The 56,400-nt window shown below is 71.5% G+C and carries 50 protein-coding genes and 5 pseudogenes (1 of these 55 only partly in view); 14 read left to right on the forward strand and 41 right to left on the reverse strand.

The window, feature by feature from the left end:
- Positions 1-560: 560 nt before the first annotated feature.
- Positions 561-995, forward strand: a complete 435-nt coding sequence (locus ACFPZI_RS14995; protein ID WP_381363281.1) for a VOC family protein — start codon at positions 561-563, stop codon at positions 993-995.
- A gap of 301 nt (positions 996-1,296) precedes the next feature.
- Here ACFPZI_RS14995 and ACFPZI_RS15000 read toward each other — a convergent pair whose 3' ends face one another.
- The 9 genes and pseudogenes from ACFPZI_RS15000 to pgfA form a co-directional block, all read right to left on the reverse strand.
- Positions 1,297-2,142 (reverse strand): FkbM family methyltransferase, encoded by an 846-nt coding sequence (locus tag ACFPZI_RS15000; RefSeq protein ID WP_381363283.1) that lies wholly within the window; start codon positions 2,140-2,142, stop codon positions 1,297-1,299.
- A 116-nt stretch (positions 2,143-2,258) separates the two neighbouring features.
- A pseudogene (locus tag ACFPZI_RS15005) lies at positions 2,259-2,540 on the reverse strand (Trm112 family protein); the annotation flags it as partial.
- A complete protein-coding gene (locus ACFPZI_RS15010) occupies positions 2,537-3,451 on the reverse strand; it encodes a DMT family protein (RefSeq protein ID WP_381363434.1) in 915 nt (304 codons plus the stop codon). The gene ACFPZI_RS15010 and the pseudogene ACFPZI_RS15005, both read right to left, overlap by 4 nt.
- 27 nt (positions 3,452-3,478) lie before the next feature.
- A complete protein-coding gene (locus tag ACFPZI_RS15015; RefSeq protein WP_381363284.1) occupies positions 3,479-4,216 on the reverse strand; it encodes a class I SAM-dependent methyltransferase in 738 nt (245 codons plus the stop codon).
- Positions 4,213-5,553 carry a condensation protein gene (locus tag ACFPZI_RS15020; protein WP_381363286.1) on the reverse strand — a complete coding sequence of 447 codons (1,341 nt, stop codon included), beginning with the start codon at positions 5,551-5,553 and terminating at the stop codon, positions 4,213-4,215. The genes ACFPZI_RS15015 and ACFPZI_RS15020 overlap by 4 nt, the downstream gene beginning before the upstream one ends.
- Complete coding sequence (locus tag ACFPZI_RS15025; protein ID WP_381363288.1) at positions 5,550-9,992, reverse strand: alpha-(1->3)-arabinofuranosyltransferase domain-containing protein; 4,443 nt, start codon at positions 9,990-9,992, stop codon at positions 5,550-5,552. The genes ACFPZI_RS15020 and ACFPZI_RS15025 overlap by 4 nt, the downstream gene beginning before the upstream one ends.
- Positions 9,989-10,744 (reverse strand): class I SAM-dependent methyltransferase, encoded by a 756-nt coding sequence (locus tag ACFPZI_RS15030; RefSeq protein WP_381363290.1) that lies wholly within the window; start codon positions 10,742-10,744, stop codon positions 9,989-9,991. The genes ACFPZI_RS15025 and ACFPZI_RS15030 overlap by 4 nt, the downstream gene beginning before the upstream one ends.
- A 56-nt stretch (positions 10,745-10,800) precedes the next feature.
- Positions 10,801-12,030, reverse strand: coding sequence for a glycosyltransferase family 4 protein (locus tag ACFPZI_RS15035; protein ID WP_381363292.1), 1,230 nt, complete (start codon positions 12,028-12,030; stop codon positions 10,801-10,803).
- A 367-nt stretch (positions 12,031-12,397) separates the two neighbouring features.
- Positions 12,398-13,369 carry a cell envelope lipid trafficking protein PgfA gene (pgfA, locus tag ACFPZI_RS15040; protein WP_381363294.1) on the reverse strand — a complete coding sequence of 324 codons (972 nt, stop codon included), beginning with the start codon at positions 13,367-13,369 and terminating at the stop codon, positions 12,398-12,400.
- 253 nt (positions 13,370-13,622) lie between these two features.
- On the opposite strand from pgfA, the gene ACFPZI_RS15045 reads away from it, so the two are divergent.
- The 4 genes from ACFPZI_RS15045 (at position 13,623) to ACFPZI_RS15060 (ending at position 16,820) form a co-directional block, all read left to right on the forward strand.
- Entirely contained in the window at positions 13,623-13,775 is a 153-nt protein-coding gene (locus ACFPZI_RS15045; RefSeq protein WP_381363296.1) for a hypothetical protein, read from the forward strand.
- Positions 13,776-13,778: 3 nt separating this feature from the next.
- Complete coding sequence (locus ACFPZI_RS15050; protein WP_381363298.1) at positions 13,779-15,026, forward strand: PucR-like N-terminal domain-containing protein; 1,248 nt, start codon at positions 13,779-13,781, stop codon at positions 15,024-15,026.
- A 157-nt stretch (positions 15,027-15,183) separates the two neighbouring features.
- Positions 15,184-15,957 (forward strand): IclR family transcriptional regulator, encoded by a 774-nt coding sequence (locus ACFPZI_RS15055; RefSeq protein ID WP_381363300.1) that lies wholly within the window; start codon positions 15,184-15,186, stop codon positions 15,955-15,957.
- A complete protein-coding gene (locus ACFPZI_RS15060) occupies positions 15,954-16,820 on the forward strand; it encodes an SMP-30/gluconolactonase/LRE family protein (protein WP_381363302.1) in 867 nt (288 codons plus the stop codon). The genes ACFPZI_RS15055 and ACFPZI_RS15060 overlap by 4 nt, the downstream gene beginning before the upstream one ends.
- Before the next feature lie 43 nt (positions 16,821-16,863).
- Here the strand turns inward: ACFPZI_RS15060 and ACFPZI_RS15065 are convergent, their stop codons facing one another.
- From ACFPZI_RS15065 to ACFPZI_RS15080, 4 genes are all read right to left on the reverse strand, one after another.
- A complete protein-coding gene (locus ACFPZI_RS15065; protein ID WP_381363304.1) occupies positions 16,864-18,294 on the reverse strand; it encodes an FAD-binding protein in 1,431 nt (476 codons plus the stop codon).
- Positions 18,284-19,528: an MAB_1171c family putative transporter gene (locus ACFPZI_RS15070; protein WP_381363306.1), complete on the reverse strand. Its 1,245-nt coding sequence runs from the start codon at positions 19,526-19,528 to the stop codon at positions 18,284-18,286. Before ACFPZI_RS15070 ends, ACFPZI_RS15065 begins: the two co-directional genes overlap by 11 nt.
- A gap of 67 nt (positions 19,529-19,595) precedes the next feature.
- Entirely contained in the window at positions 19,596-20,825 is a 1,230-nt protein-coding gene (locus ACFPZI_RS15075) for an MAB_1171c family putative transporter (RefSeq protein ID WP_381363307.1), read from the reverse strand.
- Positions 20,822-21,370, reverse strand: coding sequence for a toxin (locus ACFPZI_RS15080; protein ID WP_381363309.1), 549 nt, complete (start codon positions 21,368-21,370; stop codon positions 20,822-20,824). Before ACFPZI_RS15080 ends, ACFPZI_RS15075 begins: the two co-directional genes overlap by 4 nt.
- Before the next feature lie 300 nt (positions 21,371-21,670).
- On the opposite strand from ACFPZI_RS15080, the pseudogene ACFPZI_RS15085 reads away from it, so the two are divergent.
- Both ACFPZI_RS15085 and arfA read left to right on the forward strand, forming a co-directional pair.
- A pseudogene (locus ACFPZI_RS15085) lies at positions 21,671-21,904 on the forward strand (extracellular solute-binding protein); the annotation flags it as partial.
- Positions 21,905-21,918: 14 nt separating this feature from the next.
- Positions 21,919-23,433, forward strand: a complete 1,515-nt coding sequence (arfA, locus tag ACFPZI_RS15090; RefSeq protein WP_381363310.1) for an arabinosylfuranosidase ArfA — start codon at positions 21,919-21,921, stop codon at positions 23,431-23,433.
- 33 nt (positions 23,434-23,466) lie between these two features.
- Here arfA and ACFPZI_RS15095 read toward each other — a convergent pair whose 3' ends face one another.
- The 12 genes from ACFPZI_RS15095 to ACFPZI_RS15150 form a co-directional block, all read right to left on the reverse strand.
- Positions 23,467-26,487, reverse strand: a complete 3,021-nt coding sequence (locus tag ACFPZI_RS15095) for a glycoside hydrolase family 35 protein (protein WP_381363312.1) — start codon at positions 26,485-26,487, stop codon at positions 23,467-23,469.
- A gap of 669 nt (positions 26,488-27,156) precedes the next feature.
- Entirely contained in the window at positions 27,157-27,609 is a 453-nt protein-coding gene (locus ACFPZI_RS15100; RefSeq protein WP_381363314.1) for an Asp23/Gls24 family envelope stress response protein, read from the reverse strand.
- A gap of 170 nt (positions 27,610-27,779) precedes the next feature.
- A complete protein-coding gene (locus ACFPZI_RS15105; protein WP_381363315.1) occupies positions 27,780-28,058 on the reverse strand; it encodes a gas vesicle protein K in 279 nt (92 codons plus the stop codon).
- Positions 28,055-28,282: a gas vesicle protein gene (locus ACFPZI_RS15110; RefSeq protein ID WP_381363316.1), complete on the reverse strand. Its 228-nt coding sequence runs from the start codon at positions 28,280-28,282 to the stop codon at positions 28,055-28,057. The genes ACFPZI_RS15105 and ACFPZI_RS15110 overlap by 4 nt, the downstream gene beginning before the upstream one ends.
- Positions 28,283-28,285: 3 nt before the next feature.
- Complete coding sequence (locus ACFPZI_RS15115; protein ID WP_381363318.1) at positions 28,286-29,119, reverse strand: GvpL/GvpF family gas vesicle protein; 834 nt, start codon at positions 29,117-29,119, stop codon at positions 28,286-28,288.
- A gap of 19 nt (positions 29,120-29,138) precedes the next feature.
- On the reverse strand, positions 29,139-29,480 hold the full coding sequence (locus tag ACFPZI_RS15120) for a gas vesicle protein (protein ID WP_381363319.1): 342 nt from the start codon (positions 29,478-29,480) through the stop codon (positions 29,139-29,141).
- Positions 29,473-30,522, reverse strand: coding sequence for an SRPBCC family protein (locus ACFPZI_RS15125; protein WP_381363320.1), 1,050 nt, complete (start codon positions 30,520-30,522; stop codon positions 29,473-29,475). The genes ACFPZI_RS15120 and ACFPZI_RS15125 overlap by 8 nt, the downstream gene beginning before the upstream one ends.
- A 6-nt stretch (positions 30,523-30,528) precedes the next feature.
- Positions 30,529-31,251 (reverse strand): histone protein, encoded by a 723-nt coding sequence (locus tag ACFPZI_RS15130; RefSeq protein WP_381363322.1) that lies wholly within the window; start codon positions 31,249-31,251, stop codon positions 30,529-30,531.
- A gap of 7 nt (positions 31,252-31,258) precedes the next feature.
- On the reverse strand, positions 31,259-31,519 hold the full coding sequence (locus tag ACFPZI_RS15135) for a gas vesicle protein GvpG (protein ID WP_381363324.1): 261 nt from the start codon (positions 31,517-31,519) through the stop codon (positions 31,259-31,261).
- 1 nt (position 31,520) lies between these two features.
- Entirely contained in the window at positions 31,521-32,270 is a 750-nt protein-coding gene (locus ACFPZI_RS15140; protein ID WP_381363436.1) for a GvpL/GvpF family gas vesicle protein, read from the reverse strand.
- A 2-nt stretch (positions 32,271-32,272) separates the two neighbouring features.
- The gene (locus ACFPZI_RS15145; protein ID WP_381363326.1) at positions 32,273-32,743 is read right to left on the reverse strand and encodes a gas vesicle structural protein GvpA; all 471 of its coding nucleotides are present in this window, start codon (positions 32,741-32,743) and stop codon (positions 32,273-32,275) included.
- Positions 32,744-32,777: 34 nt separating this feature from the next.
- On the reverse strand, positions 32,778-33,098 hold the full coding sequence (locus ACFPZI_RS15150; protein WP_381363328.1) for a gas vesicle protein GvpO: 321 nt from the start codon (positions 33,096-33,098) through the stop codon (positions 32,778-32,780).
- Between the two features lie 200 nt (positions 33,099-33,298).
- On the opposite strand from ACFPZI_RS15150, the gene ACFPZI_RS15155 reads away from it, so the two are divergent.
- From ACFPZI_RS15155 to ACFPZI_RS15165, 3 genes and pseudogenes are all read left to right on the forward strand, one after another.
- Entirely contained in the window at positions 33,299-33,469 is a 171-nt protein-coding gene (locus ACFPZI_RS15155; RefSeq protein ID WP_381363330.1) for a hydrophobic protein, read from the forward strand.
- A gap of 511 nt (positions 33,470-33,980) precedes the next feature.
- Positions 33,981-34,478: pseudogene (locus tag ACFPZI_RS15160) on the forward strand (nuclease/transposase family protein); the annotation flags it as partial.
- Between the two features lie 83 nt (positions 34,479-34,561).
- Positions 34,562-35,140, forward strand: a pseudogene (locus tag ACFPZI_RS15165) (RICIN domain-containing protein); the annotation flags it as partial.
- A gap of 74 nt (positions 35,141-35,214) precedes the next feature.
- Here ACFPZI_RS15165 and ACFPZI_RS15170 read toward each other — a convergent pair.
- From ACFPZI_RS15170 to ACFPZI_RS15200, 7 genes are all read right to left on the reverse strand, one after another.
- Positions 35,215-36,957 (reverse strand): pyridoxal phosphate-dependent aminotransferase, encoded by a 1,743-nt coding sequence (locus ACFPZI_RS15170; protein ID WP_381363332.1) that lies wholly within the window; start codon positions 36,955-36,957, stop codon positions 35,215-35,217.
- 270 nt (positions 36,958-37,227) lie between these two features.
- The gene (mmsB, locus tag ACFPZI_RS15175; protein ID WP_364738416.1) at positions 37,228-38,472 is read right to left on the reverse strand and encodes a multiple monosaccharide ABC transporter permease; all 1,245 of its coding nucleotides are present in this window, start codon (positions 38,470-38,472) and stop codon (positions 37,228-37,230) included.
- A complete protein-coding gene (gene mmsA / locus ACFPZI_RS15180) occupies positions 38,469-40,028 on the reverse strand; it encodes a multiple monosaccharide ABC transporter ATP-binding protein (RefSeq protein ID WP_381363334.1) in 1,560 nt (519 codons plus the stop codon). Before mmsA ends, mmsB begins: the two co-directional genes overlap by 4 nt.
- 46 nt (positions 40,029-40,074) lie before the next feature.
- Positions 40,075-41,187 carry a multiple monosaccharide ABC transporter substrate-binding protein gene (chvE, locus tag ACFPZI_RS15185; RefSeq protein WP_381363336.1) on the reverse strand — a complete coding sequence of 371 codons (1,113 nt, stop codon included), beginning with the start codon at positions 41,185-41,187 and terminating at the stop codon, positions 40,075-40,077.
- 188 nt (positions 41,188-41,375) lie between these two features.
- Positions 41,376-42,344: a hypothetical protein gene (locus tag ACFPZI_RS15190; protein ID WP_381363338.1), complete on the reverse strand. Its 969-nt coding sequence runs from the start codon at positions 42,342-42,344 to the stop codon at positions 41,376-41,378.
- Positions 42,345-42,541: 197 nt separating this feature from the next.
- Positions 42,542-43,627 carry a zinc-dependent alcohol dehydrogenase gene (locus tag ACFPZI_RS15195; protein WP_381363340.1) on the reverse strand — a complete coding sequence of 362 codons (1,086 nt, stop codon included), beginning with the start codon at positions 43,625-43,627 and terminating at the stop codon, positions 42,542-42,544.
- Positions 43,624-44,799, reverse strand: coding sequence for a mandelate racemase/muconate lactonizing enzyme family protein (locus ACFPZI_RS15200; RefSeq protein ID WP_381363342.1), 1,176 nt, complete (start codon positions 44,797-44,799; stop codon positions 43,624-43,626). Before ACFPZI_RS15200 ends, ACFPZI_RS15195 begins: the two co-directional genes overlap by 4 nt.
- A gap of 243 nt (positions 44,800-45,042) precedes the next feature.
- On the opposite strand from ACFPZI_RS15200, the gene ACFPZI_RS15205 reads away from it, so the two are divergent.
- A complete protein-coding gene (locus ACFPZI_RS15205; RefSeq protein ID WP_381363344.1) occupies positions 45,043-45,906 on the forward strand; it encodes an SCO2400 family protein in 864 nt (287 codons plus the stop codon).
- Positions 45,907-46,230: 324 nt separating this feature from the next.
- On the opposite strand, the gene ACFPZI_RS15210 is transcribed toward ACFPZI_RS15205, so the two are convergent.
- On the reverse strand, positions 46,231-46,671 hold the full coding sequence (locus tag ACFPZI_RS15210) for a MarR family winged helix-turn-helix transcriptional regulator (RefSeq protein ID WP_381363346.1): 441 nt from the start codon (positions 46,669-46,671) through the stop codon (positions 46,231-46,233).
- Between the two features lie 94 nt (positions 46,672-46,765).
- On the opposite strand from ACFPZI_RS15210, the gene ACFPZI_RS15215 reads away from it, so the two are divergent.
- A complete protein-coding gene (locus tag ACFPZI_RS15215; protein WP_381363348.1) occupies positions 46,766-47,788 on the forward strand; it encodes an NADP-dependent oxidoreductase in 1,023 nt (340 codons plus the stop codon).
- 89 nt (positions 47,789-47,877) lie between these two features.
- On the opposite strand, the pseudogene ACFPZI_RS15220 reads toward ACFPZI_RS15215, so the two are convergent.
- Positions 47,878-48,078 (reverse strand): annotated as a pseudogene (locus ACFPZI_RS15220) (hypothetical protein); the annotation flags it as partial.
- A 153-nt stretch (positions 48,079-48,231) separates the two neighbouring features.
- Between ACFPZI_RS15220 and ACFPZI_RS15225 the strand changes: the two are divergent.
- A complete protein-coding gene (locus tag ACFPZI_RS15225) occupies positions 48,232-49,083 on the forward strand; it encodes an EI24 domain-containing protein (RefSeq protein WP_381363350.1) in 852 nt (283 codons plus the stop codon).
- A 211-nt stretch (positions 49,084-49,294) separates the two neighbouring features.
- Here the strand turns inward: ACFPZI_RS15225 and ACFPZI_RS15230 are convergent, their stop codons facing one another.
- Both ACFPZI_RS15230 and ACFPZI_RS15235 read right to left on the reverse strand, forming a co-directional pair.
- Positions 49,295-50,326 (reverse strand): aldose epimerase family protein, encoded by a 1,032-nt coding sequence (locus tag ACFPZI_RS15230; protein ID WP_381363352.1) that lies wholly within the window; start codon positions 50,324-50,326, stop codon positions 49,295-49,297.
- A gap of 15 nt (positions 50,327-50,341) precedes the next feature.
- Complete coding sequence (locus ACFPZI_RS15235) at positions 50,342-51,268, reverse strand: SGNH/GDSL hydrolase family protein (RefSeq protein WP_381363354.1); 927 nt, start codon at positions 51,266-51,268, stop codon at positions 50,342-50,344.
- A 323-nt stretch (positions 51,269-51,591) separates the two neighbouring features.
- Here ACFPZI_RS15235 and ACFPZI_RS15240 point away from each other — a divergent pair, with 323 nt between their 5' ends.
- A complete protein-coding gene (locus tag ACFPZI_RS15240) occupies positions 51,592-52,086 on the forward strand; it encodes a DUF3145 domain-containing protein (protein WP_381212611.1) in 495 nt (164 codons plus the stop codon).
- A 130-nt stretch (positions 52,087-52,216) separates the two neighbouring features.
- Here ACFPZI_RS15240 and ACFPZI_RS15245 read toward each other — a convergent pair whose 3' ends face one another.
- The 5 genes from ACFPZI_RS15245 to ACFPZI_RS15265 all read right to left on the reverse strand — a co-directional run.
- Complete coding sequence (locus ACFPZI_RS15245; RefSeq protein ID WP_381363356.1) at positions 52,217-53,488, reverse strand: beta-ketoacyl-[acyl-carrier-protein] synthase family protein; 1,272 nt, start codon at positions 53,486-53,488, stop codon at positions 52,217-52,219.
- Positions 53,489-53,625: 137 nt separating this feature from the next.
- The gene (locus tag ACFPZI_RS15250; protein ID WP_004988657.1) at positions 53,626-53,874 is read right to left on the reverse strand and encodes an acyl carrier protein; all 249 of its coding nucleotides are present in this window, start codon (positions 53,872-53,874) and stop codon (positions 53,626-53,628) included.
- Between the two features lie 102 nt (positions 53,875-53,976).
- Positions 53,977-54,978: a ketoacyl-ACP synthase III gene (locus tag ACFPZI_RS15255; protein ID WP_381363358.1), complete on the reverse strand. Its 1,002-nt coding sequence runs from the start codon at positions 54,976-54,978 to the stop codon at positions 53,977-53,979.
- A 23-nt stretch (positions 54,979-55,001) separates the two neighbouring features.
- Positions 55,002-55,946, reverse strand: coding sequence for an ACP S-malonyltransferase (locus ACFPZI_RS15260; RefSeq protein ID WP_381363438.1), 945 nt, complete (start codon positions 55,944-55,946; stop codon positions 55,002-55,004).
- A gap of 89 nt (positions 55,947-56,035) precedes the next feature.
- On the reverse strand, positions 56,036-56,400 hold the end of the coding sequence (locus ACFPZI_RS15265; protein ID WP_381363360.1) for a PucR family transcriptional regulator. It continues 841 nt past the right edge of the window; the window shows 365 of its 1,206 coding nt (coding positions 842-1,206); the start codon falls outside the window, past its right edge; the stop codon is at positions 56,036-56,038.

Raw genomic sequence — 56,400 nt, forward strand, 5'->3', positions numbered from 1 at the left:
GCCGCCCAAAGCAGCGACCCCGACAGCAAGATCAAGACGACAGGTTAATGATCGGCAGACCCTAAAGGCTGTCCCGTAACCGATCTTTGGCATGAGGGTGGATGGTCGGGGTCGGTTCCTGGGACTGACCGCTGGGCTACGCCGCCAGGACTGCGTCGTTCTGGCGGGCTGTCCGGTGTGGTGACCTTATGTCCAAGGTGGTCAAGGAGCCGGCGGGGTTGCGGGCGTGGTGACGGAGGCCGTCGGCGATGCTTGTGCGGCCGGTGAGTTGGGGGCCGACGGCCCGGTTCCCGAGGGCGGCCATGGCTCGGGGTGGGGTGCGGCCCCGATCCTCACTCGGGAGGCGTCTTCTCCGTAGGTGCGGACCCGGATCGACCGGCTGCCGTCGGGAAATGCGGCGAGGGTTCTGGTCCGGAACGGGCAACCTCTTGGCGGCATCGACATCGGTTCACCGCCTGCGGCCGCACGACACAGCAGCGGCCGGCAGGGGTCGCCCTCTTGACAACAAGCGGATCCATAAAGGGAATTGAGCAACAGAGTCCCCCTGCTATGGTGCGCCGATGTCATCGATCAAGCAGTTCCAAGTCACCTTCGACTGCGCAGAACCTGAGCGCGTCGCTCGTTTTTGGTGCGAGGTATTGGGGTACGTCGTACCGCCGCCACCGGAGCAGTTCGCCACGTGGGGCGATTTCGGCCGCTCCCTGCCTCTTGAGGATCAGGGTTCATGGTTCGCATGCATTGATCCCTCAGGTGTGGGCCCGCGACTGTATTTCCAGCGCGTTCCCGAAGGCAAGGTCGTCAAGAACCGGCTGCATCTTGACGTGCGGGTCGGCACCGGACTCGTGGGTGAAGAGCGCCTCGCCACACTCGAGGCCGAATGCGCACGACTGGTCGCGCTCGGCGCGGTACGCGTGCGACTCCTGCTTGCTGATGGAGTCAACGAGTCGTGTCTCGTGATGCAGGACATCGAGGGCAACGAGTTCTGTCTCGACTGAGCATCCTCCGAGACGGCGAGGTGGGGAGCCGTCTTCCTCGGGCCTCTATGCGCCGTCGGTCGAGAGCTTCGCGAGTGGCGGCACGAGCCGTGGGCGCGGGCGGCGGTGAGCGCGCGCCTGCCGTGGGTCAGGGTGCCGGTTCCACCACGTCCGCCACCACGCAGCTGATGTTGTCCGGGCCGCCGGCCTCGTTGACCGCGGTGATCAGGGTGTGGACCGCCTCGTCGGGCCGGGCTGGTGGTCGGCCATGCGGCGCAGCAGGACGAGCTGGAGGTCGAGCGGGGTGAACGGGCCGGACGGGCTACCGGGGGGATTCGCGGGAGGCACGGGAACCATCGTCGCTCACCGGGGGCGCTCCGGGGCGGCGGCCGTCCGGGAGGAACAGCACCGAGTTCACATAGCGCGGACCCCTGAGCGCGCTGTGCGGCAGGACGCGGCGGAGCAGACCGTGGGAGACGACGTAGGAGGCCCTGGCCTGGTGGGCCTCCAGGGGGAAACGGGCCAGCGGGACCCAGGCGTCGTCGGGCAGCACCCAGCCGTCGTAGCCCAGCAGGGACAGAGAGGTGACCACGGGCGCGATCGGCTGGATGCGGGACTCCAGCTCCACGAAGAGTGCCGGGCGGTCGCGGGCGAGGATGCCGGTGGCGCCGCGCAGCACCGCCGACTCGTTGCCGTCCACGTCGATCTTGATGAAGCCGACGTCCTTCAGGCCCAGTTCGTCCAGCGTGACGCAGGTGACGTCCAGGGCGTGGCCGTGGATGTCCCGGCGGACCAGGGAGGACACCCCCCGGTCGCCGCCGTCGTCCGGCGGCAGCCACAGCCGGGCGGTCCCGGCGCGGTCCGAGGCCGCCGCACGGACCACGCGGACGTTCGGCGGGGCGCCGGAGGTGAGCAGCCGGGCCAGGTGGGGGACCGGTTCGACGGTCACCACCCGGCGGGCGTGCCGGGCCAGCCGGTACGTCCAAGGGCCGTACCAGCCGCCGACGTCGACCGCCGTGCCGCAGTCCGGCGGGCACAGGTCGGCGAGCCGGGCCAGCTCGGGCTCGAAGCGCGGGTAGACCGCGCGGGCGGCGGCGGCCACGACCCGGGTGGGCAGGACGGACGCCGCACGGGCGGCGAGCGTGACCCTGGGACGGTCCTTCGTCATGGGGTCGCCCCCGGGGTACCGGGACGGCGGGTGTCGTTCCCGGCCCTGTGGTTCTCAGACATGTGGTCCTCGACCATGGGGTCCTCGGACATGTCTCCCGCGGTCGTGTGGTCCTCGGCCACACGTGCCAGCAGTTTCTCGTGCTCCTCGTCCGAGACCTGCTCGCCGGAGGATGGGAGCAGCTGCGGGATGCCGTCGATGATCGGGTAGCGGCGGCGCAGGCGCGGGTTGTACAGCGCCTCCTCGTGACCGCCGGTTCCGGCTCCCTTTCCGGCGCCGCCCGCCGCCGCCCCGCCGTCCCTCCCGGTAGCGGCAGCGGCAGCGGCGGGGAGCAGATGCAGCGGACCCTTGTCGAGCGGGCAGGCCAGAATCCTCAGCAGCGGGTCGTCGGGCTTCACGGGGGCGTCAACTCCTTGAGTGTGGTGCTTGGTGGTGAGGTGGTGTCGTGTTTCGGCATGGCCAGCAGCACGGTGACCGCGAGCACCGTGCCCGCCACGCGCAGGGCCAGCCGCAGGGGTTCGTCGGGGAGTTCCTCGCCGAACGACAGCGTGCCGAGCACCGCCGTGTACAGACATGTCACGGTCGTGCACACCGGCACGATCAGCGAGGCCCGGCAGCGCTGGAGCGCAGCCTGCGACAGCACCAGGCCGAACGCGCCGGTGAACAGCAGCAGGTACGGGTAGGGGGAGCGCAGCAGGCCGAGCAGCGCGTCGCCGATGCCGCCGGCCGTCAGGTGGCTCGACACACCCTTGATGGCGAGCGAGCTGACGCCGTAGAGCAGGCCGACGGCGACCCCGTACTCGACGCCGGTGGTCGGCATCCGGTGCCGGCGCCGGGCGCGGCGCTCGGCGGACCGGTAGAGCCACACCCCGGCCGCCAGCGACGGCACGCACACCAGCAGGATCAGCTGGTACGGCGCGTCCCGGCCGACGGTGTCGGCGCCCGCGCCGCCCTCCTTCAGCGACAGCACCACCATCAGCAGCGCGAGCAGGATGGCGCCCAGCGCGTACCGTTCCCGGCCGGTGGTCTCCTCGCCGAGCAGCCGCGCCGACAGCGTCACGAGGAGCACCAGGCCGGAGACGAACAGGCCCTGGGCGGCGGCGATCGGCAGGGTCCGGTACACGGCGAGCTGTGCGCCGAAACCGCCGGCGAGGCACAGCGCGCCGGCGATCCACAGCGGGCTGCCGAGCACCAGCCGCAGCAGCCGCGCCGGCCGGTGAACCGTTACTTCGGGCAGGGTGGCGAGTGCCCGCTTCTCCAGGACGAACCCGCCGCTGTACAGGACGTTCGACACCAGGGCAGCGGCCACTCCCCACCACATCGTCCCCGGCCCCCCTTACGTCCGGCGCGCGTGCAGCAGCAGGATCGACGCGAGCGGTGGCCGGGCACAGGCCAGCCGGTCCAGCATCCGCAGCGGACGCGGCACCCCGTGGAACGGAGCGCCTTCGAGGCGTACGACGGTGAATCCGGACGCGGCGACGAACTCCCGCAGCGCGCGGGCGGTGTAGAGCCGCAGATGCCCCACCACCTCCGAACCCGGCCTGCCGTGGATGCCGCGGAGGCTGACCTCGGAGAACACCGGCTGCACCCCGGCCAGCAGCAGCGCCCGGTTGTACCAGGCGGCCAGATTGGGGGTGGACAGCATCAGATGGCCCCCGGGGCGCAGCACCCGGTGGATCTCCTCCAGGGCCGCGTCCGGGTCGACGAGATGCTCGATCACCTCGCTGAACAGCACCGCGTCGGCCGATCCGGACGCGAACGGCAGCCCTCCGTCGGTGAGTTCGCCGCGCACCGCGTACGGCATCCGGGTGCGGGCCCGTGCCAGGGCGTCCTGGGACCAGTCGACGCCGACGAGCCGGTGGCCGTGCAGGAGGGGTGCGGCGGTGGCCGCGGCGGAGCCGTCACCGCAGCCGATGTCGAGGATTGTCCGCGCGCCCCCGGCACCGGCCGGGCCGAGCGCCCCGGCGAGCATCCGGGCCTGGCGGAGGCTGCGGGAGGGGCCCGAGGCCACGGGGACGGCGGGGTTCTCGTAGAAGTCGCGCAGGTTGCGGGGCGGGGACGCGGTGGTCGTCACGGGGCCGCCTCCGTGGAGTGCAGATGGTGCGCGAACAGGTCGCGGAGGTGGGCGCCGTCGTCGTGCCCGAGCAGCGCGCGGGACCAGCGCACGGCCAGGTGCAGCCGGCCCGCGGTGGAGGCGGTGGTGAAGGTGAGGCCGCGGGGCATCCGGGCGGGAGCCGAGAACCACACCGCGTGCGCGCACCCGGCCTCCTCCCCGAAGTCCAGCGGGTACGGGATGCGGCCGATGTTGCTGAGCAGCGTCGTCGACATCCAGGGTGCCGCCGCCCTGCGCAGGGCGCGGGTGAGGGCACCGCGGGCGGCGACCGGCCCCCAGGGGGCGGTCAACAAGGCTGCCCCGTAGCCTAGTTGGGGGCGGGGGAGCGCTTTCAGGGCACGGGTGCGCAGGGCCGTGCGGTGCAGCAGGGCGGGCAGGTCGGACGTGTCCAACTCTCCTGGAGAGAAGGGGACTTCGACCAGACGGGTGCCGTTGCCGATGGGCATCGTGGCGTCCCGCGGGCGGTCGTCCACCGGCATGGTGATGCGCAACGGGCGGGCCGGAGCGCCGTGTTCGCGGTTCCAGTGGGCGAGGGTCAGGGCGGTGGCGACCATGAGCTGGTCGTTGACGGTGTACGGGGAGCCCTTGGGCCGGTGCGGCAACGGAAGCTCGGTGTGGAGCAGTCCGTTGCCGCGACGGGGACCCGGGTGCGGGTCCGGGGCGCCGCGGGCCACCCGGGCGGGGGGAGCCCACGGGGAGGGCGTGTCCGGCGAGTCCGCCCGCGGCGTCTCGGACGGCCGCACGGGCGGGGCGGCGGCCGAGTTGTCCCGGCCGCCGTAGATCTCGGCGGTGGTGGCCAGGATGCGCAGGCCGGCCGGGCCGTCGAGCGCCGTGTGGTTGAGGGTGAGGAGCAGAGCGGTGCCCGTCACAGTGTCCGCGCGGCCGTCAGCCCCGCCGCCGGCCCCGCCGTCCGCCCCGGACTCGGTGGCACCCGGGGCGGTCACCGCCTCGAGGCGGATCGGCGGGGACGCCGTGAGCGGGGGCGCCACGGCCATGGCCCGGCCCCGGGCGTCTTGCAGGGAGCCGGGGCTCGGCGGTGGAAAGCCCACCGCCTCCACATCGGGCTCGTCGGTCAGTTCCCACTCGTAGCGGCGCCGGTACCAGGGGCCGGGGGCCTCGCGCATGAGGATGCGCGGGTGCCGGCGCAGCGCCTCCAGGAACGCCTTGCGCAGGCGGCCGGGATCCAGTTCCCCGGGGAGGCGCACCTCGATGAGCACCGTCTCCGGTTCCTTCTCCTGGGCGCAGTGCCGGGACACCTCGTCCACCACGGGGAACGGGATACGCAGGGGAGCGGTCATCCGGCCGTGCCCCTTTCCGTCGGCCCGCCGCCCGTCGAGCCGTCCGAGCCGCCGGAGCCGCCCGTTTTCTGCGCGCGGGGAAGCCGCTGCGTGGGCGTCCCCAGGTCGGGCGGCGGCGAGTGCACCGGAACGCGAGGCGGTACCGGGGGCGGCACGGCCGTGTCGTACCGCGCCGTGTCGTACCCCGGACCGTCGGCGGCGCCGGGCCCGTGCTCGTCCGTCCCGTGCTCGTCCGTCCCGGTCCCGTCCGTCCCGGTCCCGTCCGTGCGCCCGGATCCCCAGCCGTCCTCCCGGACCGTGCGCCCGGAATCCGGACCACCGAGGCTCACCAGCGCCGCGAACAGGCCGATCAGTGCCAGCAGTTGGGCCAGGTGCCCGTAGGCACCCTCGCCCGCGCCCGCCGGCTCCCCGGCCCCGAAGGCCGCCACGATCCCCGCTCCCGCGAGGGCGGCGAACGCCACCGGCACCAGCAGGGCGGCCCTGCGCCACGCGAGCAGCGCCAGCGCCGGGATCAGCAGCGCCCACCAGCCCGCGATCACCACGCCGACCAGCGTCAGCGCCACCGCGCCCAGCCACGGTCCGGGCGCCGGCGGGGCGGGCTGCGGGGCGTCGGGGTTCTCGGCGTTCCGGCGCCACAGGGCCAGCCCGATCAGTACCGCGATCCCGACACCGCTGCCGATCAGCCCGGCGTCGTACGTGGTGGCGGGACCGTAGGACAGCTTCACGGTGCCGCTCTCGCCGGCCGGGATCCGCCAGCCCTGCTGCCAGCCGTCCAGCCGCAGTGGCGTCAGTTCCTCGCCGTTCAGGGTGGCCGTCCAGCCCTTGTTGTAGTTCTCGTACGTCGTGAGGTACGAGGCGGCGCCCGAACCGACCGACAGCTCGCGCTGGTCGCCGAGCCAGTCCTTGACCGTCAACTCGCGCCCGGCCGTCGAGGCGTCCGGCACGGTGCCGCGGGTCAGGGTCAGGGCGGTGACGGTGAGCGGGCCCGCGTCACCGGCCTCGACCCGGTGCTTTCCGGCAGACAGCTCCAGGGCCGTCCCCTCCTCGCCCTCCTGGCAGAGCGTCACCTCCACCGGGCGCCGCTCCACCAGGTCGCCCACCGTCCCCTTGACGCCGGTCTCGTGCAGCCGGCCGTCGACGGCCAGCACCGGTCCCTTGCCGCACGCCAGGGTGAACTCCCGGTCGGCGGACGGCTGCGGGGTGCGGTACTCGTCGAGCGCCGGAACGTAGACCTCCGTCAGTCCCACCGGCAGGTCCAGATCCTCGCCGACGACGGGGTTGTGCAGGGTGAGCGGTGCGGTGCGGGTGATCGTGATGTCGAGCCGGTCCGTGGTGATCGCCGGGAAGCGGACCATGCCGTTGTCGTCGACGCCCGCGATCGCCGCGCCGTCCGGGGAGCTGATGTGTACCTCGGTCGGCCGGGTGGACAGCCCTCCCGCGGCCGCCAGGACGACCTCGTCGACGGGCTGCTTGCCGTCCCAGCTCAGATGGACGACCGGCCGCTCGCCCGCGATCCAGGCGGTGGTCAGGTCGCCGTCGGTGAGGTTGCGCGCGGTCAGGCCGGCGCCGAGGCGGGCGGTGGAGTCGGCGGTGGCGGTGATCCGGGCCTGCTGCTCGGGCGCCACCTCGTACAGCAGGCGGTCCAGGCCCTCACCCGGCACGGCCACCGCGCTCGCCGCGACCTCGTAGGTGCCCGCCGTGCCCGTGGCGAACGTGCGGTGCAGTCCGTTCTCCGTACCCGTGGGCGACAGCCCGGTCGGGTCGGCGGCGCGGTGCAGCGAGACGACCTGGGCCGCCGCCGTGGAGTCCTCCGCGTCCGTGGGCAGCCGCAGCATCCGGGTCACCCGCACGTCCGGCAGGTCGATCTCGGAGAAGCCCGCGCCGCCCAGGCCGGAGTGCCCGGACACCGAGTCGACGATCGTCAGCTTCATCCAACGCGTCTCGCCCGCAGGCGTCTTGACGTCCTGCTTGGTTCCGTTCGCCTGGAGGAAACTGGTCTCGGAACCCCGCTCCGTCTCCACCCGCACCTTGGTCGCCGCCGCCCGCATACTGTCCTGCGGCAGCGGGATGATGCCGAGGGAGTCCGGCATGTCGTAGCTGTCGTCGAAGGCGATCCGCAGCCACTGCCCGTCCGGCGAGACGGCCGACCCCTCCGCCCAGGCCGTGTCCGGGTTGCCGTCGAAGGCGTTCACCGGGTCGTACTGCGGCAGATGGAACAGCCAGTTGCCGTACGAGGACGCCGACACCGAACGGGCGCCGCGCAGTTCGGCCACCGTCTGGTGGTCCAGGCCCTCCTTGGGAAGGATCTGGTGCGGCCGCTCACCCGCGTCCTGCACGGCGTCGGGCGCGTTGCGCTCGTCGGGGGTGTACGTGTACGACGTGTTGGAGTTGACCAGGCCGAACCGGGTGTCCGCGTACCGCATCCCGTCGCCGGTCACCTGCACCGACGGGGTGCCGAGCCCCGGGTGGCCGTCGCCGGTCAGCACGGCCGGCCGGCCGCGCAGCTCGCCGGCCAGCGGCAGCAGCGCCTCCGGGCCGCCGGAGACCACGGCGGTGTCGGCGATCGGGGCCAGCGAGGCCTGCCCCGGACGCCGGACGTCCGCCCCGGTCGGACGGTAGATCTCCACCGCCCGCTGCTGCGGGTACAGCCCCTCCACCTGGAGCGGGGTGCCGTTCGCGATCACACCGCCGGTCGACACCGGGCCGAGCCCGGTGACCCGCTCGTACCCGGACTGCGTCAGGGTGCGCTTGACCGTCGTGGTCGGCACCTGCCCGACCTGGTCGGGGTCGAGGTCGTTGCGGACGACGACGTAGAAGAGACCCGCACGGCTCAAGTAGTCTGCGAGACCCGGGATTTCGGCGCCGGTCAGCAGGGCCTGCTCGACCGCGTCCAGGGCGCGCCGGTTGCCCGGGGTGCCGAACGGCACGTAATCGCGCTGCGCCCAGCGGGAGTCGGCGACCACGTCGAGCGGCTGGTCGATGGTCGAGCCCCAGGTGTGGATGCCGTGCGCGGTCGCCGGCACGACGAGGGCACGGGAGTCGGGGGAGTTCTCCTCCAGCCAGTCGGCCGTGGCCCGCCAGTACGTGGGGATCTCCTGGAACGAACCCGGGTTGAGAATGGACCCGTTGAGGTACGGCCACATCAGCCCCGGCAGGATCAGCACCGCGGCGACCAGGGGCGCGAAACGCCCGCCCCGCACCCGCCGCCGGACCCCGTGCGCCCCGTCGGCCGTCCGTGTCCGCACGGCCGTGCCCACCAGGTGGGCCAGGCCCAGAATCAGGGCGAGCGCCAGGCCCGTCTGGAACTTGTAGATGTTGCGGAACGGCGACAGCCGGCCGTCCAGCCAGTCCTGCACCACCGAGTGGAACGGGCCACCGAACGCGCCGCCGTACCCGGCGAGCAGCACCAGCGCCGTCACCAGCACCGTCAGCACCAGCCAGCGCCGCTCCGGCAGGTCCCGCCGGGCCAGACCGGCGAGGCCCAGACCGGCCGCCAGCGCCGAGCAGACGATCACCGGCACCGAGGAGGCGACGGTCCAGCCCGCGGGCAGCCACGCCTCACCGAAGTGCAGATACCCCACCCAGTTCCCGGCCCCGCGCAGCGCCTCGGTGGCCGCCATGGTGTCCGTCGTGGTCTGCGCGGTCTCGACGTAGGGCAGGAAGTTCTCGCCGTACACGCCGAGCAGCAGCAGCGGGATCCACCACCAGGCGGTCGCCACCGCGACCGCGGGCGCCCACCAGGCGATCAGCCTCCACCGGCGCGGCCTTGGCGGCCGGGACAGCAGGTACAGGCCCACGGGCAGCAGCGACGCCAGCGTCGAGGCCGCGTTGACCCCGCCCATGAACGGGACGAGCAGGGCCGAACGCAACGCCGCGACCCGGGCCGTGTACCGCTCGTTCGTCAGCGGCAGCAGCACCCACGGCAGCAGCGCGCCCGGCAGGGCGGCGGCCGACGTCGAGCCGATCACCGTCGTGAACAGCGGCCACAGCGCGTACGCCGTCGCCGCGAGCAGCCGGGACGCCCCGTTGCCCACGCGCAGCCGCTCCGCCAGACGCAGCGCGCCCCAGAACGCGACGGACACGATCAGCGACAGCCACAGCCGCTCGGCCAGCCACACCGGGAGCCGCACCAGATCGCACAGCCAGTAGAACGGCAGCATCGGCCACAGGTAGCCGGCGTACTGGTTGTTGACCCCGCCGAACGACCCCTGGTCCTGCCAGAGTTGGCCCAGGTCGGCGAGGAACCGGCCCGGGTCGACGGTGACACCCAGCTTGGTGTCGAAGGTCTGCCGCCCCGGCTGCACCGCCAGGAAGAGGGCGAACACCACCACCCAGAAGCCCAGCAGCCAGCGCCGCGACCGCGGGCCCTGGGGTGGGCCCGCGGCAGTCGCGGTACGGGGGACGGCTGCCGGAGGGGGAGCCTGGACCGTGGTCGTCATTCGGGACACCGCCGGAGGATGAGGAGGAGGTTCCATGTGGCGAACTCACGCAGACCGGGCACCTTGACCACGGTCTCGGTGAGGAACGGCCAGTAACGGGAGCGCGCCGAGACGATGCGTACGTCGGCGCGGCCCCGTACCTGCCGCAGGGTGGTGCCGATGTGCACCGGGAAGAGGTTCTCGCCGAGCGTGTGCTTGGCGGGCCTGCCGGTACGGCGCCGGTAGCGGGCGCGGGCCCGCTCGGCGCCGAGATAGTGCCACGGGGCCCATTCGTGCCCGCCCCACGGCGACAGCCAGTTGGTGAACGACACGTAGATGAGCCCGCCCGGTCTGGTCACCCGGGCCAGCTCGCTGAGGAAGGTCTGCGGATCGGCCACGTGCTCCAGGACGTTGGACGAGAACGTCACGTCCGCGGCGCCGTCGCACAGCGGCAGCAGGTAGCCGTCCGCGATCACGGTTCCCTCGAGCGGCTTCTCGGCCAGCTCCCGCACGTCCGGCTCGAACAGGAAGGCGTCCGCGCCGCGGCGGCGGAACTCCTCGGTGAAGTGCCCGCTGCCGCCACCGACGTCGACCACGACGCGGCCCGCGACGGGCCCGCCGTACGCCTCGACCTGGTCGGCGGCGTCCCGGGCGAGCAGCGCGTAGCAGGCGTCGGGGTCCTCCTGCTCCCGCAGGAGGGCGCGGAAGAGGGCGAGGGAACGGCGCGGGGAGGGGTCCTTCGGCGCGCCGCCGCCCTTGTCTCTGCCGTTCATACCTCTGTCACCCGGTCCTGTCTCGGTCATGCCCCTGCCAGTCATGTGTCTGCCGCTCATGGCCGATGACTCCGCACCGCCTCCGCCGCCACCGCGCCGAACTGCCGCACCGTGCGGTCCCAGCGGAAACGGGCGGCGTGGTCCCTGGCCGTCTCGCCCATCAGTTCCCGGCGGGCACCGGACAGGGCGAGCGTGCACCAGGCCGCCGCGAACGAGGACTCGCCGCGGGCCAGCACGCCGGTCCTGCCGTCCACCACGGAATCCCTGAGACCGGGCACGTCGAAGGCGACGGTCGGGGTCCCGCGCGTGGCCGCCTCCGTGACGACCAGCCCCCACCCCTCCACCGCGGAGGGGTGCAGCAGCAGCCAGGCCGCGCACAGCAGACGGTGCTTCTCCGCCTCGGAGACATGGCCGGTGAACTCGACACCGGGACCGGCGAGGCGTTCGAGACGCTCCCGCTCGGGGCCGTCGCCGACGATCACCAGCCGGCCGCCGGTGACCGGCCGCACCCGTTCCCACAGCCGGAGCAGCAGATCGATGCGCTTGTACTCGACGAGCCGTCCCACCGCCACGAAGAGCGGCTCCGGGGAGCGCTCGGTGCGCGGACCGGGCTCCTCCACACCGTTGTGCACGACCCTGATCTGCTCGCGGGGCACGCCGATCCCGTGCAGCGCGTCCGCGGTCGACGGGGAGACGGCGACCAGCAGCCCGTGCTGCCGGGCGCCGGTCAGTGCCCAGTGCTCGAGCCTGCGCCCGATCCGCGCGGCCGGAGCCAGCGGACCGCCGAAACGCATCCGCCACAGGTCGGTGTGCACATGGTTGACCAGGCACAGTGTCGGCCCGCGATGCCACATCGGCGCCAGGTACGGCATGCCGTTGCAGACCTCGACCAGCAGATCGCAGCCGCCGACCTGGCGGGCGAAGGCGGAACGGGCACGCAGGAAGTGACTGTAGGCGCCGCCCGCCGACACCACGCGGTAGTCACGGACGGGGGTGCCCCTCTGCTCGAGCGCGGCCGAGAGCTTGGGGGGCGCCGGCCCCCCGCACAGCAGGGTGACATGGTGGCCCCTGCGGCTCAGACCGTTGGCGAGCCGGTCGACCAGCAGTTCGGAGCCACCGGCCGAGGGGTTGTCCAGGTCGCGGTGGGCGAGGAAGACGATTCGGCGAGGAGTGGGAGGCGCCGCCGCCGGAAGTGCCTGCGGCACGCTGGGGAGCGGCGTGCGGTGGAGGTCCCTCCCCTCAAGCGGGGTCGAGAGTGGGGGAGAGGACGGTACGTGCTGGGGCATCGGTGCTCCAACTCGTCTTGGGGTCATGCGTGGGGTACGCGGGACACGTGCGGGTCGGGCCGGGGTGTGCGAAGCACGGGCAGTGCTGCCGAGCGCGGGGAGTGTCGGAGGTGCGGGGAGTGTCACGAGGCGCAGGGGGTGCGGAACGTGATGGCGCGGAACGGGGCGGATTTCGGACGGGCGGGGTGGCGTCGGCCGGACTCGAATGCTTCGGGAGAGCACGCGTGCTCTCCCTGGGCGTGGACGGTGAATGGCTTGTGCACGGGGTGGGGGTGGACAGTTTTCGCCCAGACGTCCCCCAGTGCTACTCACCGGGATGACAATTTCGACCCTTGTCGACTCGGAAGTCACTTCAGTTCGTGAGTGTTTACTGAGCAGTACCGGGCAAACCGGGACGCTCTTCTTCCTTCCGGCCACGTGCCACCAGAATGCCGCCGGTCACCGCGAGTACGAATCCCGCCACGGCCGCGCCGACCGGAAGGGTCTCGCCCACCATGCGCAACTGTCCGCTGTCGCGCTTCGCCTGCCGCACGGCCTCCTTCTGCGTGGCGGTCGTGAACGAGAGCTTCTCCGCGTCCAGCAGCACCGCCGCGTCCTCGTCCCCGCCCGGTGCCCGCAGCGCGCGCCTGGGACCGGTCTGCGCGTAGATCACCCGGCCGGTGGCCTGGTCCACGACCAGCTCGAGGCCGTGGTTGGAGTACCACTCCTCGGCCAGCACCTGCGGCCGGTCCGGCTCGTCGACGAGGCTGCCCGGCACCAGCCGGGTACCGGTCTTCGTCGCCGGCACCGAAGCGGTGAACCGGTAACCCGTGTACCCCTGGACCTTCTCGGTGCCCCGGTAGCGCAGCACGACCGTGTCGCCGAGGGTGTTGTCCCACCACTGGTAGGAGCGCTTCTGCACGTCGAAGGGGAACTTGAGGTACGCCTCGCCCTCGATACGGGGCTTCTCCTCGCAGCAGTGCACCGGCTTCGTGGTCTTGCGGTCCAGCACCCAGCGGTGCGGGGAGAAGTCCAGCGCGTCGTGCGGATCGGCGGCCGGCAGCGACTTGTCGGTGTCCACTGTGGTGATCACGTCCCACACGGCGTTCCCGCTGTCCACGCCGGCCTCGACGTTCCCGCGCACCCGCTGAGTGACGGTGATCGCCTGGCCCGACACGGTCTCGACCCGGTCGAGGTCGAACACGCTGCCCCGGCCGGTGTAGACGGCGGTGGTGTCGATGTCGAGCGGGTTCACCGCGGCACGTGGCTGCACGTACCAGGCCAGCAGGGGCGCCAGCACCAGCAGGAACGTTCCGAAACCGAGCATGACCAGGGAAAGGGGGGAGGCTGTACGGCGCATCCGGGCACTCCAGAGGCTTGGGACGGATCGGCGCGGACAGGCCGGATCCGTAGCGGGAAAACGCGCGTGCGGGAGGGGCGGAGCCATCCGGCACCCCCTGCGGGCCGGGACCGAACTCCCTCTGGGCCGGGAACCGTAAACGCCCCTTGACGGAGTGTCAATGCGCACTCGACACTGGGGGCGACGGACCGGGGTGGCGGAACGCACTTTCGGGGGGTGGGGAAATCCTCCGATCAGAGAGGCTGACCCTGAGATGTCCAGACTGCTCGCCGCCGCGCTGACGGTCGTGCTCGCCTCGGCCCTCGCCGTGGGCGCGGCCCTCGGCGTGGCCGCGCTGCTCGATGCCACCCCCGACCAGCCGAACACGCCGTTGATCACCTATGAGCACGCCGGTCAGGGGAGCTGACGGGTGACGGCGTCCACCACCGTCACGGCCCGCTCCGCCTGGCACGACGTCCCGCGCTCCCAGGTGCACCGGTTCGCCGAGACGGCCATGGCCGAGGCGCCGGGACTCGCGGAAGAGATCATGAGCGAGATCCAGCGCGAGTACCCCGAACTCCCCGTCGTGCTCGACGACTCCGGCGAACCGATGGCTCTCATCGGCATCCGCCGCGCCATCGAGGTGTTCGTGCAGCATCTGGTGCACGCCGACTACTCGGCGGGCCGCCCCACGGCGCCGCCCGGCCTGTTCCACGACTTCGGGCGCGGTGAGGGCCTGCACGGACGGTCACTGGACTCGCTCCAGGCGATCTACCGGCTCGGTGTCCGCATGGCCTGGCGGCGGCTCGCCGAGATCGGCCAGCGCATCGACATCCCGCCGCCCGCGATGTACGAACTCGCCGAGGCGGGCTACGCATACCTGGACGGACTGGTCGACCAGTCCGTCCGCGGCTACGCCGAGGCCGCCGCCCGTCAAGCGGGGGAGCGGCTGCGGTCGCAGCGCCGGCTGATGGAACTCCTGCTCACCGAGCACCACCGGGGTGATCCGGCCGAAGCGCTCGCCGAGCGGGCCGCCCGCGTCGGCTGGCCGCTGCCCGGGAAGGTCGCGGTGGGCGTCCTGCGGCGCCCCGCGCGGGAGGCGGTCGCGCCCGCCGTGGGCCAGGAGGTGCTGCTCGACATGGAGTACGAGCAGCCCCGGATGATCGTCCCCGAGCCGGACGCCGCGGGCCGCCCCGAACTGCTGCACCGCGCGCTCACCGGCTGGTCCGGCGCGATCGGACCGCCGGTGCCGCCGGCCGACGCGGCGAAGTCGCTGCGCTGGGCCGAGGCCGCCCTGCGCCTGATGGAGCGCGGGCTGCTGCCCGCCGGCGAGGTGCTGCACTGCACCCAGCACACCGAGGCGCTGGTGCTGCTCCAGCCCGAGGAACTCATCGACGACCTCGCGCTCAAGTGCCTCGCCCCGCTGGCCCACTGCACCCCCACGAACGGGCGGCGGCTCGCGGAGACGCTGCTGGCGTGGCTGGAGACCCGGGGCGGCGCGCCCGAGGTGGCGGCGCGGCTCGGCGTGCACCCGCAGACCGTCCGCTACCGGCTGCGGCAGATCCGCGAACTGTGGGGCGACGAGATCGACGACCCGGACCGCCGCTTCGAACTGGAACTGGTCCTGAGGGCGCAGCGTCTCCGCGGCGAACTGGGAGGGCCCCGGCCCCGGCGCTGACCGGAGGGGTGACCCGGACCGCCGGGGCCGGCAGGCCGGTGTCGACTCTTCGGCAGGCCATTGCCCGGGTGGGTCCGGGTGGCTAGCCTGTGTGTTCGTCATTCCGATCGCCTGTTGATATCTCGAACGGGCTGAGACAGACAGGGAGGGGCCGGTCGTGGGACGCCTCGTACCAGCCGTGACCCGGGCTCTCGACATTCTCGAGCTCTTCCTCGACGGGGACGGGACGCTCTCCGCACCCGACATCGTGCGCAGGCTCCAGCTGCCGCGCACCACCGTGCACGAACTGGTGACCACGCTCGCCGCCCGGAAGTACATCATCCCGGTGACCGGCCGGCCCGGCCGCTACCGGCTCGGCGTACGCCCGTACCAGCTCGGCGCCCGCTACGCCGAGCACCTCGACCTCGCCGCCGAGGGCCAGCAGGTGGCCCGGTCCGTCGCCGAGACCTGCGACGAGACGGTGCACGTGGCGATCCTGGAGGACACCGACGTCATCTACATCGCCAAGGTGGACTCCACCCACGCGGTACGGATGGTGTCGGCGGCCGGCCGCCGGCTGCCCGCGCACTGCACCTCCGTGGGCAAGATGCTGCTGGCCTCCCTCCCCGAGAAGGAACTCGCCGCGCGCCTGCCCGACGACGTCGAGCTGGCCGCGATGACCCCCAACAGCATCACCGACCCGGCCGCCCTGCGCGAGGCCCTCGCCAAGATCCGGGCCCGGGGCGTCGCCGTGGAGAGCCGCGAGTCCAATCCGGACGTCAGCTGCGTGGCCGCCCCGGTCCGCGACCGCACCGGACAGGTGGTCGCCGCGCTGTCCATCTCCGTACCGATGATCCGCTGGAGCGACGACCGCCTCGTCGAGCTGGAACAGCTCGCCGCCAAGGGCGCCGACGACCTGTCCGAGCGCCTGGGCCACCGGAGGACGTCATGACGACGACGCGCAACGGCACGTACGAGGTCGCGGTCCGGGCGGAGTCCGCCCTCGGCGAGGGCCCCACCTGGGACCCCGCGACCGGGCGCCTCCTGTGGATCGACATCCTCAACTCCCGGCTGAACAGCTACGATCCGGCCACCGGCCGGCGTACCCTGCGCCGCACCGAACAGCACGTGGGCGCGGTCAAGCCCCGCGCGGGCGGCGGCCTGGTCCTCAACCTGCGGGACGGCATCGGCCTGCTCGACCCCGACGACACCTTCCGCTGGCTGCGCCACGAGCCCGTCCCCGGCCGCCGCGGCAACGACGCCGCCGTCGCCCCCGACGGCGCCCTGTGGGCCGGCACCATGCGCTACGACGAGGCCACCGGCGGCGGCACGCTCTCGCGCGTCACCGGCGACGGCACCGCCGAACTCGTCCTCGACGACGTGACGGTGAGCAACGGCACCGGCTGGAGCCCCGACGGGCGCCTGATGTACTACATCGACACCCCCACCCGCCGTGTCGACGTCTTCGACCACGACGCGGACACCGGCAGGGTCACCGGCCGCCGCCCGCTGGCCGAGGTCGAGGACGGCGCGGGCTTCCCCGACGGCCTCACCGTCGACGCCGAGGGCTGCGTGTGGGTGGCGCTGTGGGACGGCGGGGCGGTACGCCGCTACACCCCGTCCGGCGCCCTGGACCGGGTGATCGAACTCCCGGTCCCGCGCGTCACCGCCTGCGCCTTCGGCGGCCCCGGCCTGACCGACCTGTACCTCACCACGGCCCGGGTGGGCCTGGACCCCGCGCCGCCCCTGGCCGGCTCGCTCCTGGTCGTCCCGGGCGCGGGCGAGGGTGTCGCCCAGCCCGCCTTCGCGGGCTGACGCACGGACCGATTCCCTTCCCCGGGCCTGGCCGGCCTGTCGCTCAGACCCCCGTACGATCCAGCCGCTCGAGGACCTTCTGCTCGCCCGGGGTCATCGGCGGCCGGGTCGACGGGGGCAGGGGGGAGCCGGCGAGGGTGGCGAGCACCGTGGCCGGGTGGAACACGCGGGCCGGGGACGTGCGCAGACCGGTGATGCCCCAGAGCGCCGAGGCCGCCGGGTACGAACCGGTGGCCGCCCGCGTGACGCGCCGCGTGTACGCGGAGACGACGCGGTCGGCGGCGGTCGGCGCACCGCCGCGCACCCCCGGGTACAGCACGTCCTGACTGACCGCCATGGACCAGGCGGCCTCCGCCACCCGTGCCGCACCCCGCTGCACCCGCCGGGCGAGACCGGGCGCGCCGAGGTCACCGGCCACCCCGTTCAGCTCCCGGCCGAGGACCCGCGCGCCGAACGCGGCCACCGACATGCCGTGCCCGTACGCGGGGTTGAAGGTGGCCAGCGCGTCCCCGAGAGCGACGAAGCCGTCCGGCCACCGGGGCGCCTTCTCCAGATACCGCCGCACATTGCTCGTCGACCGGCTCAGATGGATGTCGGTGAGCGGCTGTGCGCCGGAGACCAGCCGGCCCACGATCGGGTCCGGCAGGTCGAGCATGTACCGCAGGAAGCCCTCCGGGTCCGCGGGCGGCTCACCGCCGCGTGAGCCGCCGCAGCTCACCAGCCACCGGCCGCCCTCGACCGGCATCACCATCGCGCTCCGCGCCGGCCGGGAGACGAACGGGTTCGCCTGCACGATCGTCAGCGGGAACCTTTCCGCACCTTCCGGTACCCGGTACAGACGCGTCGCGTTGACCAGACCGGAGTCCACGGTCCGCTCCAGGATGCCGGAAAGGCCGAGCCCGTCCAGCCAGGTCATGACCCGCGTACCGCGCCCGCTCGCGTCGACGACGAGGTCCGCGTCGAGTTCCTCGTCACGGATCGTGTGGCGGTTCACCCGGCCGCCGGGTGCCGCCACCCGTACTCCGTGCACCCGCCCGGCGGATCCCGTCAGCCCGGTCACCGCCGCCTTGCGGATCTCGACCGGCGCGTGTTCCAGTACCGCGGTCCGTATCACCCAGTCCAGCAGCGGCCGGGTGCACGTCAGCATGACCGGTCCCGCGCGCCGCCACCGCCTCAGCCAGCCCTCGGAGGTGAGGGCCAGCATGCCCGAGCTGAGGGAGACCTCGTGCGCACCGCCGGCGAGCAGCCGCCCCCGCGGATCCACGCCCGGCAGCAGCTCCTCCATGGCGTCCAGCCCGCCCGGCATCAGCAGATGCGCGTGGTGCCCCTGCGGCAGGCCCCGGCGGTGTTCGGGGCCGTCGGGCAGATCGTCGCGGTCCAGCACGATCACCTCGTCCGCCCCGGCGTCGGACAGGGCGGCCGCTGCCAGCATGCCGGCCAGCCCGGCACCGATGACGACAGCTCTACGCGACATGGGGCTCCTCGGGTTCTGTCATGGGTCCAGCGATGGAGTTCGGCCCCGCGCCGTCGGGCGCGGGAGGTGTGCGGGGTGCGGGGGCGGCGGCGCGGGGAGGGCGGTCCCGTTCCCGGTCCAGCGCCTGGGCCAGTTCCACCAGCCCGCTCGTGTCCAAGACCTCGGTGGCGTGCAGCCGGTAACTGCCGCCGGTCTGGGGCGGTTCCTCGCGGGCGGCGGCCCGGCGCGCCGCGTCGGCGAGCAGGGCGGCCTCCGCCGCCAGCCGGGCCTCGTGCGGGGAGCACCCGGCGGCCAGGGCGTCGTCCCGCGCCCGCTCACGGACGCGGTGGTCGAAGTACGGTGCCAGCGCGAGCAGGGCGTCGTGGATGGAGACCTCGCGCCACTGCAGCCGGACCTGGGGGAGCTGCCACCAGGCGGTGGGCGGCTTGGGAGCGGTGGACGCCGACCGTACGAGGCACCACAGGGGAGCCAGCCGCCGGTGGTCGAGCAGCCCCCGCCACTGGGCGAGCGTCGGGGGCAGCAGCCTCGGCAGCACGAATCCCGCCGAGCACAGCACCGCGCCCAGCGAGGCCATCGGCGGGGCGACGTCGGTGGACAGGAAGTCGAGGTCGCGTCCGTGCCAACGGGCCACGACCGCCGTGTACTTGGTCAGCTGGAAGCCCACCACGTCCAGCAGCGTGCCCAGCAGGATCAGCCGCAGCCCGGTGCGCAGCAGCCCGGTGACCTCACGGGCCCACTTCAGACACACGGCGCACATGACCAGCATGGCCGCGCTGTGCCCGAGCAGGTACAGCAGGATCATCTCCCGCATGAACGGGGTGTTGGCGTAGTACGTGTCGAGGTCGGTCAGCCGCTCGGTGTCCGCGTCGGCGAGCGCGAACAGGACGACGATGGCGAGCACCAGCAGCCCGTACGCGGCGACGCCGCGCAGCACCATGCGCCGCACCAGCTCGCGGGGCCCGCCCCGCCAGTTGATCAGCAGGACGAGCGCGGCGCAGCTGTACGCGGAGAGCATTCCGTAGGTCAGCGGCGCACCGAAGTTGGGGATGCCGGTGAGCTCGTTGACGGCGGCCAGGGTCGCCGGGGCGGCACAGAAGAAGACCAGGGCGGCGAGCGCGATCGCCACGCAGGTGGACAGCGTCAGCGGGTCGCGCAGGGCGGTGCGCGGGCGGCGCCGCACCAGGACGGAGGAGATCCCCAGCATGAAGGCGGCCAGGTACACGACGAGACTCATGCCGCGGCACCCCCTCGCGGCGCGGTGCGCCCGGCACCGCCGGACCGGCGGTCACGGGCGTCGCGGTTCATACGGCTCCCGTCGGTGCCGTAGGTGCGGTGGGCGCCGTGGCGGAGGGTGCCGGAGCCGTCGGCGTCACCGGCGCGGCCGGTGTCACCGGGGCGGCCGGTGCGGTGCCGGCCAGGGCGTCGGCGATCCGGGCCAGTGCGGCCGGTCCCGGGATCCGGTCGAGGAGCCGTCCGGTGCCGTGGGCCGGCGGCAGCCGGCGTCCGGGTGCGGCCTCGTCCCGTACCGCGGTGACGATCACGGCGGCCCAGGCGGCGGCCTCGGCCCACTCGGGATCGGCCGTCGTGGTGAGCGCGGACGCGCGGGTCCGGTCGAACAGGTCCCGGTCGAAGTAGGCGTCCAGGTGGCTCAGCGCGTTGTGGATGCTGGTCTGGCGCCACACGAGGAGGGCGGCGGGGGAGGCGAGCCGGGGCCGGGGCAGCCGCAGCGTCCGGCGGACGAGCAGGTCGTCGAGCGTCCGCTCCAGCGGTTCGAGCCGGGCGTACGTCCGCCGGGCCCGCCCCCACCGGGCCGCCCGGGGCGTGACCAATGGCACCAGCACTCCGACGACCGTCAGCAGCGCGCCCAGCCCCGCGGCGGCCGGGGAGACGGCGGTGCCGAGTGCCGTCCAGTCCCGGCCGGACCAGCGGGCGGCCACCGCGACGAGCTTGGCCACGCTGTAGCCGGTGCCGCACAGCGCGCCCGCTCCCATCAGCGTCAGGCCCGCCCGCAGCCCGCCCCGCACCCGGCGCGCCCAGCGCAGCGACGTCACCGCGGTCACGGTCACCGCGGTGAGGTGCGCGACCAGGTACAGCACGATCATCTGCGCCAGATACGGGGTCGTCGCGTAATAGGTGTCCAGGTCGGTGCGGCGCTCCACCGGCGCGTCCCCGAGGGCGAAGGTCACCGCCACCCCGACCAGGACGCCGGTGTAGGCGAGCATCCAGCGGCGGGCGGTGCGGCGTACGCCGGGCCCGCCGCGCCAGTGGACGACGAGCACCTGGGAGGCTGCGCCGTAGGCGATGATCGCCGCGTACGTCAGCGGCGCCGCGAGGTTCGGCACCCCGCCGAGGCGGTTGATCGCGCCCACCGTCGGCGGCGCCCCGAGGAAGAAGCAGAGCCCGGCCAGCCCCAGCACCGCGCAGATGGCCCGCAGATACGGATCGCGCCGGTGCCGCAGCAGATCCGGGGCCCGCACCAGCAGACCGAGCCACAGCGCCCCGCAACTGACGTAGTTGATCAGGCCGTTCATCGTCTCGTCCCGCGGTGGTTGAGCGCGGCCCCGATGCGTCCGGCGAGGTCCTGCGGTTCGCCGGAGCCGCCGCCCTCGGCGGCGAACACGGAGTCGGTGGAGGCGTCCATCCAGATGCGCAGCCGACGGCCCATCAGCATCCCGAAACGGTCGGCCTCCTGTTCCTCGGCGAGGCTGAAGTCGGTACGAGCGGCGGCAGGTTGGTGGCTCGTAAGATCGCCCTTCGGGCGACCGCCGGATCCCGCTTCCGCTTCCATCCGCCGCCGGTTCATGTGCCACACCTCGTGGCAGAAGATCACGATCTGGTGCCACGCGGCTGCCCGTTCGTCCACCACCACGTCGTCGTGGCCCTCCCGCTCCAGCCACAGTCCGCTCGCGGTGTGCGGCGGGAACGCCGCCCGGTGGACGAGGACTTCACGCCCCCGCCAGGCGCCGACGGAGGCGACGAGTGCGTTGAACAGGGCCTCGGGCTCGGCGGGCACCGGCACCCGGATGGGCTCGATGAGTGCGTCGGCGAGACGACGCATCTCCTTCCTGGTGCGCACCGCTCTCTCCCTTGTTTCCCTGTTCCCCCGGGTGATCTCAAGGCCGTTCGAGACTACGCGCCGTGAGGGTCCACGTCATGCGAACAGGTGTCCCGTCGGCCAGGCCCCGAGATCTTGTCCGAAGCATTGACGCGCCCGCGCCCGCCCCTTACGTTCCGTTCGAATTTACGGGCGTCATTCGATATGTCGAACATCGAATGTCGGGAGCGCCTTCTTCGGATGCCGTGAACGCACCTCCTACGAGCGCACCTCTTACGAGAGCACCTCTTCGACACGACACCTCGACAGATGGGGCAGGGCATGGGACGACCTGACCTGAATCGCAGGCAACTTCTGACCGCGGCGGGCGGTCTCGCGGTCGCGGGCGGCTTCGGTTTCGCCGCCCTCGGCACCGGCGCGGACGCCCTGGCCTCCGACGCCGGGACGCGGGTGCGCTACTGGAACCTCTTCAGTGGCGGCGACGGCTACAACATGATCGCGATGCTGGACGCCTTCCGTAAGGACAACCCCGGCATCGACGTGAAGGACTCCACCCCCGAAAGGAACACATGCGTACCGCCCGTTTCACCCTCGACCCCGCCTTCACCGTCGGCCCGGTCGACCCCCATCTCTTCGGCTCCTTCGTCGAACACCTCGGCCGCTGCGTCTACACCGGCATCCACGAACCAGGCCACCCCGCCGCCGACGCCGACGGCCTGCGCACCGACGTCCTGGACCTGGTCCGCGAACTCGGCGTCACCGCGATCCGCTACCCCGGCGGCAACTTCGTCTCCGGCTACCGGTGGGAGGACTCCGTCGGCCCCGCCGAGGACCGCCCGCGCCGCCTCGACCTGGCCTGGCACTCCACCGAGACCAACCGCTTCGGCCTGTCCGAGTACATCGCCTTCCTGCGGAAGGTCGGCCCGCAGGCCGAACCCATGATGGCCGTCAACCTCGGCACCCGCGGGGTCACCGAGGCGCTCGAACTCCAGGAGTACGCCAACCACCCCGCCGGTACCGCCCTGTCCGACCTGCGCGTCGCGCACGGCGACAAGGACCCCTTCGGTATCCGGCTGTGGTGCCTGGGCAACGAGATGGACGGACCCTGGCAGACCGGCCACAAGACCGCCGAGGAGTACGGCCGTCTCGCCGCCGAGACCGCCCGCGCGATGCGCCAGCAGGACCCCGGCGTCGAACTGGTCGCCTGCGGCTCCTCGGGCCGGTCCATGCCCACCTTCGCCGCATGGGAGGCGACGGTCCTCACCGAGACGTACGACCTCGTCGACCATGTCTCCCTGCACGCCTACTACGAGCCGCACGACGGCGACCTCGACTCCTTCCTGGCCTCCGCCGTCGACATGGAGACCTTCATCGAGAACGTCGTCGCCACCTGCGACCACGTCGGCGCGAAGCTCAAGTCCACGAAGCGGATCAACCTCTCCTTCGACGAGTGGAACGTCTGGTACATGACCCGCTGGCAGGAGCGGGCGACGACCTTCACGCAGGACGACTGGCCCGAGGCGCCGCGCCTGCTGGAGGACAACTACAGCGTCACCGACGCCGTCGTGTTCGGCTCGCTCCTCATCGCGCTGCTCCGGCACGCCGACCGGGTCAAGATCGCCTGCCTCGCCCAGCTCGTCAACGTCATCGCCCCCATCCTGACCGAGCCGGGCGGCCCCGCCTGGCGGCAGACGACGTTCTTCCCGTTCGCGCAGGCCTCCCGGTACGGGCGCGGCGAGGTCCTCGACGTCCGCGTGGACTCACCGACGTACGAGACCGCCCGGTACGGCACGGCAGACCTGCTGCACGCCACCGCCGTACGCGCCGACGACGGCACGGTCACCGTCTTCGCCGTCAACCGCAGCCGCACCGAGCCGCTGCCGCTGGAGATCGCCCTCGGCGGCCTCGGCCTCACCTCGGTCGTGGAGCACACCGCCCTCGCGGACGCCGACCCCGACGCCCGCAACACCCTCGCCGAACCGGAGCGGGTCACCCCGCACACCGTCGGGGGCACGACCCTGACGGACGGCGGGCTCGAAGCCGTACTGGAACCGCTGTCCTGGAACGTGATCCGGCTGGCGTGAGCGTGACAGAGGGGGCCGGTGGAGGCGCGAGGGTCACCGTCCCGGTGACTCCACCGCCTCCACCGGCACTCCGCCGCGCGCCGCGCCCACCAGGGTCAGCCGCACCTGGCCCGGCCCCGAGGGTGTGGTCCCGTCGGACAGCACGGCCAGGGCCAGTGTGTTGGTTCCCCGTGTGCGGAGAATCCCGTTCGGCAGCATGAAGATGTGCTGCGGGCCCACGTCATTGATGTACTGGCCCATGTTCCAGCCGTTGAGGAAGAGCTGGACGCGGTAGGCGCGCTCGGGGTCGTCCTCGAGGACGAGCCCGACCGACGCGTCCACGTCCGGGTCGACGTCCAGCCGGAACTCCGTCCGGTACCAGGTGACCCCCTGCCGCCGCCGGTCCTCACGCGGCTGGTCCACGGCCTCCCAGGCGTTCCGGTCCCGGTCGTCGCCGTACCCCGGCAGATGCCAGCCCTTACGCTCCCCGTACAGCCCGCCGTTGTTCAGCACCCCGCGCACCCGGTCCGGCGCCCCGGCCCCCTGGATCCGCCAGCTCACCTCGGGGGAGGCCCCCTCGAAGTCGACGCCGGTCAGTCCACGAGCCGCCCGGCGCGTACTGCGGACGGCCGCCGGCGCCCCCGCGCCTCCCGTGTCTCCGGGGTCCCCCTCCTGCTGCATCCGCCGTACGAGCACGGACAGGACGTGCGTGCCGCGCCCGCGCAGCTTCCCGGGCACGGGGAACGTCGCGGTCGCGGTCCAGGTGCCCCGGCCCGCCGTGTCCTCGTCCGGCACCGGCATCCGGTGCGTGCCCAGCGGCCGCCCGTCCAGCCAGGCCATCAACAGCCCCTGCGTGCCGGTGCTGTAGGACAGGGACACCGATGTGGCGTCGCGTGCGTCCTCGAAGTGCCCCCGGTACCAGACGTCGCCGTAGTGGAAGCCGTAGTCGTCGGCGAACAGGACGGGCCGGCCCTCGGGCACGGGCGTGGTGCCCAGGGAAGCGGTGCGGTCGGCGGCCGTCCACCGGGCGTCGTCGAAGTCCGGCTCGGACTCCGGGTTCTCCGCCCGCCGCCGCCAGCCGGTGAGGGCGGGCAGGGACGGCGCGGGCGTGCCGGGCATCAGCCCTTCCATCACCAGGGACCCGGCCCTGGTGACCGTGGTGCGCACCGGCTGCCCGTTCCAGGTCACGGCGGTGATCCCGCGCGGCGCCCACACCTCCAGGCCGGTCTCGCCCGTGACGTCGCCGGTGAGGTGGACGGTGGAGCCGCGCAGCGTGGCCGACCGCAGCAGCGGCGGACCGTAGACCAGCAGTGAGCCGGACGGGGTCTCGTAGGGCCACAGCCGCTGGGCGGTCGCGTCGTCGGCGAACAGCAGCAGCATCGGCGTGTCGGAGTCGCCGCCCTCGATCAGGACCCGGCTCAGCCCGCCCACCCCGAGCGGCGTGACCACGTGCAGCCGGCCCCGGTCGTAGGACCAGGCGGGCTCGAGGTCCAGCCGGTTGGTGAGCGGCTGGACATCGCAGTCCAGGGCGACCTGAGCCGTCTCGCCGGCCCGGCCCACGAACGCGGCGATGTCCTGCCGCCCGACGGTCACGCTGAACAGGGGCTGCGCGGTGGTGAACGCCAGCCTCCGCCGCCCCAGTCCGAGCCCGGTGGCGAGCAGCCTGGCGTCCCGCGCGCCGACCGTGACGGGCACGTCGACATCGGTGCCCGGCAGCGCCGACCTGACCTCCTCGGCGGAGTCGTTGCGCAGGACGTACACCTGGGCGCCGGTGTCGGGGTTGGCCAGGTGGTAGACCTTCAGCCGGTCGTCCTTCGGCCGCACCGCGGACGCCGGTTCGAGGCGGGCGAGGTCCGGCACGGTCCGCAGCAGATGCCCGAGCTGCTGGAGCGGGGCCAGCTTGGCGGTGGCCCGGCGGGCCTGGTCGATCGGGGCCCCGTAGTCGTACGAGGTGTAGACGTGCGGCGAGGCCAGCCACCCCCACGAGGTCCCGCCGGCCACCACGCGCGCGTTGTGCAGGGTGATCCCGTTGGCGAGGCTGGTGAGAAGGCTGCTCCGCTCGTACGCCGGATCCCACCGTCCGCGCACCTCCGCGTACCCCTTGCCCCGGGAGGCGGCCCAGCCCCAGGGGGCGGACGCGCCGACGGCCGCCCCGGCGACGAACCCGGGAGTGCGCGCACTGGCCCCGGCCCCCGTCCCGCGCCTGCCGAAGTACCCGAGATCGGCCGGCACCTCACCGGGCACGGGCGAGGACTCGAACCCGTACAGCCAGTTGCCCTCCCCCTTCTTCGCGCCGGTGGGGAAGGACCCGGGCGCCCACAGCCCGTCCGCGCCGCCGTCGTTGTGGAACAGCGGTACGTCGATCCCGTCGGCGCGCACCTTCCCGCAGAGGTGGGACATGTACGCGCCCGCGCCCGCCGGGCCGCTCCCGCCCCGCCCCTCGTACCGGTCCTCGACCTGGTACAGAAGCACGGTGCCGCCGCCCCCGGTGAACAGATGCCGGACGGCGATGGCGTCGACGGCACCCAGCCACGCGTCCACGTGCCCCAGATACGCGGGGTCCGCGGCCCCGGCCGCGCCCTCGGCGACCGTCAGCCACCCGGGGAAGCCCCCGGCGTCGAGATCGGCGGTGCCGAGGTACGGCCCGGGGCGCAGCACGACGTACAGCCGCTCCTCGGCGGCCATCGTGAGGAACAGGTCGAGGTCGCGCACCCCGGTGAAGTCGTGCCTGCCGGGCGCGGGGGAGTGGATGTTCCAGGGGACGGGGACACTCACCGCGTTGTGGCCGTGGGCGCGCAGCTTCTGCAGCACGTCCCGCCACAGGGACGGGCTCGGCAGCCGGAAGGGGTGCATCTCACCCGACCAGAGCACCAGCCGCCGGCCGTCGACCAGGAGCGAGTACCGGTCGAAGCCGACCTGGTGCCGCCTGCCGTCCGCGCGCGGCGGGGCGGGCGGCGGCCCCGTCGGCACGGCACGCGCCCTGTTCGTGCCGGTCGCCGCCCCGCTGCCGGCCAGCGCGAGGCCGAGCGCCGCCGTGCCGGCCAGCGCGGTGAAGGTACGCCTGCTGAGCTCCAAGGGAGCCGCCTCCTGTTTGTGCCGCTGGTGCGGCCGCATGGGCCGCGGGTGGTGCCGTCGAGTGGTCCTGGCCCCCTGTGACGGGTGGTCCTGGTGGGCCATTGTCTACGCCTGGGCACCACGGTGTTCACGCCAGGTTCCCGGTACGTCCGTTTCGCCCGGTACGAGTGACGCGCGCGCGGGCTGTTCCCATCGCCCGTTCCCGGTGAACACCGGGGCCGCCCGGCGAAGTGACAGGCGACCCGGACCATGGCCGAGCTGTTGGAGGGGCGGGGGAGGACCGAGGAGGCGATCGCGCTCACGCGCCCGTATGCGGAGGCCGAGGACCGGTCGGCGCTGGAGTTCTTCGCGCACCTGCTCGCCCGGCACGATCGAGGCGATGAGGCATGCGCCCTGCTCCGTCCGCACTTTCAGGACTGGTTCCTCGCACTGCCCTGGTCGATGTCGCCGAAAGCGGGGCCGGGACGAGGAGGCCGTGGCACTCCTTCAGCAGCACAAGTCCTCGCCGGTCGGGCCGACATGGCCCGGCACGCCCGAGGACGAGCCCCCGTTCTGAAACCGATCACTCCGGGAGCCTGCCGCACGCCACGGAACAGCGGTACCTCGACGGACGACAGCACGTGGATTCCGTGCGGACGGCGGCGCCACCGGGGCGCATGTGATCCCGTGTCATTGGACGCGGGGCGTCGAGGAAGCACTCCCCGCCTCCTCCTCGTCCGTTCCCGGGACATGGACGTCAAGGACCTTGATGTTGATCTCGACGACCTCCAGTCCGGTCATCGTCTCGACCGCGTCCGTGACCCGGGAGCGGACCTCCCTCGCGGCCTCCAGGATCTCGATGCCGTACTCCACCACGACATCGACGTCGATGGCGGTCTGCTTCTCGCCCACCTCCACCTTCACGCCACGACCGGGATCGCTGGAGCGGGACACCCTGTCCTTGACCGCTCCCAGAGCTCGCGAGGCGCCCCCGCCCAGGGAGTAGATCCCCTCGGTCTCGCGCACGGCTATGCCCGCGATCGTGGAGACCACGGTGTCCGCGATGACGGTTGTTCCACGGGTTTCGCCCGTTGCGCCGCTCGGGCCCAGGGCCGTACCGATCTGACTGTCGTTCGTCGCCATGAGTTCCTCGCACAGAGCTGTTGTGTGAGGGGGGCGGACCGGATCCAGCGGAGGACATCCGCTGCTTCGTGCCCCGATTCCACTGTGCGCCGGAAACCGGTCCTCCGCCATTCGGGTGAGCGGCCGGCGGAGGCACCGACTCCACCCGCCCCGTTGCCCTTCAGGTCGGGTCAGGCCCGGGGCAGCAGGGTGCCGAGCGGCCCCAGATCGAGGTTGAGATCCTCCGGGCGTACGCCGTGCTGCTCGCAGAGTTCCGTCATGCGCTGGTCGAGCAGCATGAGGGTGGTGCCGATCTCATCGGTCTGGTCGTCGGTGAGGTCCCCCTGGTCGATGCGCCGCAGGGCCTGCCGTTCCATCAACTGGCGCAGGAGTTCCACCACGGTGAGGACCAGGGTGACGAGATCGCGCCCCATCTGCTCGGAGTCCAGGTCGACCCGGGAGGCCGTCACAGTGGCCCACTGTCCGCCCACGGCGCCGGTACGCGTTCGCTGACCGACGACAGCAGGGCGTGCAACGACACCCGGACGAGGGGGACATCGGCGATCGCGATGACCAGGTCCCCACTGACGACGACCCCGGTCGCCAGGACCCGGTCCAGAAGATCGACCAGCGGCACCCCGATGGGGCCGCTCAAGGGGCCCGGAGTCTCCCACGGAACCACGTCGTGCGTCATCTCTCACACCTCGCCCACGAAGGAGTAGGGCACCCACGGGCCCGAGAGTTCGATCCCGGCGCCGGTGTGTTCCCGCAAGTCCTGCGCCAACAGCTCAAGTTCGGCCGCCCGGCGCTCGGCGACCAGGTAGGTGGCGTTCAGGACCTGGACGCGGTGGTCGCCGGCCGCTCCCGGGCCGTGCGGCCGGAGCCGGCGGGACGCCTTGGCGATGCGGCACACCCGCGTGTCCACGGTCTCGGCGACGCGCAGGGACTCCTCCCGTTGCTGCTCGCGCCGCGCCTGCAGGTTCCGTTTGCGTTCCAGATACGCCCGCCCCGCTCCCGGGGCCGGAGCCGGACCGGGAGCCGGACGGCCCCGGTCGCCCGGCGGGCTCGGCCGCTGCGTCGCCCTGCCGCCGTCATCGCCCGGAGAGCCGATCGCGTAGACCTTCACGCCCCATTCGGCATGGTGCGCGATGCGTTCCAGGGCGGCGTGGAAGCGTGCCGACTCGTTGCCCAGCACGACCTCGGCCCTGTCCTCCGCGTTGTACAGCGTCGCCAGGGGCAAGGGCACCGTGGGCGCCTGGGCGGCGACCGCCGACACGACCTCGTGATGGGCACGCGCGTACCGTTCGAGTTCGGGCTCGTCCGTCAGACGCTCCTGCCAGGCCTCGTCCGTGAACTCGGCGGCCCGCACGGTCTGCACGATCGCGGTGAGCGAACCGAGGGGAAGCGTCCGCAGGGGTTCGTCCCGGGTGACCCCGGACACCCCGTCGAGCGCCGGACTTCCCTCGGCGCGGCAGACCGCGTACACGTAGAGGGCGGTCGTTTCGGAAGCCTTGGGGCTGAGCTCCGTCATACCTCTGTTTCTCCCTGGCTCATCGATCGGCCGACGCCATGTCCCGGGGCCCGGATTCGAGCGCCTCCAGGCGGGTGCGCAGTTCGCGGTTCTCCTCCTGCAGAGCGCTTCGCGCCGCGCGGGAGCTGAGCGCCGGGTCGGTCTCCCACCAGTCGATGCCGGCCTTCTTCGCGGTGTCCACGGAGGCCACGAAGAGACGCAGCCGGATGGTCAGCAACTCGATGTCGAGAAGGTCGATCTTGATGTCGCCGGCGATCACGATGCCCTTGTCGAGGACGCGCTCGAGGATGTCGGCGAGGTTGGTGTTCGGGGGCCCGGGGACGGGGTGGTTCGCGTCGTGCCGGAAGTCGAGGTCAGTCACGACGAGCCCTCCGGGAGCGCCGCTTGGCGGGCTGCTCCTCCTCTTCTTCTTCCTCTTCCTCCTCGTCCTCCGGGCCGGGCTCCTCTTCGTCCTCGTACTCCTCGCCCTCGTCTTCTTCCTCGTCCTCGCCCGTCAGTCGATCGTCCGCGGCCTCGCCGTCTTCTTCCTCTTCCTCTTCTTCGTCCTCGTCTTCCCAGCCGTCCTGGTCCCCTTCTCTTTCTTCCTCCTCCATGGCCTCTTCGTGGGACTTGACGACTTCTCCGTCGCGGATCTCGCCACGCCAGGCTTCGGGTTCATCGTTGGTGAGCGTGACGTACCGCTGGAAGTGCTTGAAGTCCAGGCGTACGCGGCGCCCTTGGGCACGCCAGAGGTTGGCCGTCTTCTCGAAGAACCCGGACGGGTAGTACTCGAGGACCAGGACGATGCGCGTGAGGGACGGAGCCAGTTCGTGGAAGCTCACCGCACCACGCGTGGTGCCCTTGGCGCCTTCCGACGTCCACACGATGCGTCCGTCGGGCACCTGCTCCTGGACCTTCGCCTTGAAGCTGCGCGAGGACGGTCCGATCTTGGCCTTCCAGTTGCTGGTCGCCTCGTCTTCCATCGAGACGTCCTGCACGCCCTTGGTGAAACCGCTGAACCGGTCGTACTGGGTCCAGTAGTCGTAAGCGGTACGCAGAGGCACTCCCACATCGAGCACCTCGATGATGTTCATGAGCTTGCCGCCGCCCGACTTGCGCTTGCGCTTTCCACCACCGAAGGTCTCTTTGGCCTTGTCCACGACACTGTCCTTGACACCCTTGGCCTTTTCCGAGACGAATGCCTTCACCGGCGAATCGCCCTGAAGGACGCGTGAGCCGATCTTGGGCAGTGACCCGCCGTTCTCCGCGACGTCGGTCAGCCGGCCCGTGACGCCGGTCAGCTTGTCTCCCGCCTTTTCAGCGAATTTCCCCGCCTGCGCGCCGAGGAAGCCGGACAGCTCTCCCCGGAGCCTGCTCAATCCGGACTCTTCCGTCTCGGGTTCTGCGTTCTTCGTCTTGGCCATGACTGGCTACCTCCGACGCTTCGTGCGCTTGGATGCGGTCCCCTTCGCCGACGACGAGGTGCTTGCTGCCGTCTTCTTCGCCGAAGATGCCTTCTTGGCCGGAGCGGACTTCTTGGCGGTCGCCTTCTTTGCCGGAGATCTCTTCTTGGCCGCGGTCTTCTTGGACGGCGTCTTCTTGGACGGGGCGGACTTCTTCGCCGGGGTCTTCCTTCCCGACGGTCGCTTCTCCGGCTTCCGCTCGGGGCCCTCCTCTTCCTCCTCCTCGTCCTCCGGGCCGGGCTCCTCTTCCTCTTCCTCTTCCTCCTCTTCCTCGTACTCGTCGTCCCCGTACTCCGCGCCTTCCTCGTCCGGCGTCTCTTCGTCCTCGTACTCCTCCTCGTACTCCTCCTCGACGTCTTCGTTCTCGTCCCGAGGAGGTTCGGTGAGGCGGGCCGTGCGGTCGCTGATCGCGTCGGCCAGGGAGCTCATGCCGCGGTTGGCGGCGGCGGTCATGGCCTTGCGGCCCGCGTCGAAAACCTCGCCCCGGATCTGGTCCTGGAGCTGGGCGAACTGGGGAACCTCTCCGAGCCGGCGCATCCCCTCCGCGGCGAGCTGGCGGGGCTCCAGACCGAACCGCCGGCCGGCCAGGTACGTGGCGACGGTGATGGCCAGCCGTCCTTTCCTGGTCCGGCCCAGGAGATAGCCGCCGACCACTGCGGCCCCGAGGGCAACTTTGGACTGGTCTTCCATCAGCACGTCACCTTCGATCGCGATCGTTGTGTGCCGGACCGACCCGCACGGCGTGCAGTCGGTCGAGCAACCGTTCTTCTTCTCGTTCGAACTCGTCCGGAGTGATGTCGCCCGCCTCGAGTTCCTGGTTGAGCACCGCCAGCTGTGCACGCAGCACGGCGGGGTCGTGCAACTCGCGCTCGGCGGTGTCGTGGAGTTTCTCGGCCACCCAGATCACGCCCCGGACGGGCGCGATGGGCAGCGTGAGCAGGCCGGTGATCAGTCCCATGTCACATCCCGCCCACGGGTACGGGGCGGGCCTCGGACGCGACGAAGCTGTAGCAGGGGAGTGGGCCGGCGAGCCGGAGTTCCACATGCTCTTGATGAGCGTCCGCGAAGGTCCGGGCCCGGGTGAGGAAGGCGTCGGTGTCGCCGCGGTCGACGAGGAAGGACATGTTGAGCGCACAGCCCGAGACAGTGGGACCCGCTGACACGGCGCGGGCCCCGGGCGTGAGTTCACGCACCATGCGCTGTCCTGCCGCTGCCGCTCTGCGGGTGAGCGCGGTGGTGACGGCTTCGCCCAGCCTGATACTGGCCTCGTAGCCGGGACGCCGGCGTGCGGCATCGCGAAGCCGCCGTACGTTCTTCTCCTCGGCGACGAGGGCCGCCAGCGCGTTCTGTGCCGGCAGCGCCTTGACGTTGATCTCGACACGGCCGGCCAGCTGTTCCAGAGTGGCGGCATGGCGGGACCCGGCGGCGGCCAGCTGCTCGAGGACCGTCTCCTCGTCCGGCGCGACCGTGCCGAACCGCATGGGCAGCACTGGTCCTTCGTCCGACAGGCGCATCAGAAGTTCCTGGTGCGCCAGCAGGTCACGACGTCGCGCGCGCAGCTCGGGCGGTGCGTCGCTGATGACCGCGTCGAGCGGGCCCTGCCTGATCGTCCGGACCGGGGCGGGAGGGGACCCCACACCGCCGAGCCCTTTCGGGAGCGCCGTTCCCGCCCGCAGAATCGCGTAGACGTACACCCCGTCGGTCGCCACGGTCACGCCTCCACGTCGCGTCGTCGGCCGGTGCTCTTGCGTGCGGGAGCGCGCCGCTTCTTCGGGCGCTCCCGCTGCTCGTCGTCCTCGTCCTCGTCCTCGGCGTCGGACTCGTCATCGCCGCCACCGATCGCTTTGCGCAGGGTCTCGCCCACGGTGTCGGCGGCCCTGCGCACCTTGCGCTTGCCGACGGACTTGGCCACCCCGCCGCCGATCAGTTCGGGAACCGTGGTGCTGCCGGAATCGCGCTCGAGATCCAGGCGGTTGCACGCTTCCGCGAACCGCAGGTAGGTGTCCACACTCGCGACGACGATGCGCGCGTCCACCTTGAGGATCTCGATCCCGACCAGCGAGACCCGTATGAACACATCGATGACCATGCCGCGGTCGAGAATCAGTTCCAGTACGTCGTACAACGTGCCGGCGCGAGGCGGGCAGGCCACTACTTCGTCGGAGTAGGTGGTCACGGTCATGGAAGATCCTTCCAGCGGAGGGAGCGAACACGGATCACTCGTCGGCCGCGCCCCGTCGGTAACGACGGACCCTGCGGTACTCCAGGAGCTCACCGGCCCGGTCGAGTTGCACCTCGTAGGAGGCCAGGAGGCTCGTGGTGTCGGGGATCCGCGGAACCTCCAGAACATCCACCACCACACACCAGCCGTCGTCGGACCGCCGGACGGCGGACACGCCCTCCGCCGGGTGATCGATCAGCCCCTCCAGGCTCTGGAGGGCAGTACGGGCCGCGTGCTCGGGCCCCCGCGCGGCTCCCGTGCGGCGAGCGGGGGCCGTCTTGGAGCTCCCGGCATCGGGGCGACGTGGTTCTGCCATACGGTCAGTTTCTGCACTCCTGTCGGCTGCGCATCCCGAGCGATGCCATCCGTGCGACGCGCGGGGCGCGTGTGCCACGGTGGTGCGTGTGCCACGGTGGCGGGGGCGAGCGTTTTCCCGCTGCGGGGTAAAAGAAACATCAAGAAACCATACGTGCTACGAGAACTCCGGGGCATCTGCTCCCTCGGAGGTTGATAATCATGGTTCCCCTGCTTCTTGTACTCCTGTTGGCCCTCGTCCTTTTCGGTGCCGGATTCGCTTTGAAGGCACTGTGGATCGTGGCAGTAATCGTGCTGGCCGTATGGCTGCTCGGTTTCGTCATGCGTTCCGCCGATATGGGCGGACGCCGAGGCCGGTGGTATCGCTGGTAAATCGAGGAACACGCCGTACCTGAATTGCTCGGGGTGGCACCGGATCAATTTCCGGTGCCACCCCGCATTCATGCCCGGACGGTGTCGTTGAGCCCGGCGTGTGTGCGGTGGGCGAGGCACCCCGGCCGGGGGCCGCCGGGAGCGACCGGCTTGCCCGCGAGGTGCGAGTACGCCGTCACTCCGGGTCCGTCGACGGTCACCTGGTCTCGTGCGAGGAGGCCCTGGTGTTCATGCCGGGGTGGGGGTGCCGCCCGCTTGCGGGGGGAGAGCCGCATCCCATGCCCGGCGACGCGGAGCGTCGCCGCACTCGCCCCCGTTGGGGTGTGGAGTGCCCCGACAGCCGCCCGGCGGAGCCGGGAGAGACGCGAACACGCGTACCCCCGTTCGCTGGTGGGGGTGATCGCGGCGGAAGGGGTGTGCGGATGTGCGGGACTCGTACGTACGGTCAATTGGTCGGGAGTCGGCTGACCGGAACAGTCGGCTGACCGGAACAGACGGGGAGGGGGTGCGGGTGGTGGGAGAGGTGGGGGAGGCCGTGGGGCGTGCCCGGTATGCGTATCGGTTGCGGGTGTCGGCCACTGCCCGGGTGGGGCTGGAGGGGGAGTGGGGGCGGTGCCGGTGGCTGTGGAACGAGTGCGTGGCCCGCGCGAGGAAGGCTCATGCGGAGGGGGAGCTGTGCGGTCCGGCCCGGCTGGATGGGATGCTGACGCGGGCGCGTGCGGTGACGCCGTGGCTGGCCGGGGGCGCCTCGGTGCCGCAGCAGCAGACCATCCGCGACTTCGCCGCCTCCCGCAGCAAAGCGCTCAAGGACATCAGGAACCGGCTGCCACTGAAGCGGCGGGCCGGGATGCCCCGGCACAAGAAGCGGCGCGGGAGTGACCCGTCGCTGAACTACACGCGGCGCGGTTTCCGCCTCAGGGACGGGCGGCTGCATCTGGCGGGCGGGATCGTTTTGACCGTGGTCTGGTCCCGTCCTCTGCCGGCCGAGCCCTCCTCGGTACGGGTCTACCTCTGATCTTGGCCAGTGCTCCGCCCTTCAGGGCGGGGGTGAAGGCCATCCTTGGCCCGGAGGCGCGGAGCGCCGGAGGGCTCTGCCACGCCAACGACTCCACCTCCGACGGATGCGACAACGGGCGCACCGCACGGGCCCAGAAGTTCACCTGGAACTCCGACGGCTCACCGAACCTCGGTACGCCCGTACGGCTCGGGGCGAGCCAGACCGGGCCCTCGGGCGAGCCGTCGGCCGTCGCCGCCACCTACACCCTCACCAACCGCAACAGCGGCAAGTGCCTTGATGTATCCGGAAGTTCGACCGCCGACGGGGCCAATGTGCAGCAGTACGCCTGCAACGGCCGCGCCAACCAGCGCTGGCGGCTGGAGGATCTCGGTGACGACACGCACCGGCTGGTCAACGTCACCAGTGGCAAGGCGCTGGACACCGAGAACTGCTCCACCGCGGACGGGGCCGACCTGCGCCAGTGGTCGTGGCTGAACAACACCTGCCAGCGGTTCCGGTTCGTCGCCACCGACAGCGGCCACGTCCCGATCGTCAACCAGGCCACCGGCAAGGTCGCCGACGTCGCCGACTGCTCCACCGCGGACTCCGCCGACGTACGGCAGTGGACCTGGCTGAACAACGCCTGCCAGCAGTGGCGGCTCAACCCGGTCTGAGCGACCCGGAACCCCGGGCGTGTCGGGGTGGGCGGCACCCCGACACGCCCGGTGGGATCCCGTGGGGGGCTCTGTCAGCTCAGCTGACCCATGCCCGCCGCCTCCGGCCAGCTCTGCGCTCCGGACCAGCCGGCCGCCGGGGCCTGGGACAGGCCGTCGGTGCCTCTGACCTGCGCCGCCGTCAGGCCGCCGCGGGCGGGGACACCGGGCGGCGTGGGGCCGGCGGGCATCTGCGGGGACGGGTACGACGCCGCGGCGGGCATCGGCGCGGGCGCGGGTACCTGAGCCGGAGCCGCCAGGGGGTGCTGTGGCATCTGCTGAGGCACTTGCTGGGGAATCATCGGCTGAGGTACCTGCTGGGGAACCGGCTGCTGCGGCACCGGCGGGGACTGCATGGGCGGGGACTGCAGGGGCTGTGGTGCCTGCTGGGGCATCTGCTGCGGCCCCGACGAGGCTGCCGCCGGCATGGGCATCCCGCCGCCCGCGCCCACCGGAACCGGGGACGGGGCGGCGGGGAGCGGCATGCCGATGCCGGCGGCCGGAGCGGCGGGGAGACACGGCGCCCCCGTACCGGCGCCGATGGCCTGGGCGGCGAGGCCCTGGGTACCGGCCCCGTTGGTCTCGCTGACCAGCCGGTCTATCGCCGCCGTGCCCGAGCTGTAGCCGGTCCCTGTGGCCTGCTCGGGCACGGCGGCTCCCCTCCTGGAGGTCCCGTAGAGCACCTGTTCCAGGCCGGACACCAGGCGACGTACGTCCACCTGCGGACGTACCACGAGACGCAGGAAGCGGCTGGACGAGCCGATCTTGTTGCCGCACTCGCGGACCAGGAGCCGGTGCTCGGTGAGCATCCGGTCCCGGACCACGGTGCCTTCGGCGCCCACGGGGAGGCGCACGAAGAGGAAGTTGCCCTGGGACGGGTAGACCGTCAGTCCGGGCAGTGAGGAGAGCTGGCCGGACATGTCCATCCGGTCGCGGCGCACCTGGTGGAGGCTCTGCTGGTACTCGGTGCCGTGCTCCTTCAGCATGAACACCACGTGCTCGGCGAAGGAGTTGAGGTTCCACTTCGGCAGCATCGAGCGGACGCGGCCGGCGAGCGCGGGGTTGGCGACGAGGTAGCCGAACCGGATGCCGTGCAGCCCGAAGTTCTTGCCGAGGCTGCGCAGGACGATGACGTTGGGGCGCAGCATCGCCTCCTGCACCACCGACGGCTCCACCTCGGCGTCGGCGAACTCCAGGAACGACTCGTCGATCACCACCAGGTCGAGGTCGGCCATCGCGTCCATGAACTGCACGACCGCGTGCTTGTGCAGGAAGCCGCCGTCGGGGTTGTTGGGGTTGCAGATCACCGCGACCTTGGTGCCCCGCGCGCGGATGAACTCGGCGTACTGGGCGAGGTCGAGGGCGAAGCCGCTGGACTCCTGGAGCGGGAACATGTCGACCCGCTTGCCGGTCTCCATGGGCTGGTCGGTCCAGCGGCCGAAGGTGGGAACGGGGACGGCGAGGGACTCACGGACCAGCAAGTGGTCGATCCAGGTGATGAGTTCCGTCGATCCGTTGCCCATCGCCACGCACTGCGGCGGGAGTCGGAGCAGGCTGCACAGCTCGGCCGTGATGGTGTCGGCGCTGCTCGGGTAGTACGTGATGATCTCGCGAAGCCGCGTGGCCATGTCCTCGAACATGGCGGGGGTGGGGAAGTACGGGTTGCACGGAATACAGAAGTCGACCGGGCCGGCCCCGTCGCTCTCCCGCGCCAGCGCAGCCATGGAGGGGCTGTGTGCCGCGGTGCTGCGGAACAACGAGGTGACGTTGTCGGCCATGGAACCTCCGTGTACGGCGGGCCCGCCGGGGACGTAGCGGGCCCGTCATGCGTGGGTGGCCCGCGCGGGGGAGCACGGGCCACTCGTACATACGGAGGGGGGTGTGGCGCTGTTCAACCGGTGTGAAAAAAGTGTGACGACGTGAACCCCCGGGCGCAGTTTACCGGTGACGTTGCGTGAAAGGCCCGGCACGGCGCGTCGAAGCGGGAAGCCCCCGGAAGGGTCAGCCGACCCAGGCCGGAATCCCCGCCCTTCAGGGCGGGGAGCACGTCAAGAACCGACCTTGCGTTTGTTCCACACGTCGAAGCCGACCGCCGCCAGGAGCACCAGGCCCTTGATGACCTGCTGCCAGTCGGTGCCGACGCCGACGAGGTTCATGCCGTTGTTCAGCACGCCCAGGACCAGACCGCCGATGACCGCGCCGAGCACGGTGCCGACACCGCCGCTCATCGACGCGCCGCCGATGAACGCGGCCGCGATCGCCTCGAGTTCGAAGTTGAGGCCGGCCTTGGGCGAGGCCACGCTGAAGCGGGCGGCGAAGACCAGACCCGCCAGGGCCGCGAGCATGCCCATGTTCAGGAAGACCAGGAAGGTGACCTTCTTGTCCCGCACGCCCGACAGCTTGGCCGCGGGCAGGTTGCCGCCGATGGCGTAGATGTGGCGGCCGATGACGGCGTTGCGCATCACGTAGCCGAAGCCGACGAGCAGCGCGCCGAGGATCAGCAGCACGATCGGGGCGCCCTTGTAGCTGGCCAGCAGCAGCGTGACGGTGAGGATGGCGGCGGTCAGCGCCACCAGCTTCAGCAGGAACAGCTTGGCGGGCAGGACGTCGAGCGCGAACCCCTGCTGACGGCGCCGGTCGCGGACCTCCTGGAGCACCACGAGGGCTATCAGCCCGACGCCGAGCAACAGGGTGAGGTTGTGGTAGTTCGTGTCCGGGCCGACCTCCGGAAGGAAGCCGTTGGCGGTCGTCTGCAGCCCCTTCGGGAACGGGCCGAGGGTCTGGCCGTCGAGGAAGATCTCGGTCAGACCGCGGAAGGTGAGCATGCCCGCCAGGGTCACGATGAACGACGGCAGCCCGCCGTACGCGATGAACCACCCCTGCACCGCGCCCGCGATCGCGCCCACGGCCAGGCACAGCAGCACCGCGACGGGCCAGGGCAGGTCGTTGCGGACCATGAACACGGCGGCCATCGAGCCGACGAACGCCGTCAGCGACCCGACCGACAGGTCGATGTGGCCGGCGATGATGACCAGCATCATGCCGATCGCCAGGATCAGGATGTAGCTGTTCTGCACCACCAGGTTGGACACGTTGCGCGGCAGCAGCAGGTCGCCCTCGGTCCACACCGCGAACAGCACCACGATCAGGCCCAGGGCGATCAGCATGCCGTACTGGCGCATGTTGCGGCGCATACCGTCCAGCATCAGCTGGAGCAGGCCGTCACCGCTGCCCGCCCCGTTCCTGCCCGGCGGCGCGGCGGCCGGGGTCTTGTCGGTGACATCCGTGCTCATCGGGTTACCTCTTTGTCCTTCTTGTCCTTCGTCATCTGACGCATCAGCGATTCCTGGGACGCCTCGGCCCGCGAGAACTCCCCGGTCAGCCGCCCCGCGGCCATCGTGTAGATGCGGTCGCACATGCCGAGCAGCTCGGGCAGCTCGGAGGAGATGAAGACGACCGCCTTGCCCTCGGCGGCCAGTCGGTCGATGACCTTGTAGATCTCGTACTTGGCGCCGACGTCGATGCCGCGCGTCGGCTCGTCCAGGATCAGCACCTCGGGACCCGCGAAGATCCACTTGCTGAGGACGACCTTCTGCTGGTTGCCGCCGGACAGCTTGCCCACCGGCTCGAAGACCGTGGGCGCCTTGATGTTCATGGACGTGCGGAAGCCCTCGGCGACCCGGCGTTCCTCGTGCTCGTCCACGATCCCCCGCCTGGCGACCTTGCCCAGCGCGCTGAGCGAGATGTTGCGGTTGATGGTGTCGATGAGGTTCAGGCCGTAGTGCTTGCGGTCCTCGGTGACGTACGCGATGCCGTGCCGCACCGCCTCGGGGACGGTCCTGGTACGGATCTCCCGGCCGTCCCGCAGGACGGTGCCGCCCGCGTACCGGCCGTAGGTGCGGCCGAACAGGCTCATCGCCAGCTCGGTGCGGCCGGCGCCCATCAGGCCGGCGATGCCGACGATCTCGCCGCGCCGGACCTGCAGCGACACGTCGTCGACGACCTTGCGCTGCTGGTCGATCGGGTGGTGCACGGTCCAGTTGCGCACCTCGAGGGCCGGGGCCGTGCCCTCCTCGGGCTGGTGCGGGGTCCGCTCCGGGAAGCGGTGCTCGAGGTCGCGGCCGACCATCCCGCTGATGATCCGGTCCTCGGTGGTCTCCGCGGCCTTCACGTCGAGCGTCTCGATGGTCCGCCCGTCCCGCAGGATCGTCACCGAGTCGGCGACCGCGCGGATCTCGTTCAGCTTGTGGGAGATGATGATCGAGGTGATGCCCTGTTCCTTCAGCTGGAGGATCAGGTCGAGCAGCTTGCCGCTGTCCTCGTCGTTGAGCGCCGAGGTCGGCTCGTCGAGGATGAGCAGCTTCACCCTCTTCGACAACGCCTTGGCGATCTCCACCAGTTGCTGCTTGCCCACGCCGATGTCGGCGACCCGGGTCTCCGGATGGTCGTCGAGCCCCACCCGGCGCAGCAGCTCGGTCGCGTGCCGCAGCGTCTCGTGCCAGTCGACGAAGCCGCGCCGGGCGTGCTCGTTGCCGAGGAAGATGTTCTCCGCGAGGGAGAGGTACGGCACCAGGGCGAGCTCCTGGTGGATGATGACGATGCCCTGCTGCTCGCTGGCCCTGATGTCCTTGAACCGGCAGAGGCCCTCCTCGAAGAGGACCTCCCCCTCGTAGGTGCCGTGCGGGTGGACGCCGGAGAGGACCTTCATGAGGGTCGACTTGCCGGCGCCGTTCTCGCCGCAGATGGCGTGGACCTCGCCCTGCCGGACGGTCAGAGTGACGTCCGACAGCGCCTTGACGCCGGGAAAGGTCTTGACGATCGAGCGCATTTCCAGGACGGGTCCCGCCATGGTCGTGCCTTCCAATCCGTTGGTTACGGCGGTGGGTCGAGGTCGTTTACTTGAGGTCGCTCTCCTTGATGTAGCCGGAGTCGACGACGGTCTTCTGGTAGTTGGCCTTGTCCACGGCGACCGGCTCCAGCAGGTAGGCCGGCACGACCTTCGCCCCGTTGTCGTAGGTCTTGGTGTCGTTGACCTCGGGCTCCTTGTCGTTCAGGAGCGCGTCGACCATGTTCGTGGCGACCCTGGCGAGCTCACGGGTGTCCTTGTAGACCGTCATGGACTGCTGGTCGGCGATGATCGACTTCACCGAGGCGACCTCGGCGTCCTGGCCGGTGACGATCGGCAGCGGCTTGTTCTTGGAGCCGTAGTCGTCCGACTTCAGCGCCGACAGGATGCCGATGGAGATGCCGTCGTACGGGGAGAGGACCGCGTCGACCCGCCCGCTCTTGTAGGACGAGGTCAGGATGTCGTCCATGCGCTTCTGGGCGGTGCCGCCGTCCCAGCGCAGGGTGGTGACCTGGTTCAGCTCGGTCTGGCCGGACCCGACGACGAGCTGCTTCTTGTCGATGTACGGCTGCAGGACGTTCAGCGCGCCCTGGAAGAAGTAGCGGGTGTTGTTGTCGTCGTTGGAGCCGGCGAACAGCTCGATGTTGAAGGGGCCCTTCTCGCTGCCGTCCTTCAGGCCGAGCTTGTCGACGATGTAGTCGCCCTGGAGCTCGCCCACCTTCTCGTTGTCGAACGAGGCGTAGTAGCCGACGTTCTCCGTGCCGAGGATCAGGCGGTCGTAGGAGATCACCGGGATGTCGGCGTCCTTGGCCTGCTGCAGGACGTTGTTCAGCGACTTGTTGTCGATCGCCGCGACGATCAGCGCCTTGACGTCCTGCGTGATCAGGTTCTCGACCTGGGCGACCTGCTGGTCCGGGTCGTCCTCGCCGAAGACCAGCTTGGTCTTGTAGCCCTTGGACTCCAGGTTCTTCACGACGTTGTCGCCGTCGGCGATCCAGCGCTCGGAGGACTTGGTCGGCATCGCGATGCCGATGGTCGCTCCCTTGGAGTCTCCCTTGTCCTCCTCGCTCCCGCCCTCGCCGCTCTGGCCGCAGGCGGACAGGGTGAGGGCGAGGGAGACGGCGGTGGCTGCTGCGGCGATGGCGGCTCTGCGGTTACGCATGATCATCATCCTTGATGTGTGTGCAGGGTGGTCCGGAAGTGTGAAGTCGCCTTCGGGCCAAGGGATTTGGCGATGAAGGTGCGATGCGGGGCGGTGCGGTGAGGAGAAGGTACCGGGCAAACCCGAGAACGGGTGTGTGGGATTGTGCGCGGCTGTGTCGGCTTCTGTGAAGCCGATTTTCCGGAACGTTATGACGAGATGCCGAACCTGCGCAGATCACCGGGCAGCCGTGAACCGAGCGGAGCCATGTCGCCGTCCGCGCCGTGGCGGGCGAGCAGGTCCAGGGCGAGCCGTCCGCGCCGCACCCGCTCCTTGGCACTGGCGAGAGTGACGTCCCGCATATGGTGCCCGTACGGATAGATCCCGGGCGCCTTGGACAGACCGAACTTCAGGTACAACGGCGCCCCGCGCCGGATCAGTTCGGCGACCTCGTACATCCGGACATAGCCGCCGAGGTCGTCGGGGGCCTCGATGTACATGTCCATCGGGGTGGCCGAAACCCTTCTGATCTCGGTGAGATGATCAAGCGTCAGGTCGCTCGGCACGTTGATCGAGTCGGCGCCGAGCTGCTCGTACACCGCGTACGAGGCCGGGTTGACCGGTCCGATGAGGGCCGAGACCTTCAGTGTGGTGTCCTGCGGAATGATCCCGGCCGCCCGCGCCCGGTGCAGCGTCCACAGCACCCCCTCGTCGGCGACGAGCAGGCACTTGACGCCCAACTCCGTCGCCCGTACGGCGTCTTCGACGCAGCCGGCGACCGCGTCGTGGCCCCGGGCGCGCGGTCCGGCGCCGCGCGAGTCGGTACGGGTGGAGCCGCCGATGTCCCAGGTGCCCCGCGGGCCGGTGAACAGGCAGAGCTCGATGTCCCGTTCGGCGGTGGACTCGACCATCTCGGTGATCTCGGCGTCGGTCAGCATCCAGACACCGCTGCCCTGACTGATCCGGTGGATCGGCACGTCCAGCCGGGAGGCATCCTTCAGGACCACCGCCAGCGCCTCGGGCCCCTCACAGGAAGGAACCTCGGTGCGCCAGCGGCCACCGCCGGGGAAGGAGTGCGGCGAGGCGTCGGCGGGGTCGGGGGCGGGAGCGCCCAGGCCGAGCACGGTGAGCGCCTGCTCACCGGGCCTGCGGGCTGCCTTGGCGGAAGCGTCGGTCACAAGATGTCCTTTTGTTCGGCATGTCGGACGAGGTTCGAGGCCCGAGGGAGGGCGCGGTCGACGGGAGGAGACGGGCGGCGGGGGAGCGGGGTGGCAGGGGAGACGGGGTGGCAGGGGAGGCGGGCGGCGGGGGAGAAGGGCGGGTACGCCGGTACGGGACGGATCAGGGTGCCCGCCCCGGCGTACGACCGGGCGCCCTAGGGACGCAACAGGACCTTGCCCACCTTCGGGTCCCCGGACCCCACCAGCTCGATGGCCTCCGAGAACCCGGCCAGCGGCAGCTCGTGCGTGACCAGCGGCAGCGGATCGAGCAGCCCGGCGGCGAACACCCGCACCGTGTGCGCCCAGGCGTCCGGCGGCGCCCCGAAGACGGTGTGCACCTCCAGCTGCCGTACGACCAGGTCCGTCGGGTCGAGACCGTCAGCGCCCGGCGCCGGGATGCCCGTCAGGACGAGCCGCCCGCCGCGCCTCAGCAGCGCGGCGGCCGTGCGGGCCGCGTCGGCGGACCCGGCGGTCTCGATCACCACGTCGAAGTCGTCCGGGAGCGGCTGGTCCTTGGTGCGAAAGCCGGTGGCGCCGTACCGCCGGGACAGCGCCTCACGGTCGCCGCGGGTACCGACGACGAGCAGTTCGGCCGGGGAGTTCGCGCGCAGGAACTGCACCGCGAACATGCCGAGGGTCCCCGTACCGACCACGGCGACCCGCTCGCCGGGCACGGCGTTCGCCCTGAGCGCGGCGGCGGCGACACAGGCCGCCGGCTCCAGCAGCGCCGCCGCGGTGAGGTCGGCGTCGTCCGGCAGGACGTGCAACAGGCGGGCCGGGAGGGTCAGCGTGGCGGCCATCGCCCCCGGCCGGGTGAACCCGGTCTCCTCGTAACCCGCCGAGCACAGCGTCGTCTCGCCGGCGTGACAGCGGTCGCACACCTGGCAGTTCCTGAAGCCCTCTCCGACGACCTTGCGGCCGGTGAGTGACGCGGGCACGCCCGCACCCACCCGCGCCACGGTTCCGGACCACTCGTGGCCCGGTGTGAGCGGGTACCGCACGTACCCCTCGGGGCGGTTGCCCTGGTACACCTCGCGGTCACTGCCGCAGATGCCGGTCGCGTGCACCCGGACCAGCGCCTCGCCGGGGCCGGGATCGCGCGGCTCGTGCGCGACGAGGCGGTGCGCGCCGGGGCCGTCGACGACGACGGCTACGGAGGGCGCGCCCGTGGAGCCGCCCGTGGAGCCGCCCGTGGAGCCGCCCGCGGAGCCGGGCTCGGGGCCGCCCGCTCGCCCGGTCACTTCGTTCCCTTGGAGCCGGACTTGGGCTTGCGCTGCTCCCAGCCCTCGGCCCACAGGTCGAACCGGGCCTGCTGCTGCGGGAACTCGGCCGCCGCGTCGACGTCCAGCTCCACGCCGAGGCCGGGGGCGTCGGAGAGGTGGAAGCAGCCGTCCTCCGGGTTCACCTGCGGGGCGCCCTTGACGACCTTCTTGATCTCCGCGTCGGCGAAGTCGTTGAAGTGCTCCAGGATCTTGAAGTTCGGTGAGGTGAAGCCGACCTGGAGGGACGCGGCGGTGAGCACCGGGCCGCCGACGTTGTGCGGCGCGACCAGCATGTAGTGGGTCTCGGCGGTCGCGGCGAGCTTGCGCGTCTCCCAGATACCGCCGATGTGGCCCACGTCCGGCTGCAGGATGTCGACGGCCTGGCTCTCGAACAGCTCACGGAACTCGATGCGGTCGTGGACGCGTTCACCGGTGGCGAGAGGGATGTCGACCTTGGCGGCGACCTTCTCCAGCGCCTTGAGGTTCTCCGGCGGAACCGGCTCCTCCAGCCAGGCCGGGTCGAACGGCGCCAGCTCCCTCGCGAGGCGGACGGCGGTGGCGGGGGAGAAACGGCCGTGCATCTCCAGCATCAACTCGGCCTCGGGACCGATCGCGTCACGGACCGCCTCGATCAGGGAGACGGCGTACAGGGTCTCCTTGCGGTCGAGTTCGAAGTGCCCGGTGCCGAACGGGTCGATCTTCAGGGCCCGGTAGCCGCGCTCCACCACCGCCTGCGCGGCCTTGTGGTACGCCTCCGGGGTGCGCTCCGTGGTGTACCAGCCGTTGGCGTACGCCTTGACCTTGTCGGTCACCCTGCCGCCGAGCAACTGCCAGACGGGGACGCCGAGGGCCTTGCCCTTGATGTCCCAGCAGGCCATCTCGACGACGGCGATACCGGACATCACGATCTCGCCGGCCCGGCCGAAGTCGCCGTACTTCATCCGGCGGACCAGGTCCTCGACAGCGAACGGGTCCGAGCCGAGAATGTGGTTGACCTCGGCTTCCTTCAGATAACCCAGAAGGGCGTCGGTGTGCCCCAGCATCCGGGTCTCGCCGACTCCCGTGACCCCCTCGTCGGTGTGCACCTGGACGTACGTCAGGTTGCGCCACGGCGTCCCGACCACGTGTGTGCTGATACCGGTGATACGCACGGCAGTTGCCCCTCGCTGCGTTGGTGGACCCTGTGACCGTTCGGTGATGCGGTGCGACGTGTTCGATATTTCGTCACACGTTCGAAATGCTGGCGTGACAGTAAGGACGGGGTGGTGGGGGTGTCAATGGGTCGCGCGCACAACGGTTTCGACAGTTTCGAAACCTATGAGCAAGTGTCCCTACCAAACCTTCACGGTTTGCTCTAGGAACCGGACGTGAGCGGAACTTAGCCTTCACGCGTCATGGACTACTGCTACCCGTGCCGAAGGCACCTCAACGGCGCCCTCGCCTGCCCGGGGTGTGGCACCCCTGCCGAGATCCTCCCGGCCCACCCGGAGGCTTCCGACACCCCCCGGACGGCGTACGAGAACGACCCACCGGGGCCGGAGCCGGAGCCTGAGCCGGAATCCGAACCTCGGCCGGACCGCGGACACGAGCCGGACCCGGGACCGGCCGAGGCCGGTGGGGCCGCCGGGCCCGGGAAGCGGCAGGACGAGAACCTCGCGACCGCATCGCCCGCAGACTCCGAGGACGAGGCCACCCCGCCCGCGGACGAAGACCCAGGGGCGGGTACGAGCCGCCGGGACCGCAAGGCCGCGGCGCACCGCAGGCGACGGCGGCGTTCGTTGCTGGTCGTGGCGGGGTTCGTCCTGGCCGCAGGCGCGTTGAGCCTCGCGGAGCTGGGGCTGGACGCGCCCGGGGCGAAGTCCGAGCCGACGGCGGCCAGGGACGAGACGCCGGCCGGCGGGCCGGTCGGGACCGAGCCGGCGCCGCAGTCGAGCGGCGCCCCGGGCGTGGGCGGGGACGCGTCCGTGACGTCCCCCTCCCCGGGGGCGTCCGGCTCGCCGTCGGTCTCGCAGTCGCCGACGGACGAGGAATCGGCGGAGGCGGAGGACGAGCCCGACGAGGCGACCTCGTCGGCGCCCGCGGACACCTCCCCGGCCGACCCGGCGACGGGCCGGCCGCAGGAGCCCCCGGCCCAGCCGGACGCCCCGGACGACCCGGACCCGGCCCCCACCAAGCCCGCACCGGAACCGGAGCCAGAACCGGAACCTGAGCCGGAACCCTCGGAGACCTGCAACCGCTTCCTGTGGTGGTGCACCTGACGGCCGCTCACTCCCGGCCTTGGGGCGTCGCCCCTTAGGACCTGTCCGGCGGATCATGCCGAAGACACGGGGGCCGGCACGCATTCCCCCCAGCTCTTCGAGCAGGGGGCGCCCCCAGCGGCGTTGTCGTCGGTTGCCGACTCCCCCCACTCTCGGCTCTTCCCCCACTCTCGGCTTCGCTCGAGCGGGGGGACCCCCATGAGCAGGGGGGACCCCCATCGCGTCGACGCCCTCCTTCGCCTTGCAGCCGCACGCACCAGCCCCCGCTCGACCCAGCCGGACAGATACCGCCAGTCACCTCCGACTTGATCCGCCGGACAGGCCCTAGGCGTCCAGCATCGTCCGCAGGGTGTCGCGCAGGGAGCGGCGCTCCTCGTCCGTGAGGGCGGCCAGTGGTTCGCGGGCGAAGCGCAGTGACTCGCGCAGGCTGCGGGCCACCCTGCGGCCCTCCTTCGTGGCCGCCGCCACCTTCACACGGCGGTCCGCCGGGTCCGGGCGGCGCTCGGCCAGACCGCGGGACTCCAGGCGGTCGACGATGCCGGTGACGTTCGACGGCTCGCACTTCAGGCGGTGGGCGAGCTTCCTCATCGGCAGGGGCTCCAGGCAGAGCAGGCTCAGGAGCCGGGCCTGCGCGCCGGTGAGTTCGTGGCCGGCCGCCGCCTCCTCGTACTCCTCGTGGTAGCGGGCCACCACCGAGCCGATGAGGTCGACGACCTCCAGGGTCAGGTCGTCGGGGCGGCTGGGGGGACGGGGTGTGACAGCCATGTGCTCCAGGGTACCCACATGCTTGACATCCTGAAATATTCAACGGCATGGTTGTTTCAGTTGGTGAAACACTTCGAGGAGAGGCCCCACCCCCATGTCCGACACCCCCACGCTCCCCACCACCGGCCGCGCATGGCACCTGGCCAGCCGGCCCGTAGGCTGGCCGAAGCCCGAGGACTTCGCCCTGGTCGAGGCAGAGATCCCCACGCCGGGGGAGGGCCAGGTACTGGTGCGGAACATGTACCTCTCCGTCGATCCCTATATGCGCGGCAGGATGAGTGACGCCAAGTCCTATGTGGCGCCGTACGCGGTGGGCGAGGCCATGCAGGGCGGTGCCGTCGGCGAGGTCGTCGCCTCCCGCGCGGAAGGACTGGCCGTCGGTGACCACGTGCTGCACGGCCTCGGCTGGCGCGAGTACGCGCTGGTGGACGCGAAGGGCGCCGTCAAGGTGGACGCCGGGGCCGCGCCGCTCTCCGCCTACCTGGGTGTGTTGGGCATGCCGGGGTTCACCGCGTACGTGGGACTGCTGCGCGTCGCCGCCCTCAAGGAGGGCGACACCGTCTTCGTGTCCGGCGCGGCCGGTGCCGTCGGCAGCCAGGTGGGGCAGCTCGCGAAGCTCAAGGGGGCCTCGCGGGTGATCGGCTCCGCCGGATCCGACGAGAAGGTCGCCCTGCTCGTCGAGGAGTACGGATTCGACGCCGCGTTCAACTACAAGAACGGCCCGGTGAGCCGGCAACTGCGCGAAGCCGCGCCGGACGGCATCGACGTCTACTTCGACAACGTCGGCGGGGACCACCTGGAGGCCGCCATCGGTTCGCTGAACCGGGGCGGACGGATCGCCGTGTGCGGGATGATCTCCGTCTACAACGACACGGAGCCGGCGCCGGGCCCGCGCAACCTCGCCCGTCTCATCCAGACCCGGGGCCGCATCGAGGGCTTCCTGGTGAGCGACCACAACGACCTGCGGCCGGAGTTCGTGCGGGAGGCCGGCGCCTGGATCGCCTCGGGCGAGCTCAAGTACCGGGAGACCGTCGTCGAGGGCATCGAGAACAACCTCGAGGCGTTCCTGGGCGTCCTGCGCGGCGACAACATCGGAAAGATGATCGTCAAGCTCTGACGCCGGACGGCAAGCCCCGCCGCGGGACGGAGGGACGGCGACACCAGCCGTCCCTCCGCCGCGTGCCGGCTCGCGGCCCGCTCACATCCTCAGCGCCGCACGACGCCCGACGCCCGGCGCGCGCCGGGACCGCGCCGCCAGGAGGACGGCACGGCGTCACCCTCGCCCTCGGCCGCGACCTCCGGCCAGGAGTGGGTGACTTCGCGGTTCAGCTCCAGGGTGCCGTCCTGCACGAGGACGGCCACGACCAGGAACGCCGCGCCCTTGGTGCACGAGTGGACGCCGTACGGCGCGTCGGGCTCGGTGCCGGACCAGAGGCCGACCGCCTACCGGCCGTACGCGGGAAACCCTTTCGGCTCAACGCCGGTCCCGAAGGTGATGTCCGGCCGATGACCGGACCACCGGCCGACGACACGCCGACGACGGGCCCCTATAGTTCCCCCATGCGCGATCTTGGGGTGGGTTTCCGGTATCTCCTGAAGGGTCAGCGATGGGTCGCCCGGCACGGTAAGCAGTACGGCTTCGGCCTGCTGCCGGGGCTGATCACGCTGGTGCTCTACGCGGCGGCGCTGGTCGCGCTGGCCCTGTGGGGACCGGACTTCGTCGGCTGGGCGACACCGTTCGCGGACGACTGGTCCAGTCCCTGGCTCGGTCTGTTCCGCGGACTGCTCACCGTCCTCCTCTTCGCGCTCGGCCTGCTGCTCTCCGTCATCACCTTCACCGCGGTGACCCTGCTCATCGGCCAGCCCTTCTACGAGAGCCTCTCCGAGAAGGTCGACCGGGACGTCTCGCCCGACGGCACCGCCCCCGAGTCCGATCTGCCGCTGTGGCGGGAGCTGTGGATCTCCGGCCGGGACAGCCTCCGTATCGTCGTACGGGCCCTGCTCTGGGCGGTGCTGCTCTTCGCGCTCGGGTTCGTCCCGTTCGTCGGGCAGACCGTCGTACCGGTGATCGGGTTCATGGTCACCGGGTTCTTCCTCACGGAGGAGCTGGCGGCGGTGGCCCTGCAGCGGCGCGGGGTCGAGCTGCGGGCGCGGCTGGCCCTGCTGAGGGGCCGCAAGACCCTCGTCTGGGGCTTCGGCACGCCGCTGGGGCTGGCGTTCCTCGTCCCGTTCGTCGCCGTGTTCCTGATGCCGGGCGCGGTCGCCGGCGCCACCCTCATGGCGCGGGACCTGCTCGGCGAGGAGACCAGGGACGACGACGGCGCCACGGCGCCCGTGGCGCCGTCGCAGCCGTCTCCGTCGCAGCCGTCTCCGTCGCAGCCGTCTCCGTCGATCCGTCGGGACGGGCACTGAGAGTGGGACGAGGTGACCACATCGTGGTCCTTTGTGAAGGATTCGTACGAACTCCCGATCGAGTGCTCGATCACGGACCGCGGGATCACCGCGACGATTAACGTCTGAATCGGGGTAGCTCCTGTTGGTCGGGGTATTCCTCTGCATGAGCAGCCCCGGTCCGGGACCCTGACCCCGGACCGGGGCTCATGTGCGTCGCCCCGGACAGGCCCTACCGCACCGCGAAGCCGTACACCGTCTCCGAGCGGAACGTCCCGCCCGGCCGCAGGACCGTGCTCGGGAAGTCGGGCCGGTTCGGGGAGTCGGGGAAGTGCTGCGCCTCCAGCGCGATGCCGGCGCCGGGCACGAAGGGCTCCCCGATGTGGTCGGCGGTGTAGACCTGCATCCCGGGTTCGGTGGTCGCCACCGTGAGCATCCGCCCGGACGCCGGGTCGTACAGCTCGGCGACCTCCACCGGCGTCGGCGTCACGCCCTTGTCGAGCACGAGATTGTGGTCGTACCCGGTGCCGGTCCTGCGCGCCTCACGGAAGTCGAAGCGGGTGCCGGTCACGTCCTGGTGGCCGCCGGCCGGGATCAGATCCGCGTCGACGGGGGTGAAGCGGGAGGCGGCGAGCCGCAGTTCGTGCCCGGCCGCACTGCCGAAGCCGGGGTCGGAGCCGGAGCCGGCGTCGGACCCGGACCCGGGGTCTGCGTCGGACCTGGTGCCGGCCAGGTTCCAGTACGAGTGGTTCGTCGGGTTCACCACCGTCGGCGCGTCCGTCACCGCCTCGTACCCGATGCCCAGCGCGCCCCGCTCGTCCAGGGTGTACGTCACCGACATCTCCAGGCGGCCCGGGAAGCCCTCCTCGCCGTCCGCGGAGACCAGAGTGAGGCGCAGACCGTGCGGAACCGGCGTCACGTCCCACACGCGCTTGTCGAAGCCCCGTTCACCGCCGTGCAGCGAGTTCGGCCCGTTGTTCGGGGCGAGCGTGTGGACCCGGCCGTCCAGCGGGAAGCGGGCGCCCGCGATGCGGTTGGCGTACCGCCCGACCAGGGCGCCCAAGTACGGCCCCGGATGGGCGAGATAGCCCTCCAGGCCGGAGAAGCCCAGCACCACGTTCCCGGACCGCCCCTCCCGGTCCGGCACCTCGACGGCCTGCACGATCCCGCCGTACGACAGCACCCGTACGCGTACGCCGGCCCGCTCCAGGGTCCAGCGGTGCACCGGGGTGCCGTCGGAAAGTGTGCCGAAGAGTTCGTTCATGTGCGAAACGATAGGTCACGGCTTCGCCGCCGTGACCGTACGATAGGCGATCTCCGCCAGCCGGGCCTGACCGTCGACGCTGGGGTGGAACCAGTCCCAGCGGCTCAACTGCGCGGTGCCGAACCTGTACTCGTACACCGCGCCGCCGTCGGAGCGGCACCGGTCGTCCTCGGCGCAGACCTCCTCCAGCGCCTTGTTGTAGTCCTCCACCCGGCTCCGCACCGTCTCGCGCCGCTCGTTCGCCGCCGCGTCCAGGGCATCGGGATCGTTCAGCATCGACGGGCAGATGCCGAGCTTCCACACCTGCTTGCCCATCGCGCTGGTCCGCCCCTGCGACCACAGCTGCTTCAGATCCGGCACGCTCGCCACATACACCTGGGCCTTGGGCAGTGCCTTGCGCAGGGTGCGTATCGCTTCCTCGAAGTCCGCGCGGAAGTCGGCCACCGGCGTCATCGCCGACGTCGTGGCCCGGCAGGCGTCGTTCGCCCCGGCCATCACCGCCACCAACTCCGGCCTCCGGCCCACCGCTCGAGCCATCTGGCCGGGCAGGTCCGCCATCCGCGCCCCGGTGACCGCGTAGTTCCAGCTCCGCTCGGCCGCCCCGGCCGGGCCCAGCAGCCGCACCGCCAGACTGTCGACCTGCTCGCTGCCGCCCGTCGCCCACGACACCTCGGGACAGTCCGTCAGCACCGCGCACGCGTCGAAACCGGTCGTGATCGAATCGCCGACGGCGGCCACGGAGGCGGGGCTGGTGTCCCAGACCGGAGGGGGCGACGGGGCCGGCGCGGCCTTCTTCGCCCCGGGGCCGGACGGAGCGGCCTCGTCACCGCCGACGGTGTCGCAGCCGGCGGCCCCCAGTACGGCGGCGACCGCCACGGAGGCGAGCACGGATCGCGAACGGCTGCCCCGCTTCGGCCCCTGCCACCGTGTCCCCTGGTCCATCCCGCAGCCTCCCCGCGCATCGTCGTCACCGTCCCCCATGCATAACAACGCACGAGAGTTCCCGCCTGCCCGGTCGCCCGGTTGCCCGCCCCAACGGAACGGCTCAGGCGGAACGGCGCATATGGAACGGCTCACACGATCCGGGGCCGGCATCCCCTGGGTTGTCGTCCTGCCGGGTGAATCGCGGAAGTTTCCGGGTACCGGGACGGACGGTACGTCACACTCCTTCCCCCACCACACGGTAGCCTCGGCCTCAACGTGGTCCTCCCGGCCACCCGCTGATCGGCCCTTTCCGACCTGTCCCGCTCTGCCCGGAGGTTCCGGTGACGACACGTGGAGTCCTGTACGTGCACTCCGCGCCGCGTGCGTTGTGCCCACACGTCGAGTGGGCCGTTGCGGGGGTGCTCGGCGTGCGCGTCAGCCTGGACTGGATCCGACAGCCCGCCGCCCCCGGCACCTGGCGCTCGGAGTTCTCCTGGAAGGGCCAGGCCGGCACCGCCTCCAAGCTCGCCTCGGCGCTGCGAGGCTGGCAGTTGCTGCGCTTCGAGGTCACCTCGGAGCCCTGCCCCACCGCCGAGGGCGAGCGCTACAGCTGCACCCCCGACCTCGGCATCTTCCACGCCGTCACCGGCATCCACGGCGACATCATGATCCCCGAGGACCGGCTGCGCGCCGCCCTGGCCAGGTCCCAGCACGGCGAGACCGACCTGGAGGCCGAGATCGCCAAGCTCCTCGGCAAGCCCTGGGACGACGAGCTGGAACCGTTCCGCTACGCGGGCGAGGGCGCCCCGGTCCGCTGGCTCCACCAGGTCGTCTGACCGCGCCGGCACTCCGTACTGCGCCCCGTACTGCGCCCCCGTACTGCGTACCCCGCCCCCGACACGCCGAAGGGCCCCACCTCGCGAGGTGGGGCCCTTCGCACGTACGCACCCGGCGTACCGGCGCCGGTCAGACCGACCGGAACGCCAGCACCACGTTGTGTCCGCCGAACCCGAACGAGTCGTTGAGGGCGGCGATGCGGCCCTCGACGGGCAGCTTGCGCGCCTCGCCGCGGACCACGTCCGCGTTCGCCTCGGCCTCGGGGTCGATGGTGTCGATGTTGATGGTCGGCGGAGCCACCCGGTGGTACAGCGCGAGCACCGTCGCCACCGACTCCACGCCACCGGCGCCGCCGAGCAGGTGCCCGGTCATCGACTTGGTCGCGGAGACCGCCATGTGGTCGACGTCGTCGCCGAACACCTTGCGCAGCGCCTTCAGTTCGGCGATGTCACCGGCCGGCGTCGAGGTGGCGTGCGCGTTGACGTGCACGATCTCGGACGGGTTCAGGTCGGTGGAGTCCAGCAGGTGCTGCAGGGCGTGCGAGATGCCGCGGCCCTCCGGCTCCGGCTGCACGATGTCGTGGCCGTCGGCCGAGATGCCCTGGCCGACCGCCTCCGCGTAGACGCGGGCGCCGCGCGCGGCGGCGTGCTCGGCGGACTCCAGGACGATCACGCCCGCGCCCTCGCCGAGGACGAAGCCGTCCCGGCCGACGTCGTACGGGCGTGAGGCGCCCTGGGGGTCGTCGTTGTTCTTGGACATCGCCATCATGTTGCCGAACGCGGCGATCGGCAGCGGGTGGATCGCCGCCTCCGTGCCCCCCGCGACGACGACGTCGGCGCGGCCGGAACGGATCATCTCGATGGCGTAGCCGATGGCCTCCGCGCCCGAGGCGCAGGCCGAGACGGGGGTGTGCACACCCGCCTGGGCGCCCACGAGCAGGCCGACGTTGGCCGACGGGCCGTTCGGCATCAGCATGGGGACGGTGTGCGGGGAGACGCGGCGGACGCCCTTCTCCTTCAGCACGTCGTACTGGTCGAGCAGGGTCGTCACGCCGCCGATGCCGGAGGCGATGACCGTGCCCAGCCGCTCCGGGGCGACGTTCGGGTCCTCACCGGCCCTGCCCTCGAAGCCGGCGTCGGCCCACGCCTCCTTGGCCGCGACCAGCGCGAACTGCGCCGAGCGGTCCAGGCGGCGGGCCTGCGGCCGAGGGATGGTCTCGGTGGGTTCCACGGCCACGGGGGCCGCGATACGGACCGCCTGGTCGGCGGCCCACTCCTGGGTCAGGGGCTTGACTCCGGAACGTCCGGCGACCAGACCCTCCCAGGTCGAGGCCGCGTCGCCACCCAGCGGTGTGGTTGCGCCGATACCGGTGACGACCACAGTGCGATTGGTCGAGCTCATCGGAATTCTTTCTCCAACGGATACGAGGATTCGTACGGCGCCACCGCCGGGCGGCGGGGCCGGGGGCTCCCGGCCTCGGGCCTTCCGCCCGGATCATGCCGGACCCGGCATGATCCGGACGGAAGGCCCAGCAGCGCTCAGGCCTGGTGCTTGAGGATGTATTCGGTGGCGTCGCCGACGGTCTTGAGGTTCTTGACGTCGTCGTCCGGGATCTTGACGTCGAAGCGCTCTTCGGCGGCGACGACGACCTCGACCATGGACAGCGAGTCGACGTCCAGGTCGTCGGTGAAGGACTTGTCCAGCTGGACGTCCTCAACCGGGATGCCGGCGATCTCGTTCACGATCTCCGCGAGACCGGCGACGATCTCTTCCTGAGTGGCGGCCATGATGGCGCTCCTTCGCTGTGATTCCTGAGGGTGTGGCGCCCGCCGCGACAGCGGCGGGTGGTGCGGTCCCCGTGCCGGACCGGATGATCCGGCACGGAGTGCCTAAGGGAGAGTAACGACCGTTGCGGCGTAGACGAGACCCGCCCCGAAGCCGATGACGAGCGCGGTGTCGCCGCTCTTCGCCTCGCCGGTCGCCAGGAGCCGCTCCATCGCGAGCGGGATCGAGGCGGCCGAGGTGTTGCCGGTGGTACGGATGTCACGGGCGACCGTGACATGCTCCGGCAGTTTGAGGGTCTTCACCATCGAGTCGATGATCCGCACATTGGCCTGGTGCGGGATGAAGACGTCCAGGTCGTCCGAGGTGATCCCGGCCGCGTCCAGCGCCTGCTGGGCGACCTTCGCCATCTCGAACACGGCCCAGCGGAACACCGCCTGGCCCTCCTGCGTGATCGCGGGGAACTTCTCGACCTCGCCGTCGCGGTAGTCCGTCCACGCCACGGTCTGCATGATGACCTCGGACTTGTCGCCCTCCGAACCCCACACGGTGGGGCCGATCGCGGGCTCCTTGGACGGGCCGACGACGACCGCGCCCGCGCCGTCACCGAACAGGAAGGCGGTGGCCCGGTCCTCCAGGTCGGTCAGGTCGCTCAGCCGCTCCACGCCGATGACGAGCACGTACTCGGCGGACCCCTCCACCACCATGCTCTTGGCGAGGGTGAGGCCGTAGCCGAAGCCCGCGCAGCCGGCCGAGATGTCGAAGGCGGCGGCCTTGTCCGTGCCCAGCCGGTCGGCGATCTCGGTGGCCACGGCCGGGGTCTGCTTGAAGTGCGACACGGTCGCGACGACCACGGCGCCGATCTGCCCGGCGTCGATGCCCGCGTCCGCGATCGCCTTGCCGGACGCCTCGACGGACATCGCCGCGACGGTCTCCTCGGGCGACGCCCAGTGCCGCGTCTCGATGCCGGAACGCGAACGGATCCACTCGTCGGACGAGTCGATCGTCTCCAGGATCACCTCGTTCGGCACGACCCGGGTGGGCCGGTAGCCGCCCACACCCAGGATGCGGGCGTACGGGGCGCCCTTCGCGGGCTTGATCTTCGCCATGCGGATTTCTGCTCCTTAGGGCATCAGACGTGCTCGGAGACGAGCTCGCGGGCAGCGTCGAGGTCGGCGGGGGTCTTCAGGGCCAGCGTCGTGACGCCGGGCAGCGCGCGCTTGGCGAGACCGGTCAGGGTCCCCCCGGGGCACACCTCGATCAGCGCGGTCACCCCGAGCTCCTTGAACGTCTCCATGCACAGGTCCCAGCGCACCGGGTTCGCCACCTGGCCGACCAGGCGCTCCAGCACCCCGGCACCGGTCGCGACCGTCGCGCCGTCCTTGTTCGACACGTAGACGGCCTTCGGGTCGCCCGGCGTCAGGTCCTCGGCCGCCTTCGCCAGCGTGTCGACCGCGGGACCCATGTGGTGCGTGTGGAAGGCGCCGGCCACCTTGAGCGCGACGACCCGGCGCACGCCCTGAGGCTTGTCCGCCTCCAGCGCGGCCAGCTGCTCCTTGGTGCCGGCCGCCACGATCTGGCCCGCGCCGTTGATGTTCGCCGGGGTCAGCCCCAGCTTCTCCAGGTGCGCCACGGTGACGTCCGGGTCGCCGCCGAGCAGCGCCGCCATGCCGGTCTCGGTGACCGCGGCGGCGTCGGCCATGGCCAGACCCCGCTTGCGGACCAGGCTCAGCGCGGCCGTGTCGTCGAGGACCCCCGCGAACGCGGCCGCGGTGAACTCACCGACACTGTGACCGGCGACCGCGCCGGGCGCGATCTGTGCCACCGCCGAGGCGGCGTCGGCCGCACCGGCACCCAGTGCCGACACGGACAGCAGCCCGGCCGCGACCAGCAGCGGCTGGGCGACGGCCGTGTCGCGGATCGCGTCCGCGTCTGCCTCGGTGCCGTAGTGGGCGAGATCGAGTCCGATGGCGTCGGACCAGGCGGCGACGCGGTCCGCGGCACCGGGGAGGTCGAGCCATTCAGTCAGGAAGCCGGGCGTCTGAGCGCCCTGGCCGGGAGCGACGAGTACGAGCACTCTCACACTCTCTCTTGACGACGGCCGAAGCCGCCCGTGAGGACAGGGACGAAGAACACGAGGGGGTTTTGTGGAACTCCGACAAGAGGCTAGAGCTGAAGATCACCGTCGACCAGACGCCCCAGGATCAACGCGACCCGCAGTGTGAACGCAGAGCGTACATCGGAGGGTGACCATCCGGTGACGTCCGTCACACGTCGGAGCCGGTAACGCACGGTATTGGGGTGCACGAACAGCATCCGTGCGGCCCCCTCGAGGCTGCTCGCCTGCTCCAGATAGACGCTGAGCGTCTCCAGCAGCGCGGCCCCGGTTTCCTCGAGCGGTCTGTAGATCTCCTCCACCAACTGTTCACGGGCCGCGGTGTCACCGGCGATCGCCCGCTCCGGCAGCAGATCGTCGGCCAGCACCGGACGCGGCGCGTCCTGCCAGGCGGAACACGCCTTCAGGCCCGCCG

Origin of the sequence: Streptomyces chlorus, from assembly GCF_042655885.1 — a bacterium.
Classification (GTDB): domain Bacteria; phylum Actinomycetota; class Actinomycetes; order Streptomycetales; family Streptomycetaceae; genus Streptomyces; species Streptomyces chlorus.

Bases quoted from the DNA above. Each gene is read 5' to 3' on its own strand.
- ACFPZI_RS14995 (WP_381363281.1), top strand. From the start codon at position 561: ATGTCATCGATCAAGCAGTTCCAAGTCACCTTCGACTGCGCAGAACCT.
- ACFPZI_RS15000 (WP_381363283.1), bottom strand. From the start codon at position 2,142: ATGACGAAGGACCGTCCCAGGGTCACGCTCGCCGCCCGTGCGGCGTCC.
- ACFPZI_RS15020 (WP_381363286.1), bottom strand. From the start codon at position 5,553: ATGACCGCTCCCCTGCGTATCCCGTTCCCCGTGGTGGACGAGGTGTCC.
- ACFPZI_RS15025 (WP_381363288.1), bottom strand. From the start codon at position 9,992: ATGACGACCACGGTCCAGGCTCCCCCTCCGGCAGCCGTCCCCCGTACC.
- ACFPZI_RS15030 (WP_381363290.1), bottom strand. From the start codon at position 10,744: ATGAACGGCAGAGACAAGGGCGGCGGCGCGCCGAAGGACCCCTCCCCG.
- ACFPZI_RS15035 (WP_381363292.1), bottom strand. From the start codon at position 12,030: ATGCCCCAGCACGTACCGTCCTCTCCCCCACTCTCGACCCCGCTTGAG.
- pgfA (WP_381363294.1), bottom strand. From the start codon at position 13,369: ATGCGCCGTACAGCCTCCCCCCTTTCCCTGGTCATGCTCGGTTTCGGA.
- ACFPZI_RS15045 (WP_381363296.1), top strand. From the start codon at position 13,623: ATGTCCAGACTGCTCGCCGCCGCGCTGACGGTCGTGCTCGCCTCGGCC.
- ACFPZI_RS15060 (WP_381363302.1), top strand. From the start codon at position 15,954: ATGACGACGACGCGCAACGGCACGTACGAGGTCGCGGTCCGGGCGGAG.
- ACFPZI_RS15065 (WP_381363304.1), bottom strand. From the start codon at position 18,294: ATGTCGCGTAGAGCTGTCGTCATCGGTGCCGGGCTGGCCGGCATGCTG.
- ACFPZI_RS15070 (WP_381363306.1), bottom strand. From the start codon at position 19,528: ATGAGTCTCGTCGTGTACCTGGCCGCCTTCATGCTGGGGATCTCCTCC.
- ACFPZI_RS15075 (WP_381363307.1), bottom strand. From the start codon at position 20,825: ATGAACGGCCTGATCAACTACGTCAGTTGCGGGGCGCTGTGGCTCGGT.
- arfA (WP_381363310.1), top strand. From the start codon at position 21,919: ATGCGTACCGCCCGTTTCACCCTCGACCCCGCCTTCACCGTCGGCCCG.
- ACFPZI_RS15100 (WP_381363314.1), bottom strand. From the start codon at position 27,609: ATGGCGACGAACGACAGTCAGATCGGTACGGCCCTGGGCCCGAGCGGC.
- ACFPZI_RS15110 (WP_381363316.1), bottom strand. From the start codon at position 28,282: ATGACGCACGACGTGGTTCCGTGGGAGACTCCGGGCCCCTTGAGCGGC.
- ACFPZI_RS15115 (WP_381363318.1), bottom strand. From the start codon at position 29,119: ATGACGGAGCTCAGCCCCAAGGCTTCCGAAACGACCGCCCTCTACGTG.
- ACFPZI_RS15125 (WP_381363320.1), bottom strand. From the start codon at position 30,522: ATGGCCAAGACGAAGAACGCAGAACCCGAGACGGAAGAGTCCGGATTG.
- ACFPZI_RS15130 (WP_381363322.1), bottom strand. From the start codon at position 31,251: ATGGAAGACCAGTCCAAAGTTGCCCTCGGGGCCGCAGTGGTCGGCGGC.
- ACFPZI_RS15135 (WP_381363324.1), bottom strand. From the start codon at position 31,519: ATGGGACTGATCACCGGCCTGCTCACGCTGCCCATCGCGCCCGTCCGG.
- ACFPZI_RS15145 (WP_381363326.1), bottom strand. From the start codon at position 32,743: ATGACCGTGACCACCTACTCCGACGAAGTAGTGGCCTGCCCGCCTCGC.
- ACFPZI_RS15150 (WP_381363328.1), bottom strand. From the start codon at position 33,098: ATGGCAGAACCACGTCGCCCCGATGCCGGGAGCTCCAAGACGGCCCCC.
- ACFPZI_RS15155 (WP_381363330.1), top strand. From the start codon at position 33,299: ATGGTTCCCCTGCTTCTTGTACTCCTGTTGGCCCTCGTCCTTTTCGGT.
- ACFPZI_RS15170 (WP_381363332.1), bottom strand. From the start codon at position 36,957: ATGGCCGACAACGTCACCTCGTTGTTCCGCAGCACCGCGGCACACAGC.
- mmsB (WP_364738416.1), bottom strand. From the start codon at position 38,472: ATGAGCACGGATGTCACCGACAAGACCCCGGCCGCCGCGCCGCCGGGC.
- mmsA (WP_381363334.1), bottom strand. From the start codon at position 40,028: ATGGCGGGACCCGTCCTGGAAATGCGCTCGATCGTCAAGACCTTTCCC.
- chvE (WP_381363336.1), bottom strand. From the start codon at position 41,187: ATGCGTAACCGCAGAGCCGCCATCGCCGCAGCAGCCACCGCCGTCTCC.
- ACFPZI_RS15205 (WP_381363344.1), top strand. From the start codon at position 45,043: ATGGACTACTGCTACCCGTGCCGAAGGCACCTCAACGGCGCCCTCGCC.
- ACFPZI_RS15210 (WP_381363346.1), bottom strand. From the start codon at position 46,671: ATGGCTGTCACACCCCGTCCCCCCAGCCGCCCCGACGACCTGACCCTG.
- ACFPZI_RS15215 (WP_381363348.1), top strand. From the start codon at position 46,766: ATGTCCGACACCCCCACGCTCCCCACCACCGGCCGCGCATGGCACCTG.
- ACFPZI_RS15225 (WP_381363350.1), top strand. From the start codon at position 48,232: ATGCGCGATCTTGGGGTGGGTTTCCGGTATCTCCTGAAGGGTCAGCGA.
- ACFPZI_RS15230 (WP_381363352.1), bottom strand. From the start codon at position 50,326: ATGAACGAACTCTTCGGCACACTTTCCGACGGCACCCCGGTGCACCGC.
- ACFPZI_RS15235 (WP_381363354.1), bottom strand. From the start codon at position 51,268: ATGGACCAGGGGACACGGTGGCAGGGGCCGAAGCGGGGCAGCCGTTCG.
- ACFPZI_RS15245 (WP_381363356.1), bottom strand. From the start codon at position 53,488: ATGAGCTCGACCAATCGCACTGTGGTCGTCACCGGTATCGGCGCAACC.
- ACFPZI_RS15250 (WP_004988657.1), bottom strand. From the start codon at position 53,874: ATGGCCGCCACTCAGGAAGAGATCGTCGCCGGTCTCGCGGAGATCGTG.
- ACFPZI_RS15255 (WP_381363358.1), bottom strand. From the start codon at position 54,978: ATGGCGAAGATCAAGCCCGCGAAGGGCGCCCCGTACGCCCGCATCCTG.